This is a genomic window from Brevundimonas abyssalis TAR-001 (genome assembly GCF_000466985.1).
Classification (GTDB): Bacteria; Pseudomonadota; Alphaproteobacteria; order Caulobacterales; family Caulobacteraceae; genus Brevundimonas; species Brevundimonas abyssalis.
Map to the genome: position 1 here is coordinate 1 of NZ_BATC01000013.1, position 54,430 is coordinate 54,430.

General features: G+C 69.2%; 50 protein-coding genes and 9 pseudogenes. 35 read left to right on the forward strand and 24 right to left on the reverse strand.

Going from position 1 to position 54,430, the window contains the following annotated elements; genetic code table 11:
* The 6 genes and pseudogenes from groEL to MBEBAB_RS05415 all read left to right on the forward strand — a co-directional run.
* Positions 1–1,110: pseudogene (gene groEL, locus MBEBAB_RS05390) on the forward strand (chaperonin GroEL); the annotation flags it as partial.
* Between the two features lie 113 nt (positions 1,111–1,223).
* Positions 1,224–1,499 (forward strand): hypothetical protein, encoded by a 276-nt coding sequence (locus MBEBAB_RS05395; RefSeq protein ID WP_148291447.1) that lies wholly within the window; start codon positions 1,224–1,226, stop codon positions 1,497–1,499.
* 96 nt (positions 1,500–1,595) lie between these two features.
* Entirely contained in the window at positions 1,596–2,258 is a 663-nt protein-coding gene (rpe, locus tag MBEBAB_RS05400) for a ribulose-phosphate 3-epimerase (RefSeq protein WP_242397097.1), read from the forward strand.
* Positions 2,255–4,030 carry a heparinase II/III family protein gene (locus tag MBEBAB_RS05405; RefSeq protein WP_021696929.1) on the forward strand — a complete coding sequence of 592 codons (1,776 nt, stop codon included), beginning with the start codon at positions 2,255–2,257 and terminating at the stop codon, positions 4,028–4,030. The genes rpe and MBEBAB_RS05405 overlap by 4 nt, the downstream gene beginning before the upstream one ends.
* Positions 4,031–4,120: 90 nt before the next feature.
* Positions 4,121–5,740, forward strand: coding sequence for a bifunctional phosphoribosylaminoimidazolecarboxamide formyltransferase/IMP cyclohydrolase (gene purH / locus MBEBAB_RS05410; protein WP_021696930.1), 1,620 nt, complete (start codon positions 4,121–4,123; stop codon positions 5,738–5,740).
* A gap of 398 nt (positions 5,741–6,138) precedes the next feature.
* Positions 6,139–6,654 carry a dienelactone hydrolase family protein gene (locus MBEBAB_RS05415; RefSeq protein ID WP_242397098.1) on the forward strand — a complete coding sequence of 172 codons (516 nt, stop codon included), beginning with the start codon at positions 6,139–6,141 and terminating at the stop codon, positions 6,652–6,654.
* A 224-nt stretch (positions 6,655–6,878) separates the two neighbouring features.
* On the opposite strand, the pseudogene map reads toward MBEBAB_RS05415, so the two are convergent.
* Both map and MBEBAB_RS05425 read right to left on the reverse strand, forming a co-directional pair.
* Positions 6,879–7,648: pseudogene (map, locus tag MBEBAB_RS18595) on the reverse strand (type I methionyl aminopeptidase).
* Complete coding sequence (locus tag MBEBAB_RS05425; RefSeq protein ID WP_021696933.1) at positions 7,645–7,854, reverse strand: ParD-like family protein; 210 nt, start codon at positions 7,852–7,854, stop codon at positions 7,645–7,647. The pseudogene map and the gene MBEBAB_RS05425 overlap by 4 nt, the downstream one beginning before the upstream one ends.
* Before the next feature lie 143 nt (positions 7,855–7,997).
* Here MBEBAB_RS05425 and rlmN point away from each other — a divergent pair, with 143 nt between their 5' ends.
* From rlmN to MBEBAB_RS05440, 3 genes are all read left to right on the forward strand, one after another.
* Entirely contained in the window at positions 7,998–9,161 is a 1,164-nt protein-coding gene (rlmN, locus tag MBEBAB_RS05430; protein ID WP_021696934.1) for a dual-specificity RNA methyltransferase RlmN, read from the forward strand.
* Positions 9,162–9,278: 117 nt separating this feature from the next.
* On the forward strand, positions 9,279–9,722 hold the full coding sequence (locus tag MBEBAB_RS05435; protein ID WP_021696935.1) for a DUF350 domain-containing protein: 444 nt from the start codon (positions 9,279–9,281) through the stop codon (positions 9,720–9,722).
* Positions 9,723–9,741: 19 nt separating this feature from the next.
* Complete coding sequence (locus MBEBAB_RS05440; protein WP_021696936.1) at positions 9,742–10,566, forward strand: S1 family peptidase; 825 nt, start codon at positions 9,742–9,744, stop codon at positions 10,564–10,566.
* Between the two features lie 7 nt (positions 10,567–10,573).
* Here the strand turns inward: MBEBAB_RS05440 and MBEBAB_RS18600 are convergent.
* The 3 genes and pseudogenes from MBEBAB_RS18600 to MBEBAB_RS05455 all read right to left on the reverse strand — a co-directional run bounded on the left by MBEBAB_RS18600 (position 10,574) and on the right by MBEBAB_RS05455 (position 13,967).
* Positions 10,574–11,780 (reverse strand): annotated as a pseudogene (locus MBEBAB_RS18600) (CaiB/BaiF CoA transferase family protein).
* 39 nt (positions 11,781–11,819) lie between these two features.
* Positions 11,820–12,035, reverse strand: coding sequence for a hypothetical protein (locus MBEBAB_RS05450; RefSeq protein WP_021696938.1), 216 nt, complete (start codon positions 12,033–12,035; stop codon positions 11,820–11,822).
* A gap of 91 nt (positions 12,036–12,126) precedes the next feature.
* A pseudogene (locus MBEBAB_RS05455) lies at positions 12,127–13,967 on the reverse strand (ABC transporter transmembrane domain-containing protein).
* A gap of 147 nt (positions 13,968–14,114) precedes the next feature.
* Here MBEBAB_RS05455 and rpmE point away from each other — a divergent pair.
* Positions 14,115–14,339 carry a 50S ribosomal protein L31 gene (gene rpmE, locus MBEBAB_RS05460; RefSeq protein ID WP_021696940.1) on the forward strand — a complete coding sequence of 75 codons (225 nt, stop codon included), beginning with the start codon at positions 14,115–14,117 and terminating at the stop codon, positions 14,337–14,339.
* Between the two features lie 169 nt (positions 14,340–14,508).
* The gene (locus MBEBAB_RS05465) at positions 14,509–16,089 is read left to right on the forward strand and encodes a L,D-transpeptidase family protein (protein WP_242397094.1); all 1,581 of its coding nucleotides are present in this window, start codon (positions 14,509–14,511) and stop codon (positions 16,087–16,089) included.
* Between the two features lie 9 nt (positions 16,090–16,098).
* On the opposite strand, the gene rcdA is transcribed toward MBEBAB_RS05465, so the two are convergent.
* Both rcdA and MBEBAB_RS05475 read right to left on the reverse strand, forming a co-directional pair.
* The gene (gene rcdA / locus MBEBAB_RS05470; protein WP_045318920.1) at positions 16,099–16,590 is read right to left on the reverse strand and encodes a protease adaptor protein RcdA; all 492 of its coding nucleotides are present in this window, start codon (positions 16,588–16,590) and stop codon (positions 16,099–16,101) included.
* Positions 16,591–16,719: 129 nt separating this feature from the next.
* Entirely contained in the window at positions 16,720–16,926 is a 207-nt protein-coding gene (locus tag MBEBAB_RS05475; RefSeq protein WP_021696944.1) for a DUF1192 domain-containing protein, read from the reverse strand.
* Positions 16,927–17,005: 79 nt separating this feature from the next.
* Between MBEBAB_RS05475 and MBEBAB_RS05480 the strand changes: the two genes are divergently transcribed.
* Positions 17,006–17,977 (forward strand): NAD(P)H-quinone oxidoreductase, encoded by a 972-nt coding sequence (locus MBEBAB_RS05480; protein ID WP_021696945.1) that lies wholly within the window; start codon positions 17,006–17,008, stop codon positions 17,975–17,977.
* Between the two features lie 4 nt (positions 17,978–17,981).
* Here the strand turns inward: MBEBAB_RS05480 and MBEBAB_RS05485 are convergent, their stop codons facing one another.
* From MBEBAB_RS05485 to MBEBAB_RS05495, 3 genes are all read right to left on the reverse strand, one after another.
* Entirely contained in the window at positions 17,982–18,425 is a 444-nt protein-coding gene (locus MBEBAB_RS05485; RefSeq protein WP_242397095.1) for a DUF6655 family protein, read from the reverse strand.
* A 204-nt stretch (positions 18,426–18,629) separates the two neighbouring features.
* Positions 18,630–19,070, reverse strand: coding sequence for a VOC family protein (locus MBEBAB_RS05490; protein ID WP_021696947.1), 441 nt, complete (start codon positions 19,068–19,070; stop codon positions 18,630–18,632).
* 2 nt (positions 19,071–19,072) lie between these two features.
* Complete coding sequence (locus MBEBAB_RS05495; protein ID WP_021696948.1) at positions 19,073–19,312, reverse strand: zinc-finger domain-containing protein; 240 nt, start codon at positions 19,310–19,312, stop codon at positions 19,073–19,075.
* Positions 19,313–19,431: 119 nt separating this feature from the next.
* On the opposite strand from MBEBAB_RS05495, the gene MBEBAB_RS05500 reads away from it, so the two are divergent.
* The 3 genes from MBEBAB_RS05500 (at position 19,432) to MBEBAB_RS05510 (ending at position 22,430) form a co-directional block, all read left to right on the forward strand.
* Positions 19,432–20,409: an ABC transporter ATP-binding protein gene (locus MBEBAB_RS05500; RefSeq protein WP_021696949.1), complete on the forward strand. Its 978-nt coding sequence runs from the start codon at positions 19,432–19,434 to the stop codon at positions 20,407–20,409.
* A gap of 183 nt (positions 20,410–20,592) precedes the next feature.
* Positions 20,593–20,868 carry a hypothetical protein gene (locus MBEBAB_RS16090; RefSeq protein ID WP_200865108.1) on the forward strand — a complete coding sequence of 92 codons (276 nt, stop codon included), beginning with the start codon at positions 20,593–20,595 and terminating at the stop codon, positions 20,866–20,868.
* Positions 20,868–22,430 (forward strand): peptide MFS transporter, encoded by a 1,563-nt coding sequence (locus MBEBAB_RS05510; protein ID WP_052516749.1) that lies wholly within the window; start codon positions 20,868–20,870, stop codon positions 22,428–22,430. Before MBEBAB_RS16090 ends, MBEBAB_RS05510 begins: the two co-directional genes overlap by 1 nt.
* A 102-nt stretch (positions 22,431–22,532) precedes the next feature.
* Here the strand turns inward: MBEBAB_RS05510 and MBEBAB_RS05515 are convergent, their stop codons facing one another.
* Positions 22,533–24,584: a TonB-dependent receptor plug domain-containing protein gene (locus MBEBAB_RS05515; RefSeq protein WP_021696951.1), complete on the reverse strand. Its 2,052-nt coding sequence runs from the start codon at positions 24,582–24,584 to the stop codon at positions 22,533–22,535.
* A gap of 159 nt (positions 24,585–24,743) precedes the next feature.
* Between MBEBAB_RS05515 and MBEBAB_RS05520 the strand changes: the two genes are divergently transcribed.
* Positions 24,744–25,658, forward strand: a complete 915-nt coding sequence (locus MBEBAB_RS05520; RefSeq protein WP_242397096.1) for a TraB/GumN family protein — start codon at positions 24,744–24,746, stop codon at positions 25,656–25,658.
* Here MBEBAB_RS05520 and tldD read toward each other — a convergent pair whose 3' ends face one another.
* From tldD to MBEBAB_RS05540, 4 genes are all read right to left on the reverse strand, one after another.
* Positions 25,659–27,089, reverse strand: a complete 1,431-nt coding sequence (gene tldD / locus MBEBAB_RS05525; protein WP_021696953.1) for a metalloprotease TldD — start codon at positions 27,087–27,089, stop codon at positions 25,659–25,661.
* A 61-nt stretch (positions 27,090–27,150) separates the two neighbouring features.
* A complete protein-coding gene (locus tag MBEBAB_RS05530) occupies positions 27,151–27,882 on the reverse strand; it encodes a GIN domain-containing protein (RefSeq protein ID WP_021696954.1) in 732 nt (243 codons plus the stop codon).
* Positions 27,879–28,469, reverse strand: a complete 591-nt coding sequence (locus tag MBEBAB_RS05535; protein ID WP_021696955.1) for a DUF1700 domain-containing protein — start codon at positions 28,467–28,469, stop codon at positions 27,879–27,881. Before MBEBAB_RS05535 ends, MBEBAB_RS05530 begins: the two co-directional genes overlap by 4 nt.
* Positions 28,466–28,822, reverse strand: coding sequence for a PadR family transcriptional regulator (locus tag MBEBAB_RS05540; RefSeq protein ID WP_021696956.1), 357 nt, complete (start codon positions 28,820–28,822; stop codon positions 28,466–28,468). Before MBEBAB_RS05540 ends, MBEBAB_RS05535 begins: the two co-directional genes overlap by 4 nt.
* 254 nt (positions 28,823–29,076) lie before the next feature.
* Here MBEBAB_RS05540 and coxB point away from each other — a divergent pair, with 254 nt between their 5' ends.
* From coxB to MBEBAB_RS05595, 13 genes and pseudogenes are all read left to right on the forward strand, one after another.
* Positions 29,077–30,000, forward strand: a complete 924-nt coding sequence (gene coxB / locus MBEBAB_RS05545) for a cytochrome c oxidase subunit II (protein WP_021696958.1) — start codon at positions 29,077–29,079, stop codon at positions 29,998–30,000.
* 21 nt (positions 30,001–30,021) lie between these two features.
* A complete protein-coding gene (ctaD, locus tag MBEBAB_RS05550; RefSeq protein WP_021696959.1) occupies positions 30,022–31,674 on the forward strand; it encodes a cytochrome c oxidase subunit I in 1,653 nt (550 codons plus the stop codon).
* Between the two features lie 70 nt (positions 31,675–31,744).
* Positions 31,745–32,733 (forward strand): annotated as a pseudogene (locus MBEBAB_RS05555) (heme o synthase).
* Positions 32,724–32,855: a cytochrome c oxidase system small membrane protein gene (locus MBEBAB_RS17335; protein WP_021696961.1), complete on the forward strand. Its 132-nt coding sequence runs from the start codon at positions 32,724–32,726 to the stop codon at positions 32,853–32,855. Before MBEBAB_RS05555 ends, MBEBAB_RS17335 begins: the two are co-directional and overlap by 10 nt.
* An 11-nt stretch (positions 32,856–32,866) precedes the next feature.
* Positions 32,867–33,418 carry a cytochrome c oxidase assembly protein gene (locus MBEBAB_RS05560; protein WP_045318923.1) on the forward strand — a complete coding sequence of 184 codons (552 nt, stop codon included), beginning with the start codon at positions 32,867–32,869 and terminating at the stop codon, positions 33,416–33,418.
* Between the two features lie 54 nt (positions 33,419–33,472).
* Positions 33,473–34,345 carry a cytochrome c oxidase subunit 3 gene (locus MBEBAB_RS05565; RefSeq protein WP_021696963.1) on the forward strand — a complete coding sequence of 291 codons (873 nt, stop codon included), beginning with the start codon at positions 33,473–33,475 and terminating at the stop codon, positions 34,343–34,345.
* Between the two features lie 158 nt (positions 34,346–34,503).
* Positions 34,504–34,736: pseudogene (locus MBEBAB_RS18285) on the forward strand (DUF983 domain-containing protein).
* Entirely contained in the window at positions 34,723–35,385 is a 663-nt protein-coding gene (locus MBEBAB_RS05575) for an SURF1 family protein (protein WP_081703433.1), read from the forward strand. The pseudogene MBEBAB_RS18285 and the gene MBEBAB_RS05575 overlap by 14 nt, the downstream one beginning before the upstream one ends.
* Before the next feature lie 79 nt (positions 35,386–35,464).
* Complete coding sequence (locus MBEBAB_RS05580; RefSeq protein WP_306301993.1) at positions 35,465–36,478, forward strand: M16 family metallopeptidase; 1,014 nt, start codon at positions 35,465–35,467, stop codon at positions 36,476–36,478.
* The gene (locus tag MBEBAB_RS18290; protein WP_306301994.1) at positions 36,400–36,726 is read left to right on the forward strand and encodes a peptidase M16 family protein; all 327 of its coding nucleotides are present in this window, start codon (positions 36,400–36,402) and stop codon (positions 36,724–36,726) included. Before MBEBAB_RS05580 ends, MBEBAB_RS18290 begins: the two co-directional genes overlap by 79 nt.
* Positions 36,727–36,757: 31 nt before the next feature.
* The gene (locus tag MBEBAB_RS05585; RefSeq protein WP_021696968.1) at positions 36,758–37,357 is read left to right on the forward strand and encodes a GNAT family N-acetyltransferase; all 600 of its coding nucleotides are present in this window, start codon (positions 36,758–36,760) and stop codon (positions 37,355–37,357) included.
* Between the two features lie 17 nt (positions 37,358–37,374).
* The gene (locus MBEBAB_RS05590; protein WP_021696969.1) at positions 37,375–39,042 is read left to right on the forward strand and encodes a putative bifunctional diguanylate cyclase/phosphodiesterase; all 1,668 of its coding nucleotides are present in this window, start codon (positions 37,375–37,377) and stop codon (positions 39,040–39,042) included.
* 131 nt (positions 39,043–39,173) lie between these two features.
* Positions 39,174–41,292: pseudogene (locus MBEBAB_RS05595) on the forward strand (transglycosylase domain-containing protein).
* Between the two features lie 3 nt (positions 41,293–41,295).
* On the opposite strand, the gene MBEBAB_RS15040 reads toward MBEBAB_RS05595, so the two are convergent.
* From MBEBAB_RS15040 to timA, 4 genes are all read right to left on the reverse strand, one after another.
* Positions 41,296–42,024: a M48 family metallopeptidase gene (locus tag MBEBAB_RS15040; RefSeq protein ID WP_052516750.1), complete on the reverse strand. Its 729-nt coding sequence runs from the start codon at positions 42,022–42,024 to the stop codon at positions 41,296–41,298.
* Positions 41,978–43,270 (reverse strand): polyhydroxyalkanoate depolymerase, encoded by a 1,293-nt coding sequence (locus MBEBAB_RS05605; RefSeq protein ID WP_021696972.1) that lies wholly within the window; start codon positions 43,268–43,270, stop codon positions 41,978–41,980. Before MBEBAB_RS05605 ends, MBEBAB_RS15040 begins: the two co-directional genes overlap by 47 nt.
* An 84-nt stretch (positions 43,271–43,354) precedes the next feature.
* On the reverse strand, positions 43,355–44,464 hold the full coding sequence (locus MBEBAB_RS05610) for an MltA domain-containing protein (RefSeq protein WP_021696973.1): 1,110 nt from the start codon (positions 44,462–44,464) through the stop codon (positions 43,355–43,357).
* Between the two features lie 73 nt (positions 44,465–44,537).
* Positions 44,538–45,140, reverse strand: coding sequence for a TIM44-related membrane protein TimA (gene timA / locus MBEBAB_RS05615; RefSeq protein ID WP_045318925.1), 603 nt, complete (start codon positions 45,138–45,140; stop codon positions 44,538–44,540).
* Between the two features lie 307 nt (positions 45,141–45,447).
* Between timA and secB the strand changes: the two genes are divergently transcribed.
* Entirely contained in the window at positions 45,448–45,873 is a 426-nt protein-coding gene (gene secB, locus MBEBAB_RS05620; RefSeq protein ID WP_373852862.1) for a protein-export chaperone SecB, read from the forward strand.
* 6 nt (positions 45,874–45,879) lie between these two features.
* Here secB and dnaQ read toward each other — a convergent pair whose 3' ends face one another.
* From dnaQ to MBEBAB_RS05645, 5 genes and pseudogenes are all read right to left on the reverse strand, one after another.
* On the reverse strand, positions 45,880–46,599 hold the full coding sequence (gene dnaQ, locus MBEBAB_RS05625; protein WP_021696976.1) for a DNA polymerase III subunit epsilon: 720 nt from the start codon (positions 46,597–46,599) through the stop codon (positions 45,880–45,882).
* A 6-nt stretch (positions 46,600–46,605) separates the two neighbouring features.
* Complete coding sequence (coaE, locus tag MBEBAB_RS05630) at positions 46,606–47,244, reverse strand: dephospho-CoA kinase (protein ID WP_045318918.1); 639 nt, start codon at positions 47,242–47,244, stop codon at positions 46,606–46,608.
* Entirely contained in the window at positions 47,241–48,071 is an 831-nt protein-coding gene (locus tag MBEBAB_RS05635) for a shikimate dehydrogenase family protein (RefSeq protein ID WP_021696978.1), read from the reverse strand. The genes coaE and MBEBAB_RS05635 overlap by 4 nt, the downstream gene beginning before the upstream one ends.
* Positions 48,068–48,663 (reverse strand): annotated as a pseudogene (locus tag MBEBAB_RS15615) (Maf family protein). Before MBEBAB_RS15615 ends, MBEBAB_RS05635 begins: the two are co-directional and overlap by 4 nt.
* Entirely contained in the window at positions 48,660–49,529 is an 870-nt protein-coding gene (locus MBEBAB_RS05645; protein WP_021696980.1) for a pyruvate, water dikinase regulatory protein, read from the reverse strand. The pseudogene MBEBAB_RS15615 and the gene MBEBAB_RS05645 overlap by 4 nt, the downstream one beginning before the upstream one ends.
* Positions 49,530–49,975: 446 nt before the next feature.
* Between MBEBAB_RS05645 and hemE the strand changes: the two are divergent.
* The 5 genes and pseudogenes from hemE to MBEBAB_RS05670 all read left to right on the forward strand — a co-directional run bounded on the left by hemE (position 49,976) and on the right by MBEBAB_RS05670 (position 54,407).
* Positions 49,976–51,015, forward strand: a pseudogene (gene hemE / locus MBEBAB_RS05650) (uroporphyrinogen decarboxylase).
* Complete coding sequence (gene hemH, locus MBEBAB_RS05655) at positions 51,012–52,055, forward strand: ferrochelatase (protein ID WP_021696982.1); 1,044 nt, start codon at positions 51,012–51,014, stop codon at positions 52,053–52,055. The pseudogene hemE and the gene hemH overlap by 4 nt, the downstream one beginning before the upstream one ends.
* Entirely contained in the window at positions 52,052–52,504 is a 453-nt protein-coding gene (locus MBEBAB_RS05660; RefSeq protein WP_021696983.1) for a CopD family protein, read from the forward strand. Before hemH ends, MBEBAB_RS05660 begins: the two co-directional genes overlap by 4 nt.
* Before the next feature lie 202 nt (positions 52,505–52,706).
* A complete protein-coding gene (gene rho, locus MBEBAB_RS05665) occupies positions 52,707–54,107 on the forward strand; it encodes a transcription termination factor Rho (RefSeq protein WP_021696984.1) in 1,401 nt (466 codons plus the stop codon).
* A 72-nt stretch (positions 54,108–54,179) separates the two neighbouring features.
* Positions 54,180–54,407, forward strand: coding sequence for a DUF6489 family protein (locus MBEBAB_RS05670; protein ID WP_021696985.1), 228 nt, complete (start codon positions 54,180–54,182; stop codon positions 54,405–54,407).
* The last annotated feature ends 23 nt before the right edge of the window (positions 54,408–54,430 follow it).

Consider the following 54,430-nt stretch of genomic DNA (forward strand, 5'->3'; position numbering starts at 1 on the left):
CAAGACCGCCGAGACCGAGCTGGACGTCGTGGAAGGCATGCAGTTCGACCGCGGCTACCTGTCGCCCTACTTCATCACCAACGCCGACAAGATGGAGGCCGATCTCGAGGAGCCCCTGATCCTGCTCCACGAGAAGAAGCTGTCCTCGCTGCAGGCCATGCTGCCGATCCTGGAAGCCGTGGTTCAGTCGGGTCGACCGCTGGTCATCATCGCCGAGGACATCGAGGGCGAGGCCCTGGCCACCCTGGTGGTCAACAAGCTGCGCGGCGGCCTGCGGGTCGCGGCGGTCAAGGCGCCGGGCTTCGGTGACCGCCGCAAGGCCATGCTGGAGGACATCGCCGTCCTGACCGGCGGCCAGGTGATCTCGGAAGACCTGGGCATCAAGCTGGAAAACGTCACCCTGGACATGCTGGGCAAGGCCAAGAAGGTCACCATCACCAAGGACGACACCACCATCGTTGACGGCGTCGGCGAGAAGGACGCGATCGAGGGCCGCATCGCCCAGATCAAGCGCCAGATCGAGGACACCACCTCGGACTACGACAAGGAGAAGCTGCAGGAGCGTCTGGCCAAGCTGGCCGGCGGCGTCGCGGTGATCCGCGTCGGCGGCTCGACCGAGGTCGAGGTCAAGGAGAAGAAGGATCGCGTCGACGACGCCCTGAACGCCACGCGTGCGGCGGTTGAAGAAGGCATCGTCCCCGGCGGCGGCATCGCGCTGCTGAAGGCGACCAAGGCGCTCGAAGGCCTGAAGGGCGACAACGCCGATCAGACCGCGGGCATCGCCATCATCCGCCGCGCCATCCAGGCCCCGATCCGGCAGATCGCCGAGAACGCGGGCGCGAAGGCTCCATCGTGGTCGGCAAGGTGCTGGAGAACAAGGACGCCTCGTTCGGCTTCAACGCCCAGACCGAGGAGTACGGCGACCTGGTGAAGATGGGCGTGATCGACCCCGCCAAGGTGGTCCGCACCGCCCTGCAGGACGCCGCCTCCGTGGCCGGCATCCTGATCACCACCGAAGCCGCCGTGGCTGACGCTCCCAAGAAGTCCTCGGGCGGCGGCGCCCCGGACATGGGCGGCGGCATGGGCGGCATGGGCGGCATGGACTTTTAAGTCCGTCATCCCGGCCAACGAGCGGGTCGCCTAGCGGCCCGCGACGCCGAGCCGGGACCATTCAGCTCAGACTGAACAGAAGGGCGGGTCCAGCGATGGGCCCGCCCTTTTCCATGACCGATATTGACGCAACGATATGCAATCCTTGGAATACTGATGACATGGAGATGCAGATGTTTGAGATTGGAAAAACTTACAGTTTCACCGTCCACGATGATGGGCAGGTATCGCATTTCGCGGGCGAAATCGTCGATTGGCAGGCACCGCTCCTGAAGCTGACGACTTCGGGGGAGGCGGAAGTGATTCTCAACACATCCTCCTCGGCATTCATTCGGGCCAAGCCGTACGAGCCCTCGGTGTATGAGACGCGTGGGCTGATAACGCTGTAGCTAAATTAGTTGGCTCCTGATTCAGGTCATCTGAACTCCGCCTGATCGTCCCTCCCCGCTTGCCCCTCATGCGCGCCCGCCGTAAGTCGGGGCATGGTGAAAACTCCCCTGATCTGTCCGTCGATCCTGGCCAGCGATTTCGCGAAGCTGGGACAGGAAGTGGCGGCCATCGAGGCCGCGGGCGCCGACTGGGTGCATGTGGATGTGATGGACGGCCATTTCGTGCCGAACCTGACCATCGGCCCGGCGGTGGTGAAGGCCCTGCGGCCCCATTCGACCCTGCCGTTCGACGTGCACCTGATGGTGGCGCCGGTGGACCCGTGGCTGGAGGCCTACCGCGAGGCCGGCGCCGACATTCTGAGCGTCCATCCCGAGAGCGGACCGCACCTGCACCGCACCCTGGGCACGATCCGGGGCCTGGGAGCCAGGGCGGGCATCGTGTTCAACCCGGCCACGCCCCTGAGCATCCTTGAGGAGGTGGTGGATCTGGTGGACCTGGTGCTGATCATGTCGGTCAATCCGGGCTTTGGCGGCCAGAAATTCATCGACAGCGCCCTGACCAAGATCGAACGCGCCCGCGCCATCCTCGATCGCGCCGGCAGTCCCGCGCACCTTCAGGTGGACGGCGGGGTGGTGGCGGCCAATGCGGGCGCCTGCGTCTCCGCCGGCGCGGATGCGCTGGTGGCGGGGTCCTCGGTGTTCAAGGGGGGGGCGGACGCCTACGCCGACAACATAAAGGCTTTGAAGGCCGCCGCGTGAAACTGCCCAGCGCCCCCTTCGCCGATCCCTCGCGCCCCGCCGCGCCCGCGCCGGTGAAGCGCGCGCCCAGCCCCGGCGGCTGGAGCCTGGCCCCGGCCATCGCGGGACGCCTGCTGACCCGCCAGTCCTTCATCGAGCTGTACGGCCTGCCCGGCTATCACCAGACCCTGAAGTGGCCCCGCGCCGAGGGCTTCGCCGCCACGCCGCGCGACTTCCGGCCCAGCGACGCCGAGATCGGCCGCGCGCTGCTGGGCGGACGCATGATGCTGTCCGGCGTGTCCATGGACCTGAGAAGCCCCGAGGACCCCTGGAACCGGCCCAGCCCCAGCCGGTCGTTCGCCGTCGCCCTGCACGAGTTCGCCTGGCTGCCGTCGCTGATGCTGGCCGGAGAGAAGGGCGCGCGCGAGGCGCTGCGCCTGACCCTGGGCTGGCACGCGGTGTTCTCCCACTGGTCGCCGTTCTCATGGCAGCCCGACATTCTGGCCCGGCGGGTGTTCAACCTGGCCTGCGCGGCCCGGCGCATGGCGGCGGTGGCCAATGAGGCGGACCGCGCCCTGCTGGCCGACATCCTGGCCCGGCAGGCGCGGCAGCTTCTGCGCCCCCCCGGCGGACTGGCCGAGAACGCTGCCCAGCGCACGGCGGCGGCCGTGGCCGGGTGTGCACTGGGGGGCAAGGCGGGCGCGTCGCTGCGTCGCCGCGCCCTGAACAAGCTGGCGTCCGCCCTCAAGCACACGGTGCGCGAGGACGGCGCCCACGCCAGCCGCTCGCCCCAGGCGGGCCTGGAGCTGCTGCTGGACCTGCTGACCCTGGACGACGTGCTGCTGCAGCTGGCCGAGACGCCGCCGCCGGAGCTGGCGCTGGCCATCGGGCGGCTGACCATGGGGCTGCGCACCCTGACCCTGCCCGACGGGCGGCTGGCCGCATTCCAGGGCGGCGGGGCGCTGGACCCGGCCCTGGTCGCCGCCGCCCGCGCCCACGACGAGGACGATCCCGGCCCGGTGGAGGGCATGGGCCCCGGCGGCTACGCCCGGGTGCATACCCCGCTGCTGACCCTGATCGCCGATGCGGCGCCGCCCGCCACGGGCCCGTGGAGCGGCACGGCCTGCGCCCAGACCGGGGCCATGGAGATCATCTGCGGGCGGGACCGCATCGTCACCAACTGCGGCTGGACCCCGCGCGCCCATGAGCGGCAGGCCATGCGCCTGACCCCGGCCGGCTCGACCCTGTGTCTGGGCGACGGGGCCATGGCCCAGCCCCTGACCGGGTGGAAGGCGGACCTTCTGGGCACGCGCCTTGTGGGGCCCACGATCCATGTGGACGCCCAGCACCGCGCCGCCGAGGGCGCAGTATGGCTGGAGATCGAGCACGACGGTTGGGCCCCGCGCTTTGGCCTGAAGCATCAGCGCCGGCTGTATCTGGACCAGCGGCTGGACGAACTTCGGGCCGAGGAGCGGCTGTATCCGTGCGACGGGCACAAGGACGCGGCCCGCCCGCTGGCGGCGCCCTATGCGGTGCGCTTCCATCTGGAGCCGGGGGTTCAGGCGTCTCTGGCGCGGGACAAGCGCAGCATTCTGCTGCGCGGCGCTTCGGGCCGGGGCTGGTGGTTCCGGAGCGACGCGCCGGACGTGGACATCGAGCCCTCGGTCCATGTGGCGGACGGCCTGACCCGGCGCTCGCTGCAGCTGGTGCTGCGCGGCTCGGCCCGCACCGACGCCGAGACCAGGATCCGCTGGAAGATGAGCCCGGCCGGCGCCAGCGGCGAGACGGGGTAAGGCGCGCCGAAGGTGGCGGAACCGGGCGGCGCGTGTTAACGGCGCGCCGTTCCCGCCTCCCCCGCCCCAAGCCTGCCAGAACGGATTCCCATGCCCGCCGCGCCCGACTTTCCGCCTGCCCCCGACGCCGTCAAACCCGTCCGGGCGCTGATCTCCCTGTCCGACAAGTCGGGGCTCGAGGATGTGGCCCGCGCCCTGGCCGAGCTGGGGGTGGAGCTGGTGTCCACGGGCGGCACCCGGGCGGCTATCGAGAAAGCCGGCCTGCCGGTGAAGGACGTGGCCGATCTGACCGGCTTCCCGGAGATGATGGACGGGCGGGTCAAGACGCTGCATCCCGTGGTGCACGGCGGCCTGCTGGGCGTGCGCGATGCGCCGGAGCACGCGAAGGCCATGGCCGAGCACGGCATCGGCCCCATCGATCTGGTGTGGATCGACCTTTACCCCTTCGAAGCCACCATCGCGGGCGGGGGCGACTTCGCCTCGGCCGTGGAGAACATCGACATCGGCGGCCCGGCCATGATCCGGTCCTCGGCCAAGAACCACGGCTATGTGGCGGTCTGCGTGGACCGGGAGTCCATCGACGAGGCCGTGGCGGCCCTGAAGGCGGACGGGAGCACCAGCCTTGCCCTGCGCAAGCGACTGGCGGCGCGGGCCTTTGCGCGCACGGCCGCCTATGACGCGGCGGTGTCCGGCTGGTTCGCCGGTCAGGTGGAGGACGCCGCCCCGGCCCGCAAGACCATCGCCGGCAGCCTGGCCCAGACCCTGCGCTACGGCGAGAACCCGCACCAGGCGGGCGCCTTCTACCGCACCTCGGAGACCCGCCCCGGCGTGGCCAACGCCCGCCAGCTGCAGGGCAAGGAGCTCGGTTACAACAACATCGCCGACGCGGACGCGGCCTATGAGCTGGTGGCCGAGTTCGAGGAGCCCGCCTGCGTCATCGTCAAGCACGCCAACCCGTGCGGAGTGGCGGTGGGCAAGGACCTGTCGGAAGCCTACGCCCGGGCGCTGGAGTGCGACGCGGTGTCGGCCTTCGGCGGGGTGGTGGCGGTCAACCGGCCGCTGACGGCAGCCGACGCGACCCTGATCACCGGGATCTTCACCGAGGTGGTGATCGCGCCGGGCGCCGACGAAGCGGCGAAGGCGGTGTTCGCGGCGAAGAAGAACCTGCGCCTGCTGATCACCGACGGCCTGCCCGATCCCCTGCAGCCGGGGCAGGTGTTCCGCTCGGTGGCCGGGGGCCTGCTGGTGCAGTCGCGCGACCTGGCCCGCATCACGCCCGCGGACCTGAAGATCGTGACGAAGCGCCAGCCCACCGACGAGGAGGTGCGCGACATGCTGTTCGCCTTCACCGTGGCCAAGCACGTGAAGTCCAACGCCATCGTCTACGCCAGGGCCGGCCAGACGGCGGGCATCGGCGCGGGCCAGATGAACCGGCGCGACTCCGCCCGCATCGCCGCCATCCGGGCCAAGGAAGCGGGCGAGGCCCATGCCAAGCAATTTGGGGGACTGGCCCACTCGCTGGCGCAGGGCTCGGCCTGTGCGTCGGAGGCCTTCTTCCCCTTCGCCGACGGTCTGCTGGAGGCCGTGGCGGCGGGCGCCACCGCGGTGATCCAGCCCGGGGGCTCGATCCGCGACGACGAGGTCATCGCCGCCGCCGACGACAAGGGCGTGGCCATGGCCTTCACCGGGGTGCGGGTGTTCCGGCACTAGATTTCAGACTCCGGACTCAAAAAAACAGGGTCTGAATTGTCTGAATCGTCTGAAATCGTCCTCCCGCTCCATGTCCACCGGCGCCCAGTGTAAGGGCGCCGGGAGCAGTGGGATCAAAAAGATGCGGACGCAGCCGCATTTGGGAACCTCCGGACCCCGGGGACAAGGCCGGGGATGACGGACTAGGGTGGGCGGCGGCCTGCCGCTGTTGCTGAAGGAGCCCCCATGGACACCACCGCCGAGCGCTGGGCGATGCTGGAGCCGCACACGCAACATGTGGGGCCCGACGACGACCGGGCGCGGCCGGCGGTGCTGTTGTTCCACGCTGCGGGGGGCTGAGGGCTCACCTGCCCCTGTACGCCGAGGCGGCGAAGGCGGCGGGGATACGCGCCTTCATCATCGACAGTTTCGGCGCGCGCGGATGGAGCCGGGCCTTCGCCCTGGCCACCGTCTGCACCGGGGTGCGCCTGCGCGGCTGGGCGCGGGCTGGGGATGTGATGGCGGCCATCCAGGGCCTGTCGCAACGGCCCGACGTGGATGGGTCCCGGCTGGGCCTGGCGGGCTGGAGCCACGGGGGCTGGGCCATCATGGAGGCCTTGAGCGCGCCGCGGGAGATGGCCGGCGAGATGCTGCTGCGCGATCCGGCGGCGGCCGACCTGTCTGGGGTGAAGGCGGTGTTTCTGGCCTATCCCTATGTGGGGGTGGCGGCGACGGGGCGGTTCCGGCCCTGGCGCCACTGTCCGAAAACCCTGGCCGTCATCGCCGCGCGCGATCACCTGACCACGGTGCGCAACGCCGAGCGAGTGCTGGACGTGGCCTGCGGCCATGTGGAGATCGAACGCTGGACCGTGGACGGCACCCACGCCTTCGACGAACCCACCGGCGCCGGCCCCATGCGCCACGACCAAGCCTGACCGACGAGGCGCTGAAACGGTTTGCGGGGTTTCTGGGGGAGGCGCTGGGCGCCGAGGTTTGAGGTTCATGGCCCCCAAATCGTCATTCCCGGCCTTGTGCCGGGAATCCATACTCACTTGGCGTTCAGGGCTCGCCCGGACCCGTCCGAGGGTATGGATCGCCGGGACAAGCCCGGCGATGACGAATGGATGGGTTGGGCTGGAGTTCGCCCCGCCTTCACCACCTAGGCTGCTGATCGGCGCTCCTCCGGCCGAAGCGTCAGCACGTGCACGCCGGTTCCGGTGACGGCAACGGTGTGTTCGAACTGGGCGGAGAGCTTGCCGTCGGCGGTGACGACGGTCCAGCCGTCGTCCTCGGTGCAGACCGCCGCACGACCCTGATTGAGCATGGGCTCGATGGTGAAGGTCATGCCCTCCTTCAGGATCAGGCCGGTTCCGGGTTTTCCGAAATGCAGCACCTGGGGCGCCTCGTGCATCTCGCGACCGATGCCGTGGCCGCAGTACTCCCGCACCACCGAATAGCCCGCCCGCCTGGCATGCCGCTCGATGGCGTGGCCGATGTCGCCGAGGCGGGCGCGGGGCGGACGGCGGAGACGCCCTTCCACAGGGCTTCGTATGTGGTGCGCACCAGCCGCCGGGCCGGGGCGGACACGGTTCCGATCAGGTATGTCTTGCTGGAATCGGCGATGAAGCCGTTCTTCTCCAGGGTGATGTCCAGATTGACGATGTCGCCGTCGCCGAGGACCTCATCGGCGGACGGCACGCCGTGGCAGACCACCGCATTGCGCGAGCTGTTCAGCACAAAGCCGTAGCCGTACTGACCCTTGCTGGCGGGCCGGGCGTTCAACTGATCCACGATGAAGGCCTCGACCCGGTCGTTGATCTCCAGCGTGCTCATGCCCGCCAGCGGCAGGCCGTCCAGATGGGTGAACACAGAGGCGAGCAGGCGGCCGGATTCGGCCATGAGCGCGACCTCGGCCGGGCTCTTGGTCATGCAGCGGCGGTCAGGCCGGGGGCCTCGACGCCCGCCGCCTTCAGCTCGCGCGCCACCAGTTCCTGAAAGGTGAGGCCGGGGTTCAGCTCGCACAGCATGCCCAGCCTGATCCAGAACGCGGCCTGGCCGTTGATTGATCGGCACGACGCCCGGCTGGCCCGGCGCAGCTGCTCGTGCAGCTCATCCTCGATGTTGACGATGCCCATGGGGAGCGCTCCGGAATATATGATTTATATGCGTATCATATATACGGGCTCAGGCTTGAGCAACGCCCCATCCGCCCCCACCTTAAATCCGCTCCGTTTCGTGCTATAGGGGCGGCCTCCCTCCAACGCATGGACCCTTGCCCGTGGGCGTGACCCTCGATCTTTCGCGTGTTTCAGGCGCGGCCGTCGCCGCCCCCGTCAATCTGTCCGGATTGACGCGCGCGGGCCTGCGTCAGGCCCTGATCGACGCCGACATCTGCCCGCCGGAGAAGGCGAAGATGCGCGCGAGCCAGATCTGGGGCTGGATCCACCACTACGGCGTCACCGACTTCGCGGCGATGAGCAATATCGCGAAGGACACCCAGGCCAAGCTGGCCGAGGCCTTCACCCTGGCCCGCCCCGAGATCGTAGAGCGTCAGGTGTCGAAGGACGGCACCCGCAAATGGCTGATCCGCACCGCGCCGGGCATCGAGATCGAGGCTGTCTACATTCCCGACGTGGGCCGGGCCGGGGCCCTGTGCGTCTCGTCGCAGGTCGGCTGCACCCTCAACTGCACCTTCTGCCACACCGGCACCCAGAAGCTGGTGCGCAACCTGACCGCCGCCGAGATCGTGGCCCAGGTGCAGGTGGCGCGGGACGATCTGGACGAATGGCCGTCCCCCAAGGAAGACCGCCGCCTGTCCAACATCGTGTTCATGGGCATGGGCGAGCCGCTCTACAATCTCGACCATGTCGCCGACGCCATCGACATCATCTCGGACAATGAGGGCATCGCCCTGTCGCGGCGCCGGATCACGGTCTCCACCTCCGGCGTCGTGCCGCAGCTGGACGCGCTGGGCACGCGGACCCAGGCCATGCTGGCCATCAGCCTGCACGCCACCAACGACGCCCTGCGCGATGTGCTGGTGCCGCTGAACAAGAAGTACGATCTCGAACAGCTGATGGCGGGCATCCGGGCCTATCCGGGCCTCTCCAACGCGCGGCGGGTGACGTTCGAATACGTCATGCTGAAGGGCGTCAACGACAGCCCCGAGGAGGCCTGGGCCCTGGTCAAGCTGATCCAGGGCATTCCGGCCAAGGTCAATCTGATCCCGTTCAATCCGTGGCCGGGGACCGATTACGAGTGCTCGGACTGGAAGACCATCGAGCGCTTCGCCGCCATCCTGAACAAGGCCGGTTACGCCAGCCCGATCCGCACCCCGCGCGGGCGCGACATCCTGGCCGCCTGCGGCCAGCTGAAGTCCGAAAGCGAGAAGCTGCGGGCCAGCGCGCGGCGCGCGGCCCCGGAGTCCGAAGCCGCGGCCTGAAACCGCGCACCTGACAACCCATCGGCGAATTCCTCGCCGTGTGACCCGTGTGCGCTTGCGGATTGGCCCGGGAGTCGGGCAAGGCTTTCCACACCCTTCGTCCCTATATGAAGCGCCATGGATCCGCAGTCGCTCGTTCCCAGTCTGTCCAGCCCGGAGGTCCAGGCCTTCGCCGCAGGGTTTCCCATCGCCCTGATGCATGCGGCGGTGACGCTCGGCCTGCTGTTCGCCGGGGTCACGGTCTATGCGCTGCTGACGCCGTGGAAGGAGATCGCCCTGATCCGCGAGGGCAATGCGGCCGCGGCCGTGGCCCTGGGCGGGGTGCTGGTGGGCCTGGCCATTCCCCTGTCGGTTTCGCTGTCGGTGTCCACCTCGGTGCGCGACATCGTCATCTGGGGCGTGGCCACCGTCGTCATGCAGCTGCTGGCGTTCCGCGTGGTGGACATGGTCCTGACCGGCCTGCCCCAGCGCATCCAGGACGGCGAGGTCCCCGCGGCGGCGCTGCTGGTCGCCGCCAAGGTCGCCACGGCCCTGATCCTGGCCGCGGCCCTGACCGGCTGAGGGAGGCCAGACCCGCCAAGTGCGCTTTCCCAGGGTTCCAGACTGGCTGATCTACGGGGTTGTCGTGCTGGCCCTGCTGATGGTCGCCACCACCCGGCGCGAGCGGGTCTACAATCCGCCCGCACCGCCTCCTCCGGACGAGGCCGAGGGCGCGTTGCTGGGCCCCGTCACCCCGTTCGATCCGATGGTGATGGTGGAGACCCCGCCCCATTTCCAGCCCTCCATGGGCACCGCCTTCGCCATTTCGTCGGAAGGCCGCTGGCTGACCGCGCGCCATGTGGTGGAGGGCTGCCCCCGGCCCGCCCTGATCATCGGCGGCGGGCGCGCGGTGGCGGCAGACGTGCGTCTGGCGCCGCGCGCGGACGTGGCCCTGCTGATCACCGACGGCGGCCCCACGGCCATGCCCCTGGCGCTGGAGGCGCCCCTGCGTCAGGGCCAGCGGGCGTTCCATCCCGGCTATCCGCAAGGAGGCCCGGGCGAGGTGACCTCGCGCCTTCTGGGCCGCGAGACCCTGCGCATCTCCGGGCGCGGCGCCCGGGACGAACCGGTGCTGGCCTGGGCCGAGGTGGGCCGCACCGACGGCCTGGCGGGCACCCTGTCGGGGTTGTCCGGCGCGCCGGCCATGGACCGGCAGGGCCGGGTGATCGGGGTGACCATCGCCGAGGCGCCGCGCCGGGGCCGCATCTACACCACCGCCCCCGACACCCTGGGCCCGGTGCTGCGCGGCACGGTGCGGGCGGGGGAACAGGCCATGGGCGAGCCGGTCACCATCGACAACTATTACCGCGTCGCCGACCGCCTGCGCCGCGATCTGCGCGTGGCCCAGGTGGTGTGCCTGGAGTGACGGCGGCTCAGGCCCGGTCGGGCTTGCCGTAGCGCGCCAGCACCGCATCCGTGTGTTCGCCCAGGGCGGGCGGCGGGCGGTCGCTGACCAGCGGCGCGCCGTCCATGCGGATAGGGCTGGCCACCGTGCGGACGGGGGCGTTCAGGTCGGGGCGGGTCTGTTCGACGGTCAGGCCCCGCGCCACGGCCTGGGGCTCGGCGAAGACCTGATCCACCGTATTGACGGGACCGCAGGGCACGCCCGCCTGCTCCAGCCGCTGCATCAGGGCGGCCATGGTCAGGGGCGCGGTCAGGGCCGACAGGATGGGGCCCAGCTGGTCGCGGTTGGCCACACGTCCGGCATTGGCGGCGAAGCGGTCGTCGGTCCCCAGATCCGGCTCGCCTAAGGCCTGGCACAGGGCGCGGAACTGGCCGTCATTGCCCACGGCGATCACCACCCTGCCGTCGCTGCAGGGGAACGGCTGATAGGGCGACAGATTGGGGTGGGCGTTGCCCATGCGGGTGGGGCCGTCCCCGACACGAAATAATTGGTGGCCTGATTGGCCAGCATGGCCGCCTGCACGTCGAACAGGGCGATGTCGATGTGGCGGCCCTGGCCCGACGCGCGCGCTGCATGCAGGGCGGCGAGGATGGCGTTGGAGGCATACAGGCCGGTGAACAGGTCAGCCACCGCCACCCCAACCTTCATGGGCTCGGCGCCCGGCGCGCCGTCCGGCTGGCCGGTGACGGACATCAGCCCGCCCATGGCCTGGATCATGTAGTCATAGCCCGCCTGGCGGCGCGGGGCCCGGTCTGGCCGAAGCCGGTGATGGAGCAATAGACCAGCTTCGGATTGACCGCTTTCAGGCTGTCGAAATCGAGGCCGTACTTCTTCAGGCCGCCGGTCTTGAAATTCTCGACCAGAACATCGGCGTCGACGGCCATGCGGCGGATGAGGTCCGCGCCCTCGGGGCTGGCGATGTCCAGGGCCACCGACTGCTTGCCCCGGTTGGCGCACAGGAAATAGGCGGCGTCGCCGGGCGCGCCGTCGGTGCGGGTGGTGAAGGGCGGGCCCCAGTGGCGGGTGTCGTCGCCCGCCCCCGGCCGCTCGATCTTGATCACCTCAGCGCCGAGATCGGCCAGCAGCTGCGTGGCCCAGGGTCCGGCCAGGACACGGGACAGGTCGAGGACTCGAACGCCGGCGAGGGGCGCGGAGGGGGCCATGGGATCGGTCATGACCCCGGTCTAGTCCGCGCCCGCTGCGGCGTGAAGGGCTCAGTCCCTGGGCAGGCTGCCGCCGGCGCCGCGAATTTCGCAGACATAGTCGGTGTTGGGCCGTCCGCTCTGGGTGCCGGCGGGGGTGAGGATGCCGCCCCGCTCCTGGCAGGACTGGCTGAGGCGGTCCAGTTCGTCGTTATAGCGGTCCCCGCCGGCGCCGGTGGCGCAGGCCGTCAGGGTGATGGCGGCGAGGGCAAGCAACGCGATGCGCATGTCAGTCTCCCGAGATTGTTCATACGGCTCAAACACGTCGCGGAAGCGGCGGTTCATCCGGAGCCCATGATACCATGTTCCGCGCGCCGGCTCACCGGGTCCGGAACTGCAGATCCGCCAGCCGGGCGTACAGGCCCCGTTGGGCCATCAGCTCGGCATGGGTCCCCTCCTCCACCACCTTGCCCCCGTCCATGACCACGATGCGGTCCGCGCGCAGGACCGTGGCCAAGCGGTGGGCGATGACCAGGGTGGTGCGGCCCTCCATGGCCTGATCGAGGGCGGCCTGGACCAGACGTTCGTTCTCGGCGTCCAGGGCGCTGGTGGCCTCGTCCAGCAGCAGGATAGGGGCGTTCCGGACCAGCGCGCGGGCGATGGCCAGACGCTGGCGCTGGCCGCCGGACAGGGAACGGCCGCGCTCGCCCAGCGGCGTGTCGAAGCCCTCCGGCAAGGCGTCCAGGAAGGTCAGGGCCTGGGCCCGCTCGGCGGCGTCGCGGGCCTCCTCAAGGCGCACGTCCTCGCGGCCGAAGCGGATGTTCTCGATCGCCGATTCCGAGAACAGCGGGGCTTCCTGGGAGACCCAGGCGAAGCGCTCGCGCACGGCGCCGGGATCGGCCTCGCGCACATCAACCCCGTCGACCCGCACGGTCCCGGTCTGGGGATCGTAGAACCGCAGCAGCAGGCGGAACACCGTGGACTTGCCGGCGCCCGAGGGGCCCACCAGGGCCACGGTCTCGCCGGGGCGCACCGTCAGGTCGAAGCCTTCCAGGGCCGGCAGATCCGGCCGTCCCGGATAGGCGAAGGACACGCCGCTCATGGAGACCTCGCCGCGCGGCGGGTCGGGCAGGGGCGAGGGGTGGGGCGGCGTGGCGATGGAGGGCTCGGCCTTCATCAGCTCGTCGATGCGGTCCATGGCCCCGGCGGCCTTCTGAACGTCGCCCCAGCTCTCGCCCAGGGCGCCGACGGCCCCGGCGGCGAACACCGACAGCAGGACGAACTGCAACAGCGCGCCGGGCGTCATAACCCCCGCCACCACGTCGCGCGCGCCGAGCCAGAGGACCAGGCTGACGCCGCCAAACATGACCACGATGACCAGGGCCGTCATCCAGGCGCGGGCGTTCATGCGCCGCAGGGAGGCGGCGAAGGCGGATTCCACGGCGCGATCGAAGCGGGCGCGGGCTGACGCCTCGCGGCCGAACGCCTGGACCGTCTCGATGGCGTCGACGCTCTCGCCCGCGAAGCCCACGGCGCCGGCGAACCGGTCCTGGGACTCCACGGTCAGGGCCCGGACCTTGCGGCCGAACAGGAACAGCGGGCCGAGCAGCAACGGCGTGATCAGCATGACCATGCCGGTCAGCTTGGGACTGACGATGAGCAGCAGGATGGTCGCCCCGATCAGGGTCAGCACGTTCCTGAGCGCATAGGAGACCGAGGTGGTCAGAAGCGAGTCCACCATCTGGATGTCGGTGGTCAGGCGCGACAGCACCTCGCCGGTGCGCATGTGGGTGAAGAAGGCGGGATCCAGCCTCAGGATGCGGCCGAACAGGGCCTGGCGCAGGTCGCGATCATGCGCTCGCCGGTCTTGGTGACGTAGAAATAGCGCAGGGCCGTGGCCAGCCCCAGACCCACCGCATTGGCGCCCAGCACCAGGAACCAGACGTCCAGGTCCGCGCCGCCCTGGGCGAAGCCGTTGTCGATGGCCCCCCGCGCGGTGATGGTCAGGCCGAGCGAGGCCATGGTGGACACCGCCAGCCAGAATCCGGCGATCAGGGCGCTGCCCTTGTGGCGCACCAGGAACGGCAGAAGCCGCCCCAGGGGACGAACGTCGCGCCGCCGTCCGCGTCGTTCGGCGGCCTCGGTCATGGATTCGGCCAGGACCGCGCCTGGGCTGGGACGGTCGAGGTCGGCGCGGGATGGCGGCGGCGTGGCGGTCATGGCCGCGCCTCTTGCCTCATAAGGCCCATGGGTGTAAACGCCGCCCCTCTCCCGCCGGGGCTTCCGGCGGGTTTCCATTTTTTGCGCGCGGACGGTCGGTATCGTCCCGACCCAGTCACGGGGCGCTAATCAGGACACGCCGGACCGATGAAAAAGGACACCCATCCCGACTATCACTTCATCACCGTGGTGATGACCGACGGGACCACCTACCAGACGCGCTCGACCTACGGCAAGGAAGGCGCGACCCTGAACCTGGACATCGATCCGTCCACCCACCCGGCCTGGACCGGCGGCAACCAGACCCTGCTGGACCGCGGCGGCCGCGTGTCGCGCTTCACCAACAAGTACGGCGGCTTCCTCAAGAAGTAAGGCGCGGCCTTCGGGCCACAGCCGCGACCAACAAGAGCGCCGGTCAGCCGACCGGCGCTTTTTGTTTGGCCGGAACGCCGGTAAGCTTGGGGTGTTGGAATAAATGGGGGCGTCCCGGCGGACGGCGCCGGACTGGACTGGGCTCTTGATGGTTATGAATCGACGGCAATTGACCCTGGCGGCGGCCGCCTCGGCCCTGGCTTCGGCCGTTCAGGCCCAGACGCCCTATACGAGCCAGCCGGGCGTGACGGTTGAGCCTCAGCCGCCGCGCGACCCCGCGGCGCGCGCCTTCTATGACAGCTTCAACAGCCAGCTGACCCGCGCCCCCGCCGCGCTTCAGCCGGAACTGCGCCGGCTTTACGAGATGGCCGGCTGGCGGCCGATCTGGACGGCGCCCCGCCTGCGCACCCTGGGTCAGGTGGCCGAGCGGTCCGAGCGTCACGGCCTGTCCGGCGCGGACCATTTCGACTTCGCCGGTCTGGCCTCCGATCCGGCCAGCGCCGATATCCGCACCTCGATCGCAGCGCTCGGATACGCCCGGGTTCTGGCCGAAGGCGCGGTGCGCCCCGAGACGGTCGAGAACCTCTGGGAGATGCAGAAGAACCGGGTCGATCTGGCCGCAGGCCTGCACGACGCCGTGTCGCGGGACCGGCTTCTGGACTGGTTCGAGGCCCTGGCCCCCACCGACATCGGCTACACCAATCTGTCGGCGGGCTATGTGCGCTATCGCCGCCTGATCCGCGAAACCGGCGGCTGGCCGGCGTTCGCACAAGGAGGCACCATCGAACCGGGCGCCTCGGACCGGCGCATCCCGGCCCTGCGCGCCCGGCTTGTGGCCGAGGGCGACCTGACCGAGGGGCAGGGACGCACCCTGGCCCTGAACGGCGACGTCTACGGCCCCGAACTGGAGGAGGCGGTGCGCGGCTTCCAGCTGCGGCATGGCCTGGGCGTGGACGGGCGCATCGGCCCGGCGACCCAGCGCTCCCTGTCGGCCTCGGCCGAGGACCGGGCCCGCCAGATCGCCCTGAACCTGGAGCGCCGCCGCTGGCTCAAGCGCGAACTGTCGCCCGAGCGCATCGAGGTGAACACCGCGGCCGCCATCATGGTCTACTGGAAGGACGACCGTCCGGTGCACTCCAACCGGGTCGTGGTCGGCACCGCCAACAACCAGACGCCCAGCCTGGAGAAGCCCTTCGCCTCGGTGGTGGCCAATCCGCCCTGGTATGTGCCGGCCTCCATCGCCAGGAACGAAATCCTGCCCCGCGGCCCGGCCTATCTGGCGTCCCAGAACATGTACATCGCCCCGGCGGGCAATGTGGTCCAGCGCGCCGGGCCCAACGCGGCCCTGGGCTATGTGAAGTTCGAGCTGCGCGACAGCCACGCCATCTTCCTGCACGACACCCCGTCCAAGGCCGCCTTCAACAGCGCCTTCCGCCATCGCAGCCACGGCTGCGTGCGGGTCCAGAATGCGGTGGATTTCGCGCGGCTTCTGCTGGCGCCGGATCCCTCGCGCCTGTCGCAGTTCGACACGGCACTGGACAGCCGCCGCACCCAGCGGGTGGAGACGGGCCGCGAGATCAGCGTGCGCCTGCTGTACTGGACCGCCTTCGTGGACGGGCAGGGCCGGGTGGCGTTCCGCGAGGACGTCTACAACCGCGACGCCCGTCTGGCCGAGGCCCTGGGCATCCACCTCAGCCTGCCGCAGCCGGTCTCCGCCGCCCAGCCGGATGAAGAGGACGTGGGTCCGTAAGACCGGGGTTCAGCCGCCGAAGGCTGCGGCCAGCCGGTCGATCTGGCTCTGGACGGGATTGGGGCCGGCGGTGACGGCGTCTTCGCCGTACATGCGCCGGTCCAGATACAGCACCCGGTCGTACAGCTTCTCGGACCGGACCAGATACTCCACCAGGGCGATGGGCAGCTCCGCGTGGGTGGGGGTGCTCTCGATCCTGCGCTCGGCCAGCCGGTGCCGGCGCTCGCCCGCCGCCTGGGGCGTCATGTCGCCCTCGCGCACCGCCCGCTGGACCAGCAGCCAGGACGCGACCTGCATCAGACGCGTGGTCAGCTTCATGCTCTCGGCCGCATAGGCCAGAGCCGCCGCGCGGGACAGGAGCTTGGATTCACGCCGCCCGTCCCCATCCAGATAGGCGGCGGTGTCCTCCACCAGCTCCATGCCTTCCTGGAAGGTGCGGTCGAACAGCTCCGAGCGCGAAAAATCGCCCCCGGATCCGCCCTGTACGGCGACGCCCGTCATGGAGTCCTCGGCGGTCAACTCAGACATGCACAATTCCCGGACGGCGCCCGATTACGGCGCCCATGCTGGCGCCCTCATGGCCTGCTTTGCAACCCATGTGCCAATAAAGCCCACACAGGCGGTCCGATTTCAGGATTTGAAGCTGAACAGGGCGTCGGCGGCGCTCTTTTGCGACTGCTTGCCTTCGCGCGCCCGCTCACAGCGTGCGATCTCGACTTTCAGCCCCTCGATGCGCTCATCGAGCTCCTCGACGGAATAGAGGTCCAGGTCCTCGCGGCCCAGGGCGGCCACAGCCGCGCCACGGGCCGGCCGGGGGTCCAGATCATCGAAAACCATCGCCGTCTCCCTCGCCTTGCGCTCATCCCCTGACCCCCTATGAAAGCGCCGGGGCGCTCGGGATTGCAAGGGAGCATGCATGCGCGTGATCGAGATCAGGGGCGGCGCGGGCGAGGCCGAAGCGCTGGTCGTCGGCGAGCGGCCGACGCCCGAACCGGGGCCGGGACAGGTCCGGATCCGTGTGCGGGCGGCCGGGGTGAACCGTCCCGACATCCTGCAGCGCAAGGGTCTGTATCCGCCGCCCGAGGGCGCGTCCGACATCCTCGGGCTGGAAGTCGCCGGCGAGATCGAGGCCGTGGGGGCGGATGTGACCCGCTGGCGGCCCGGCGACCGGGTCTGCGCCCTTCTGGGCGGCGGCGGCTATGCGGACCATGCGGTGGTCGATGCGCGCCATGTGCTGCCCGTTCCGGCGGGTCTGGATTTCATCCAGGCCGCGGCCCTGCCCGAAACCGCCTTCACCGTCTTCACCAATGTGTTCGAGGACGGACGCCTGACGGCGGGCGAGACCCTGCTGGTGCACGGCGCCACCTCGGGCATCGGGGTCATGGCGATCCAGGCGGCCCGGGCGGCGGGCGCGCGGGTCATCGCCACCTCGCGCGGCGCCGACAAGGCGAGGGCGTCCCGGGATCTGGGCGCCGATGTCTCCATCGACGCCTCGGACGGCCGGTTCCTCGAGGCGGTCCAGGAGGCGGGCGGGGCGGACGTGGTGCTGGACATGGTGGGCGCCGCCTATGCGGAGCAGAACCTGAAGGCGCTGAAGCCGGGCGGCCGCTGGGTGGTCATCGCCTTCCAGTCGGGGAATCTGGCCCAGGTGGACCTGTCCCGCCTGATGCGGAGCCGTCTGACCCTGACCGGGTCCACGCTCAGGGCGCGCGCCGCGGACGAGAAGGCCCGCCTGGCCGAGGCGGTCGAGGCCACGCTCTGGCCGTGGGTCGCGGACGGGCGGATCAAGCCGATCGTGGACAGGGTCTTTCCGCTGGAGGAGGCGGCGGCGGCGCACCGGCGCCTGGAGTCCGGCTCGCACACCGGCAAGGTGGTTCTGACGACCTGACGGCCTAGAATTCCCACCAGCTTTCGCCGGGGTCCTGCTCGCCCGGCTCGGCGTACTGCTGGCCCCAGGTCATCATCATCAGCAGGCGGTGGCTGCGGATCGTGTACTGGCCGATCATGGGGGCCACGGCGGCGATGGGGGCCCCGTCCTCGGCTCGGTAGACGAAGCCGGAGAACTCCGCCACGCCGGTGCGGTCCCGGCGGCTGTAGAGCGACAGCTCCGGGAAGGACACCACCCGGTAGTCGGACAGGGGCACGCTCATGGCCGGAACGCCCAGAAGCCGCCGCATCTGCTCCAGCGACAGTGCGCCGGCGCGGATCTCGAAGATCACATCGGCCTGGTCGCGGTTGCGGGCCAGGGCGTAGCCGGCCTCCGACAGGGCGGCGCGAATGGCGCTGACGGCGTAGGGGGCCGCCTCGGCGCGGAAATAGGTTTCGTCCACGAACACCACGGCGCGTCGGGGATCGGCAGTGTCAGATTGTCCACCGCCCGGTCCGTCGCCCGCGCCACCAGAAGCTGCTCGGTCGCCGTGCGCGAGGGATTGGTCTCGGTGGTGGAGGCGCAGGCGGCCGTCAGCGCCGCCCCGAGGACGGCGGCGAGGATCGGCGCTGTGCGGTTGGGGAGGACCGTTCGCGTCATTGCGGGCAGGGTATCACCAGCTGCCCGTATTGGACATGGAGGCCCACGGTTCGGCTGGGGCGAGGGGTTCGCCCTCCTGCAGCAGCTCGATGGAGATGCCGTCCGGGGAGCGGACGAAGGCCATGTTGCCGTCGCGCGGGGGGCGATTGATGACGACGCCGCCGTCCATGAGCCGCCGGCAGGCCGCATAGACGTCGTCGACCTTGTAGGCCAGGTGGCCGAAATTGCGGCCGCCGGCGTACTCCTCGGGATCCCAGTTGAACGTCAGCTCCAGTTCGGGCGCGCGTTCGGCGGCCGAGCGCGTCTTGTCCCTGGGTGCGGACAGGAACACCAGGGTGAAGCGGCCCTTCTCATTGTCCATGCGTCGCACCTCCTCGAGGCCCAGCAGGTCGCAGTAGAAGCGCAGCGAGGCGTCGAGATCCTTCACCCGGACCATGGTGTGCAGATAGCGCATGCTCAGTGCGCCTCGTCGTGGCGCGGCGCCGGATCCAGATATTCGTTCTCAGGCGCCGGATGGGCGCTGAGCACGAAGCGGCGGTCGCAATAGCCGCATTCCACGAAGTTTTCGTCGCCCATGTCCATATAGACCAGCGGGTGGCCGAGCGCCCCGCCCCCGCCGTCACAGGCCACGCGCCTGGTGCTGACCACGATCTGTTCGGGCGGCGGAACGGCGATGTCGGGGTGGCGCGGGGGCATAATCGGGCTCATGACCTTGGCGTGGGGAGGAAGGCGGCATACCTACGGCCCACGCCTTAAGCCGTCAATTTTACGCGAACGCTAACGATTTCCCTCTCGCGACCGAGCCGACACCGCCCATGACCCGATCCGACGCCCCCCTGCCCGACAACGCCATCGAGGTCCGGGGGCTTGAGAAGACCTACGCCGGCAACCGCAAATCGCCGCCCAAGACGGCGCTGCACGGCGTGGACCTGGTGGTGCCGCGCGGCGCCATGTTCGGCCTGCTGGGCCCGAACGGGGCGGGCAAATCGACCCTGATCAACATCCTGGCCGGGGTGGTGAAGAAATCCGGCGGGACCGTCGCCATCTGGGGCCGCGACATCGACGAGCGCCCCCGCGACGCCCGCGCGGCCCTGGGCGTGGTGCCGCAGGAGATCGTGGCGGACGTGTTCTTCACGCCCCGGGAGGCGCTGGAGGTGCAGGCTGGATTCTACGGCGTGCCGGCGAATGAGCGGCGCTCGGACGAGCTGCTGGCGGCGCTGGGCCTGTCGGACAAGGCCAATGCCTATGTACGCGCGCTGTCGGGCGGCATGAAGCGGCGGCTGATGGTGGCCAAGGCCCTGGTGCACAATCCGCCGATCCTGATCCTGGACGAACCCACCGCCGGGGTGGACGTGGAGCTGCGCCGCCAGCTCTGGGAATATGTCCGCAGAATCAACGCCGAGGGCGTGACCATCCTGCTGACCACCCACTATCTGGAGGAGGCCCAGGAGCTTTGCGACACCATCGCCATCGTCAATCGGGGCCGGGTGGTGGCGTGCGAGCCGACGGCGCAGCTGCTGACCCGGCTGGACACCCGCAATGTGGTGGTGACGCCGGTGGATCCTTCGGCCACGGCGCCGACGCTCAAGGGCTTTGAGGTGAAGGGGCGGCCCAACGGCGCCTTCGCCGTCACCTACCGCACCGGCGAATCCAGCGTCGAGCAGGTGCTGGCGGCGGTGAGGAAGGCGGGCGTGGCCATCCGCGACATCGCCACCGAGGATCCGGATCTGGAGGACGTCTTCCTGTCCCTGACCTACGGCGACGCCGACCAGCCCGACCCCACCCGGGACTAGGTTCGAGCGCCTGAATCACGGCCTCGTTGAATCGCTTCGGGATTCGGTCCCGGCCGATCAGGCTCTGACCGATCACTGATCACCCTGTCCCGATTCCGCACAGCCTCTTGTGACGCAATCGCGACCGTGCTCGTTATGCGCCTTCGCGCGCCATGTCGGCGCGAGGCTTAGGGAGCTACGCCGTTGAGCACGACGGATGGGGGAGGCGCGCTTTCGGCGCCCCGTAAAGAATTCCTGGGACACCCGCGGGGGCTGGTGATCCTTTTCCTGACCGAGATGTGGGAGCGCTTCTCCTTCTACGGAATGCGCGCAATGCTGACCATCTACCTGGTCCAGCATTTCCTTTTCGGACCGGCCGAAGCCGCGGGCATCTACGCCGCCTACGGCGCTCTGGTCTATTTGATGCCGGTCGTCGGCGGCATGATCGCCGATAAATATCTGGGCCAGCGCAAGGCGTGATGATCGGCGCCGTGCTTCTGGTGCTCGGCCACTTCACCATGGCCTTCGAGGGCCAGGGAGGTCGTGACCGGATCATCATCGGCGACCAATCCTATCAGGTGGAAGTTGAGGGCCGTGACACCGACCGACGCCAGTTCGTCGTCGTCGGCGACGAGCGCGTCGAAATCAGCATCACGGCCGAAGGCATTTCCACCGTGGGGGCGGAACCCGCGGCGGCCGCGGCCGCCGATGTCGCCGTCCCGACGGTGGGAGAGAGCCTCGGCACGCCGCCGGCCGCCGCCGCCGACTCTCCGGTTCCGGCTACGCCCCAGGCGGCCGCCGCCGGTTTCCCGGCCTTCGTCGCTTCGGGCGACTACAGTCTGGAGACGACCCGCGACACCGGGTTCGGCGAGCCGACGCTCTTTCTGGCCCTTTCGCTGATCATCGTCGGCGTCGGGTTCCTGAAGGCGAACATCTCGACGGTCGTGGGCTCGCTCTATGAAAAGAACGATCCCCGTCGTGACGCGGGCTTCACGCTTTTCTACGTCGGCATCAACCTTGGCGCCGTTCTGGCCACGGGCCTGTGCTCGTACCTCGGGTTCACCTATGGCTGGGCATACGGTTTCGGCCTCGCCGGCTTCGGCATGTTGCTGGGTCTGGCCACCTTCATCCTCGGCAAGCCCTGGCTCGAGGGCCGGGGCGGCCCGCCGAACCCGGAGAAACTGGCCGGCACGCGCGTCCTGGGCGTTCCCCTTGAAGCGGTGTTCTGGATCGGGGGCCTGATCGCCGTGTTCCCGACCTGGCTCCTGCTGCAGCGCCATGAACTGATCTCGGCCGTCCTGCCCTGGGCCGCAGGCCTGATCTTCGTGGCCGTGGTCGGTTACACCGTCGTGAAGTTGAACGGCGCTGAACGCAGCCGCATGCTGGTCGCCCAGGTGCTGATCTTCTTCTCGGTGCTGTTCTGGGCGCTGTTTGAACAGGCGGGCTCGTCCCTCACCCTGTTTGCGGACCAGTCGACGGAGATGCCGGGCTGGTTCAACGTCGGTTACACGCAGATGTTCAACCCGGCGATCATTGTCATCTTCGGACCGATTTTCGCGGGGCTGTGGGTGTGGCTGGCCCGGCGCAACATGGAGCCGTCGACCCCGGTCAAGTTCTCCATGGGCCTGATGCTGGTCGGCGCGGGCTTCCTGTTGCTGGCATGGGCTGCGGCCAACGCCTTCAACATGGACTTCCGGGTCCCGCTGATGTTCCTGTTCTTCACCTATTTCCTGCACACCATGGGCGAGCTCTGCCTGTCCCCGGTGGGCCTGTCGATGATCACCAAGCTGTCGGTCGACCGGGTTGTGGGCCTGATGATGGGCGTCTGGTTCCTGTCGTCCTCGGTTGCGCACATCGTGGCCGGCATGATCGCCCAGGCGACTGCGACCGACACTGTCGCCGGGGTGGTGACCAACCGCGCCCTCGCTCTCGAGACCTATGGCTCCATCTTCGGGACCATCGGCTGGACCGGCGTCGGAGTGGGGGTGCTGCTGCTGCTTGCTTCGCCCCTTCTCAAGAAGGGCATGGCCGGAGTCCGGTAGGGCTCGGCCAGGTTCAGAAAGACGAAGGCCCCGGGATCGCTCCCGGGGCCTTTTCTCTTGCGGGCGGCAGGGACGGACGCGCCCGCCAGAGGTTCGCTCGGCTCAGAAGGTCTTCCTCAGCCGGATCGACATGAAGGTGCGCGGGTCGATGTCGCGGGTCTCGACGAAGTCGATCGGCCGGGGCGGGGCGCGGTCGGCGTAGACCGTGCGCTCCACCAGGAAGTCGTTCCAGATGTTCACCTGGGCCCGGATCGACAGGGTGGCGGTCGGCTTGTACTCGGCCGCCAGTTCGAAATAGTCCTCGCCGCGCCAGGCGAAGGTCTGGTCCGGATCAAAGGTGGACTGGCCCAGGCGCGGGATCCACGCCACGCTCCAGTTCAGCCGCCATGAGGGGATGTCCTGCTCGAAGGACACCACCGCCTGGCGGGCGCGCACCCCCGAGATGGGACGGGTTTCGCCGGTGGTGGGATCGGTGACCTCGGTCGAGTTCCAGTCATTGCGGAAGCTGAACTGGCCGCCGGCGACGCCCAGCCGGTCGGTGGGGATGGTCAGGTTGACCGACAGCTGGTCCAGGGTGGCGTCGCCGATGTTGCCCACCGCCGACAGACCGCCATCCAGCGGGATGCGGTCGATGACGTTGGCGATCTCGTCGTGGCGATAGCCGATGCTGACCACGCCGTCGCCCCAGAAGCGGCGCTCATAGGTGATCTCGCTGATCCAGCGGTCCTCCGGCTCCAGGTCGACGTTGCCGCCCAGCACGTTCTGGTCGCTGAGCTCGGCGCTGGCGGCGAAATCGCCGAAATCCAGCTGGCCCACCTCCCGCTCGAAACGCAGGCGCAGCTGATTGTCGGCCATGGGGGTCCAGGTCAGCTGCAGGCGCGGCTTGGCGAAGTAGAAGGATTCCTCGTGCTGCGCATCGCCGGACTGGCTGATGGTGGAGGCCTCCAGCCGCAGGCCGCCTTCCAGCGACAGGTCGGGCGTCATGCGCCAGGTGGTCTTGCCGAACAGCTCGCCGCGCGTCTCCTCCACCGTCACCGAGGCCGAGGGCAGGGGCACGGGCGCGCCGCCGACGGAGAACGCCTGGGTGGTGTCGAGGCGATTGTAGGCGACCTCGCCGCCGCCCTCGAAGGTCAGGGTCTCGCTGCGCTCCCAGCGAAGCAGACTGCGCAGGATGGTCTCCGAGGCGTCGCCCACGGACTCGAACCTCTGTTCGGGCGCGGGGCCGGAGCCCGTGTCGGCGTTGTAGGTCGAGACGCTGTCGAAGTCGGAAAACTCGTGGATGAAGCGGCTTTCGACGCTCAGGCCCTCGCCGAGGGGGCGGGTGTAGACCACCCCGAACTCGCCCGATGAGCCGTCATTGTCATAGCGGCTTTCACGGCGCGACCCGGGCGCGGTGAGCAGGGTGATGGAATGCCAGTCATTGACCCCGTAGCGGGCGGTCAGATCGATCTTTCCGCCCAGCATCGGCGTCGCGTAGTTGCCGCGGATGGAGGTGCCGCCGCCATAGCCGTCATTGTAGAAATCCTCGGCCCTCAGCACGGTCCCGTCAGGCGCGCGGCTCACGGACGGGCCGATCCCGTTGGAATCGCTCATGCCGATGCCGTCTGAAAGGGTCACGCCCCAGGTCCTTTCGCCTTCGCGCGCCGTGAACTGGTAGCTGCCGCCGAAGACGTTCTGGCCGCCGTCGAACAGGGTGGCGTTGGCGCTCAGGATGTGTTCGCGGCTGCTTTCGCGTGAGGTGATGACGTTCACCACCACCGGATAGCCCTGCATGTCGATGCCCGGCGCGCCGCCCCGGATCAGCTCGATGCGCACCACCTGCGTGGCCAGGGTGCGCGACAGGACGGACGAGCCCAGGTCGTTCTTGGAGGCGGGCCGCGAGCCGTTGATGAGCACATTGCCCACCGCGCCCTCGAAGCCGCGGCTGCCGTCGCCGTCATCCAGGCTGAAGCCCGGAACGCGGTTGACCATGTCCAGGGCGGTGTTGGGGTTCTGGTCGGCGAAGAAGTCGGGCGTGAAGGTCAGCACCTGTCGACCGTTCCCCGCCTGGGGCGCCGGGGCCGCCTCGGCCTCCTGGGCAAGGGCGGGCGACACGGCCGTCAGGGCCAGGGCGAAGGCGAAGGCGGAAGTGGCCGCCAGAAGCGTGGAACGCATGATATCCTCCCGAAACTCTCGGGAGGAGGTGTGCCTGACCCACACCTGAATGGACCAGTTACATCGTTGAAATGTAGATTAAATTACGGACACATGATTACAGCGACGTAATCAGCCGGCTAAGGGTTCGACAAGATGATCCGAGCGTTTCTTGTGTTGATGCTGGCGATTTCGATCGTCCCGTCAAAGGCTGCGGCCCAGGCCGGCGAAGCGTCGGTGGTCGAGGAGATCGTGATCACCGCCCGGCGCGCCGATGCACCCATCTGGGAGATCACGGTCGGCGACGGCTCCCTGATCCTGGTCGGCGCGATCAGCGGCGTGCCGCGCGACCTGCCCTGGCGGCCCGAGGCCCTGGAGGCCGCCACACGGCGTTCGGACCGCATCCTGTTCCCACAGATCGGACAGGCGTCTCCGGCCGACGTGATGCGGCTGATCTGGCGGTCGCGGACCATTACGCGCCTGCCGGACGGAACCACCACGGCGGACTATCTCCCGCCCGAGGTCCAGGAGCGTCTGGAGGTGGTGATGGAGGGCGACAGCGACCGGTGGCGGAGAGAAAGCCTGGTGATGCTCGGCCTGAACCTGATCACCGACAAGACCGGGCATCAGCGCCGCCGCACGCGCGGCGCGGTCGAGGTCATCGAGGACGCAGCGCGCCAGGCGGACGTGCCGGTGCGGCGGGTGGGGGTCCTGCGCGGCGACGCCCTGGTGGAGAATCTGATCACCCAGCCGCCCGAGACCTATCTGGCCTGCATCGAGGCGGCCGTCTCGGCGGCGGAGGCCGGGCCGGAGGGCGCGGCGCGCCGGATCGAGGCCTGGCGGGGACGGCGGGTTCCCGACGTGCTGGCCGAGCCCCTGGATGAGGCGCTCAACCTGTGCTGGCCCTCCGGCGACCCGGACGTCGCCCCGTTGCTGCGGGCCCAGTGGGCCGAGGCCATCGAGGCCGCGCTGGACGAGCCGGGGGTCACCCTGGCGGTCGCCCAATTGCGTCTGCTGGCCGAACCGGGCGGCGTTCTGGACATGCTGGAGGCCCGGGGCTTCGACATCGTCGGGCCGCGGTGGCGGGCGGAGTGATCAGACCGCCGTGCCGCCGACCGTCAGGCCGCTGATCTTCAGGCTGGGCTGGCCGATGCCCACGGGCACGCCCTGACCGGCCTTGCCGCAGGTGCCGACGCCCGGATCGAAGGCGAAGTCGTTTCCGATCATGGTGATGTTCTGCATCACCGTGGCGCCGTCGCCGATCAGGGTGGCGCCGCGCACGGGGGCGGTGACCTTGCCGTCCTCGATCAGATAGGCCTCGGTGCACTGGAACACGAACTTGCCGTTGGTGATGTCCACCTGGCCGCCGCCGAAGTTCACGGCGTAGAGACCGCGTTTCGTTGAGGCGATCATCTCCGCCAGGGTGTGGGAGCCCCCCTCCATGAAGGTGTTGGTCATGCGCGGCATGGGGGTGTGGGCGTAGGACTGGCGCCGCCCGTTGCCGGTGGCCGCCATGCCCAGCTGGCGCGCCGACAGCCGGTCCTGCATCAGCCCGACCATGATGCCGTCCTCGATCAGGACCGTGCGCCCCGTGGGCGTGCCTTCATCGTCGATGCTGAGGGAGCCGCGCCGTCCGGCGATGGCGCCGTCGTCCACCACGGTCACCCCGGGCGCCGCCACGCGCCGGCCCATCATGCCGTTGAAGACCGAGGATCCCTTGCGGTGGAAATCGCCCTCGAAGCCGTGGCCCACCGCCTCGTGCAGCAGGACGCCGGGCCAGCCGGGGCCGAGCACCACGTCCATCTCGCCGGCCGGGCAATCCACCGCGTCCAGATTGACCAGGGCCTGGCGCAGGGCCTCGTCGGTCTGGGCGCGCCAGCGGTCGGGCGTGATCCAGGTCTCGAAACCGGTGCGGCCGCCCGCGCCCGCGCCCGCCGACTCGCGCCTGCCGTCCCGCTCGACGGTGACGGAGACGTTCAGGCGCACCAGGGGCCGCACGTCGCGCAGCAGACGGCCGTCGGCCCGCAGGATCTCGATGTCGCGGCGCTCGCCGGACAGGGAGGCCGAGACCTGCACCACACGCGGGTCGGCGGCGCGGGCGTAGGCGTCGATCTCCTGCAGCAGGGCGATCTTTTCGGCGAAGGCGGGCGAGGCGAGGGGATCATCCTCGCCATAGAGCTTCTGATTGGTGGCGCGGGGCGCCTCGGCCGTCACGCCCGCATGGCCGCGCTTGGCCAGGGCGGCGCTGTCGGCCGCGCGCCGCAGGGCCGCGTCGGAGATTTCATTGGCGTGGCTGTAGCCGGCGGTCTCGCCCGCCACGACGCGCAGGCCGAACCCCTCGCCCGCATCGTAGGACGCGCCCTTGAGCCGCCCGTCGTCGAACACCAGGCTTTCGCTTTCAGTCCGCTCCAGGAACAGCTCGCCGTCGTCGGCCCCGCTCAGGGCCTCGCCCAGGATGGTCCGCGCGCGCTCGGCGCCAACGCCGGACTGGTCGAGCAGGGACGGAATGGCGGGGGCGACGGTCATGGGCGGTCCTTCGAGAGCATCTTGCGCCCTAGATAGGGCTTCGGACCGCCCCTTGGAACCGTCAGTCCGCCTGGCGGACCCGGCCAGACCCCATGACCTGGCTGTTCAGCCGGGCGGGGCGGGTGGTCAGCTCCACGTCGCCCGAGCCGCGGATGGTCACATCGGCCTGGCCGGACGGCGCGGCCTCCACGTCCCCGGAGCCGTTGATCTCGATGACCGCGTCGGTGGACGGCAGGCCCTCGAGGTCCACGTCGCCCGATCCGTCGATGGTGACGGTCAGGGCGTCGGTGCGGCCATAGCCTTCGATGTCGCCGCTGCCCGACACGGCCAGGGCGAGCGTCGGCTGGTCATAGTCGCGGATCTCCAGATCCTGGGACCCGTTCAGGGTGAAGCGGGTCACCGCCGGGGCGACGATGGTGATGCGCGGCCGGGAATGGCGGCCTGTGCGGGTTCCTTCCTCCATGTCGAAGCGGCCGTCGGCGAAGGTGACGCGGTCCACGACCTCGGCGGGGCCGGCCACCGTGATCGAGGGTTCGTCCCCCTGGGCGTAGATCACCCGGGCCGACAGGTCGAAGGTCAGGGCCTCGCCGCCCTCCCAGGCGATCTCGCGGGTGACGATGTTCTCGTCGGTCGATTCCCATTCGAAATCGCTCTGGACGATGGTCCAGCCGTCGCCGGTGATATTCCAGCCGTCGCGGCTGATCTCCCGCCCGCCGATCGCGGCGGCGCCGGCCAGGCAGACGATGGTCAGCACCAGGCTGGCCGCGGCGATGATGAACAGTGAGCGGATCATGACAGCCCCCTTTCGCTGTAGTCGGGTTCAGGCTGGATGGCGGGCTTGATCAGGCGGTAGTGAAGACGCCCGAACCAGACCAGGCCGTTGACCAGCCAGATGGTGATGATGGTCAGAAGGGCTGCGCCGGTCACCGAGGCGCCCATCAGGCCGAGGCCCAGCAGGACCGGGAACAGGGGCCCGCCCGGCGGGTCGAAGAACGGTCCGGCCACCAGTATCCCGCCGCCCGAAATGAAGACGGCGATGACCGCGACATAAAGACCCGCGATGGCGCTGACCACGCCGGTCAGCAACGGCAGAAGGATCAGGATGTCGATGGCGCCCAGGCCCACCAGGGCCATGACCGCGCCGGCGGCGGAGGACGGATTGCGCGCCTCCTCCCACCGCTTGAGACCGGCCTCGAGCCTCAGTTCGCGGGCCAGCCGTCCCGGATCGCCCAGGGCGGCGGCCACTTCGGCCTCGCTGCGGCCCTCCGCGGCGCCGTCGGCGAAGTGGGTGTCGTAGTCGGCCAGGATCTCCTCCTGCGCCGCCGGCGGCAACCCGGCCAGCCCGCGGCGCAGGCGGCCCATGAATTCGACGCGCGTCATGCCGTCTCTCCCGTTTCGGCTTGAGGTGGGGCCTCACGCTCCAGAATGCCGTTCACGGCCCGCACGAAGGCGTCCCATTCGGTCTTCTGCGAGGCCAGGCTGGCGCGCCCGGCGTCGGTGAGGCGATAGTATTTGCGCGAGGGGCCGGAGGCGGATTCGACCATGTAGGTCTCCACCAGCCCGTCGGACTGCATCCGGCGCATCAGGGGATAGACCGTGCCCTCGCCCATATCGACCGCCTCGGCCATGTGGCTGGCGATCTCGTAGGCGTAGGAGTCTCCCCGCTCCAGGAGGGCGAGCACGCACAGCGCCAGCACCCCCTTCTTCAACTGTATTTCGATGGCTTCAGGCACCGTGGGCCCTCCGTGTGACAGAGATTGTCTATCGCAAGGTATCTGTCATCACAAGGTAGCTGTCGTAACATGACAGCGATTTAATCGTCCGGCGCCGAGGCCCTGCGACCCTGTGTTGCGCTCCACATGCTTGGCAAGCGCGAGGGGAGCCGATATGGACCGGCCTGAACACCGCGACGCCCTCGGGCCCGCGACTTCTGTTTGCGAACGGCTCGCAACAGGTTGCTGCAGAACGGATTATGAGGATTTCTGGAATGGGGATGGGCAAGCGGGCCAGGGCGATGATCGCCTCTACGGTTCTCGCCTCCACGGCGCTGTTCGCCGCCGCGCCGGGCTGGGCGCAGGAGCTGGTGGGACAGCCGACGCCGGGAGGTCTCGGGCTTCAACAGTCGGCGTCGCCGCTGAAGGTCGAAGCCACGATGTTCCACGACGCCATCCTGATGCCGATCATCACGGCCATCTGCCTGCTGGTGCTGGGCCTGCTGCTGTGGATCGTGTTCCGCTACAACAAGCGCCGCAATCCGGTGCCGGCCAAGTGGAGCCACAACACCACCATCGAGATCATCTGGACCGTGGTGCCGGTGCTGATCCTGATGGTGATCGCCCTGTTCTCGTTCCGCCTGCTGTTCAACTACCATGACATGCCCGAGCCGGACGTGACCGTTAAGGTGACGGGCAACCAGTGGAACTGGACCTATGAATACCCCGACCACGGCGTCGGCGAGTACGTCTCGAACATGATGCCGGAAGACGAAGCCCGGGGTCAGGGCCTGCCGTATCTGCTCGCCGCTGACGAGCCCATGGTCGTGCCGGTGGGCCAGACCGTTCAACTGCTGGTGACGGCCTCGGACGTGATCCACTCGGTCGCCCTGCCCGCCTTCGGCCTGAAGACCGACGCCATCCCCGGCCGGGTCAACGAGACCTGGTTCCGCGCAGACCGCACCGGCGTCTTCTACGGCCAGTGCTCGGAGCTGTGCGGCGTCGATCACGCCTTCATGCCCCTGCAGATCAATGTGGTGACCCAGGCCGAGTTCGAGGCGTGGATCGCAGAGCGCGGCGGGGCCATGCCGGGCGCCGAGTCCGCTGAAGACGCCGCGACCGAGGCCTCGACCGCCGAAGCCGAAGTCACTGAAACCGAAGACGCTCCGGCCGCCGACGCGGCCGAAGCGGTCCAGTAAGAGAACGCGAGCCCGACACTCATGGCCACCGCAACCGCTCATCACGACGATCATGACCACAAGCCGGGCTTCTTCGCCCGCTGGTTCCTGTCCACCAATCACAAGGACATCGGCACGCTCTACATCCTGTTCGCCATCATGGCGGGCGTGGTGGGCGGCGCCCTGTCCGGCCTGATCCGCTGGGAGCTGGCCGAGCCGGGCATCCAGGTGTTCACCGAAGGCACCCTGGTGCACCAGCTGGGCATCATCGAAGCCTCCAAGCACGGCTACAACGTCACCGTCACCGCCCACGCCCTGATCATGATCTTCTTCATGGTCATGCCGGCCATGATCGGCGGCTTCGGCAACTGGTTCGTGCCTATCATGATCGGTGCGCCGGACATGGCGTTCCCGCGCATGAACAACGTCTCGTTCTGGCTGCTGGTGGCGGCCTGGGTGCTGCTGTGCATCTCCATGTTCGTGGACGGCGGACCGGGCAAGGGCTTCGGCGGCGGCTGGACCATCTATCCGCCCCTGTCGACCATGGGCCACACGGGTCCATCCATGGATCTGGCCATCTTCTCGCTGCACGTGGCCGGCGCCTCCTCGATCCTCGGCGCCATCAACTTCATCACCACCATCTTCAACATGCGCGCGCCGGGCATGACCCTGCACCGCATGCCGCTGTTCGCCTGGTCGGTGCTGGTGACCGCCTTCCTGCTGCTGCTGTCGCTGCCGGTCCTGGCCGCGGCCATCACCATGCTGCTGACCGACCGCAACTTCGGCACCGCCTTCTTCGATCCGGCGGGCGGCGGCGACCCGGTGATGTTCCAGCACCTGTTCTGGTTCTTCGGTCACCCCGAGGTGTACATCCTGATCCTGCCGGGCTTCGGCATCATCAGCCACATCGTCTCGACCTTCTCGAAGAAGCCCATCTTCGGCTATCTGGCCATGGCCTACGCCATGGTGGCCATCGGCTTCATCGGCTTCGTGGTGTGGGCCCACCACATGTACACCGTGGGCATGCCGATCAATCTGCGCGCCTATTTCGTGGCCGCGACCATGATCATCGCGGTGCCCACGGGCATCAAGATCTTCAGCTGGATCGCCACCATGTGGGGCGGCTCCATCGACTTCAAGACGCCCATGCTGTGGGCCATCGGCTTCATCTTCCTGTTCACCGTCGGCGGCGTGACCGGCGTGGTCCTGTCCAACGCGGGCATCGATTACAGCCTGCACGACACCTACTATGTGGTGGCGCACTTCCACTATGTGCTGTCGCTGGGCGCCGTGTTCGCCATCTTCGCGGGCTTCTACTACTGGTTCGAGAAGATGTGGGGCGTGAAGTACAACGAGTTCCTGGGCGCGACCCACTTCTGGATCATGTTCGTCGGCGTGAACGTGATCTTCTTCCCCCAGCACTTCCTGGGCCTGCAGGGCATGCCGCGTCGCTACATCGACTATCCGGACGCCTACACCCTGTGGAACCAGGTCTCCACGGTGGGCTATCTCATCACCCTGGTGGGCGTGGTCGTGTTCTTCATCGTCCTGATCGAGGCCGCCGTGCGTCGCCGCAAGGCCGAGGCCAACCCCTGGGGCGAAGGCGCCACGACGCTGGAGTGGACCCTGTCCTCGCCCCCGCCGCACCACCAGTTCAACGAGCTGCCGGTGGTGAAGGAAGACGACCATCACTGATCCGGTCCACACCGGACCTCAAACAGACTAGGATGGGGGGCCGCCGATCACGCGGCCCCCTTTTCGCATCATGACCGACCATTCAGAGATCAAGGCCGCGCCGTCCCCGACCGTCGCCCAGCCGGAAGACTACTTCCAGCTGCTGAAGCCGCGCGTCATGTCGCTGGTGGTGTTCACGGCCATCACCGGCCTGGTGGCGGCGCCGGGCGACATCAACCCCTTCCTGGCCGCCATCGCCGTGCTGTGCATCGCCGTGGGCGCCGGCGCGGCGGGGGCCCTGAACATGGCGCTGGAGGGCGAGACCGACGCCTGATGCGGCGCACGCGCGGCCGCCCCGTGGCGGCGGGCCGGGTCAGCGCCAATGACGCCATGACCTATGGCGTGGTGCTGTCGCTGTTCTCGGTCATGCTGCTGGGCATGGCGGTGAACTGGTTCGCCGCCGGCCTGCTGGCCCTGACCATCGTCTATTACGCGGGCTTCTACACCCTGCTGCTGAAGCGGCGGACGCCCCAGAACATCGTCATCGGCGGCGCGGCGGGCGCCCTTCCCCCGGTGATCGGCTGGGCGGCGGTGACCGGCGACGCCCCGTGGCAGGCGTGGCTGCTGTTCCTGATCATTTTCCTGTGGACCCCGCCGCACAGCTGGGCCCTGGCGCTGTATTCGGCCGGGGACTACGCCCGGGCGGGCATTCCCATGATGCCGGTGGCCAGGGGCGCGAAGTCCACCCGCCTGCAGATCCTGATCTACAGCCTGATCTTCGTGCCCGTGGCCATCGCGCCGGCGCTGCTGGGCATGGCGGGAACGGCCTATCTGGTCGTCTCGACCCTCGGCGGCCTGTTCTTCATCGCCCTGGCGGTGCGTCTGTGGCGCTCGCGCGCGGGCGATCAGCCCGACAAGGCCGAGGCGGTGGGGCGAGAGGCCGCATTGTATGATGTGCGCGCCGAGGCCAAACCAGCACGGAACCTGTTCGCCTACTCGATCCTGTATCTGATGGCCCTGTTCGCCGTCCTGCTGGTCGAGAACGCGCCCGTCATCGGAGCCTGCCCCTCATGCGCCTGACGCCCGAAGAACTGAAGGCCAGAAAACGCCGCAACATCGCCATCGCCCTCGGGCTGGTGGCCTTCATGGTGCTGGTGTTCGTCACCACCCTGCTTCGGCTTCAGGCCAACGTGGGGGGCTGACCGGCATGGCCATGAACCGGAACACGAAAGTCGCCCTGATCTGCGTCGGCGCCCTGTCGCTGATGACCGGCGCCGCCTTCGCCGCCGTGCCGCTGTATCAGCTGTTCTGCCAGGTCACCGGTTTCAACGGCACGGTGATGCGCGCCGACGCCGCGCCGGACACGGTTCTGGACGAGACCGTCCGGGTCCGCTTCGACACCAATGTGCGGGGCCTGCCCTGGGACTTCGAGGCCGAGGAGACCCGCCAGACGGTGCGCATCGGCGATACGGGCATCGCCTATTTCCGCGTCACCAACACCTCGGACCGGCCGATCAGCGGCACCGCCGCCTACAATGTGGTTCCCGAGCGCGCCGGCCCCTATTTCCAGAAGCTGCAGTGCTTCTGCTTCGAGGCCCAGACGGTCCAGCCCGGCGAGACCGTCGAGTTCCCGATCCAGTATTTCATCGCCCCCGAAATGGCCACCGATCCCGAGGGCCGGGGCGTGCACGACATCACCCTGTCCTACACCTTCTATCCCACCGACCGCTTCGAACAGCGCGCAGCTATTGGCGGACAGGGGTAGCGAGGCTATAGCCCCTTCAACGACCACGCGCTGACGCATTCAAGAGACGCATCCATGGCCGACCACGCCGTCCACCACGACTATCACATCCTTCCGCCCAGCCCGTGGCCGCTGGTGGCCTCGGTCGCCGCCACAATCATGATGATCGGCGCGGTCATGTGGATGAAGGGCCTGTTCGGCCTGCCCGCGGGCACCAGCTGGGTGTTCTTCGCGGGTCTGGCCGGGGTGCTGTTCTCCATGGTCGGCTGGTGGGCCGATGTGATCAAGGAGAGCCATGCGGGCGATCACACCCCCGTGGTGTCGCTGGGCCTGCGCTACGGCATGGTCCTGTTCATCGCCTCGGAGATCATGTTCTTCGCCGGATTCTTCTGGATGTTCTTCGAAATGGCCATCTTCAACGAGGCCAGGACGCTGATCCCGGAATTCGGCAACTGGACCGACACGGCCGCGGCCTGGTCCACCTGGCCCCCGCGCGGCATCGAGGTTCTGGACGCCTGGCAGCTGCCGCTGCTGAACACCGTGATCCTGCTGCTGTCGGGCACCACCGTGACCTGGGCGCACCACGCCCTGCAGGTGGGCGACCGCAAGGCCGCCAAGATCGGCCTGGGCCTCACCATCGCCTTGGGCGCCCTGTTCACCGCCGTGCAAGCCTATGAATATTATCACATTCTGCACGAGAACCTGTTCTTCAACGAAGAGGCCCTGAACTCGACGCTGTACGGCTCGATCTTCTTCATGGCCACGGGTTTCCACGGCTTCCACGTGCTGGTGGGCACCATCTTCCTGGCCGTCTGCCTGATCCGCCTGATGGTGGGCCAGATGTCGGCCCAGAAGCATTTCGGCTTCGAGGCGGCGGCCTGGTACTGGCACTTCGTGGACGTGGTGTGGCTGTTCCTGTTCGCCTTCGTCTACGTCGTCTTCGGCTGATCTTGGTCGATCATCCCCAGCCTTCTGAGCCCGCCCGGATCAACCCGATCCGGGCGGGTTTGCTTTGCCGGTGCCCCAACTGCGGCAAGGGCCCCCTGTTCGAGGGCTTTCTGAAGATCCGGCCGGTCTGCGAGACGTGCGGCTATGATCTGGCCTCGGTGGCCACCGGCGACGGGGCGGCCAGCTTCATCATGCAGATCGCCGGCGCCTGGTCGGGTTTTCCGCCCTCTATGTTGAAATCGTCTTCAGCCCGCCCATGTGGCTGCATCTGATCGTGTGGCTGCCGCTGGTGGCCGCTCTGTCGCTGGGCCTGATGCGGCCGGGCAAGGGACTGATGACGGCCCTGCACATGAAAAACATGGCGCGCGAGGTGCGCAATGACGAGCTCTGAACGCCGCTTTCCCTGGATTCTGACCGTGCTGTCGGCGGCCCTGCTGGCGGTGCTGATCGGCCTGGGCGTCTGGCAGGTCCAGCGGATGGCCTGGAAGCACGGCCTGATCGATCAGGCCGAGGCCGCCGTCGCCATGGCGCCGGTCCCGGCGTCCGAGGTGCTGACCCAGCCGGGCGGCGAGTTCCGGCGGGTGATCCTGGATTGCCCGGGCCTCAACGCCGCGCCCTATGTCGAGCTTCAGTCCATCCATGACGGCGACGCGGGCGTCCGCCTGATCTCGCCCTGTCGGCCCGCCGGCGTCGAGGCGGCCTTCCTGATCGATCGCGGCTTCGTGGCCGACGAGATCTCCGCCCGGCCACCCGTCGATCCGGCGGCCGCCGGGTCGGTCCGCGTCACCGCCGTGGTGCGCGCGGCGCCGGAGCCCAACTGGATGAGCCCGCCGCCCCAGAACGGCCGCTTCTACGCCCGCGACCATGAAGCCATGGCCCAGGCGCTGGAGGTCGCAGGCCCGGTGGATTCCCGGGTCCTGTTCGCGGAGACCTCGACCAATCCCGAATGGGGCGTCCTCACCCCGGCGGTTCCGCCCGCCGCCTTCTCCAACAACCACCTGGGCTACGCCATCACCTGGTTCGGCCTCGCCGCGGCCTGATGGTCTTCTATGGCCTGATGCTGAAACGGCGGCTGCGCCCGCCTCCGACACAGGGCTCCGCAACGAGCCAGGATCACGATTGACCCGCGTCCACACCCTTTCCAACGGCGTCCGCGTCGTGGCCGACCCCCTGCCGGGCCTCAAGACCTTCGCCCTGACCGTGGCCGTGCGCGGCGGCGCGCGCTGGGAGGACGAGCACCGCTCGGGCTGGTCGCACCTGCTTGAGCATCTGGTGTTCAAGGGCGCCGGCGAGATGAGCGCCCGCGACATCGTCCAGCGCATCGAGGCCGAGGGCGGCTCCATCAACGCCGCCACCGGCCAGGAGCGCACCAGCTTCGAGGTGCGGGCCATGGAGCGCTCGCTGCCCCTGGCCATGCAGGTGGTCTCGGATCTGGTGTTCCGCCCGACCCTGAGCGAGGCGGAGATCACCCGCGAGAAGGATGTGGTGGCCCAGGAGATCGCCGAGGCCTTCGACACCCCCGACGACCATGTGTTCGAAATGGCCGGCGAGCAGGCCTTTTCCGGTCAGCCGCTGGGACGGCCCATTCTCGGGTCGGTCGACAGCATCGGCCGCGCGGACCGGGCGGGCATGGAGGCCTGGCGCGCGACCCTTTATGCGCCCGAGCGCATGGTGGTGGCGGTGTCCGGCGCTGTGGACGAGGCGCGGCTGATCGATCTGGCCGAGGCCTGGTTCGGCCTGGCGACGTCTGCGCCCGGCCAGGAGCCCGAGCCGGCCGCCTTCGTCGGCGGAAACGCGGCCCTGACCCGCCGCATCGAACAGGCCAATCTGGTGTTCGAGATCCCCGGCCTGTCCGCCCACGACGTCGACACCCCCGCGCTGCGGCTGTTCGCCGAGATCCTCGGCGGCGGCATGGCCTCGCGCCTGTTCCAGAGCGCGCGCGAGGAGCGGGGCCTGGCCTATGCCGTGGACGCCTGGTTCGAGGGCTATGAGGACACGGGCGTGCTGGGCATCTATGCGGGCGCGCCCCGGGCCGGTCCGAGGAGCTGGCCCGCGTGGCCGCCGCCGAACTGCGGACCCTGGCCCGGGACGGCCCGACCGAAGAGGAGCTGGCGCGGGCCAAGGCGATCCTGAGCGCCAGCCTGTGGATGGCGGACGAGAGCCTCGTGTCCCGGGCGGGACGCAATGCGGCCCAGACCCTGTTGTTCGGCGCGCCGATCCCGTCCGAAACCCTGACCGCCCGCGTCGAGGCGGTGACGGCGGAAGACATGCGCCGTCTGGGTGCGCGTCTGCTGACCCCCGCCCGAAGCGCCACCGCCGTGCTGGGGCCGAAGGCCGCAGGGGCGGCGGGGCGCGTCTTCGCCGACGCGCTTCACGCCTGACGGCGCGCGGCGGACGCGGTATAAGCCCCCCATGGCCCTTCTGGACTGGATGTCGGAACCGGTCGGCCCCGTGCTGCGGGGCCAGGGGGTGATCCTGCGCTCGCCCCATGCCTCGGACTACGCCGCCTGGTCGGCCCTGCGGGGCCTGTCCCGCGGCCATCTCCAGCCCTGGGAGCCCGCCTGGCCCGAGGACGACCTGACCCGGGCCGCCTTTCGCCGCCGGCTGTCGATCTATGAGCGCGAGCGCGAGCTGGGCAACGCCTGGCCGTTCTTCATCTTCGATCATCAGGACCGGCTGGCGGGGGGGATCACCCTGTCCAACATCCGACGCGGCGTGGCCGAGACCGGGACCGTGGGCTACTGGATCGGCCTGCCCCACGCGGGCCAGGGGCTGGCCACGGCCTCGGTGCGGGCCCTGACGACCCACGCCTTCGGCGCCCTGAGGCTTCATCGGCTGGAGGCGGCCTGCGTGCCGCACAACCACGCCTCGCGCCGGGTGCTGGAGAAATCGGGCTTTCGACAAGAGGGTCAGGCGCGGGCTTATTTGAAAATTAACGGGAGTTGGGCAGACCATCTGCTGTTCGGCCTTCTTGCTGAGGAAGCCGATGCAGGCGGACGCCCGACGTCCTGACCGGAGGGCGAGAAGCCTTGAACAGCCGATCCAGAGCCCTGGCGTGGGACCCCACCACCGCGATCGAGGCGCTCGCCGCCGCCGATGCGGCGCTGTGGGTGTGGACGCCGGCGCTTGATCAGCTTCAGTTCACCGGTTCGACCCGCTCCCTGGGTCTGGGGCCGCTGGCGCCGGAATGCACCGCTGCGGCCTTCACCGCCCTGGCCATGCCCCAGGACCGCGCCCTGGCCGAACGCATCCTCAAACCCCAGGACGAAGGCGGCGAGATCGCCGTCCGTCTGCGCATGCGCGGCGGCGACCTGGGCATCTGGCGCGGCGTCTGGCTCGAGGACGGGCTGCGCGCCGCCGGGGTCGTGGCGCTTGAAAGCAAATTCACCGGCTCGTCGGCCGACGCCCTGACCGGGCTGCTGGACCGCCGGGCCTTCCTGTCGCGGGTCAGGGACGCCCTGACGGCGCCGGGCGACTATGATCTGGTGGTGGCCGACGTGGACCGTCTGCGCCGCCTGAACGAGGCCCTGGGCCACGAACGGGCCGACATGGTCCTGTCGGCGCTGGGCTCGCGCCTTGCCGCCGCCTTCTCCGGCGATGCGGCCCCCGCGCGCATCGGCGAGGACGAGTTCGCCATCTTCGTCCGCGCCGAGGAGGGCGACGCCTGCGGCCGCGTGCGTCAGGCGCTGGAGCAGCCCCTGCGGGTCGCCGGCTTCGACATCTATCCCACCGTCTCCATCGGCGCCGTGCGCGCCGAGGGCGGTCCGGACGCCGCCGACGCGGCCGAGCTGCTGCGTCGCGCCGAACTGGCCGTGGAATCCGCCAAGGGCGCGGGGCGCGGGGGCATGGCCGCCTATGGCCGCACCCTGGAATCCGACAGCCTGTCGCGTCTGGCGCTGGAGAGCGATCTCAGGAACGCCTTCGTGCGCGGCGAGATCGAGCCCTTCTATCAGCCCATCGTGAACCTGGAGACCGGCGCCGTGGCCGGGTTCGAGGCGCTGGCGCGCTGGCGCCACCCCCGCCGCGGCCTGGTGCCGCCCGACGAATTCCTGGGCCTGGCCGACGAGATGGGCCTGATGAACGACCTGGGCCTGATGATGATGCGGCAGGCGGCGTCACAGCTGGCGGAATGGCTCAAGCGCCACCCGTCGGCGGGCAAGCTGTTCTGCAGCGTGAACCTATCCACCAACGAGCTGGAGCGGGACGGCCTGGTGGAGGACGTGCGCCGCATCCGCGCCGAGACGGGCCTGCCCGTGGGCGCCCTGAAGCTGGAAGTCACCGAGAGCGACATCATGCGCGACCCCGAGCGGGCCGCCGAGGTGCTGAAGTCCCTGCGCGAAGCGGGCGCCAGCCTGGCGCTGGACGATTTCGGCACCGGGTTCTCGTCCCTGTCCTATCTGGCGCGCCTGCCCTTCGACACCCTGAAGATCGACCGCTATTTCGTTCTCACCATGGGTCAGGACGAGGGCTCGGCCAAGATCGTCAAGTCGGTGGTCAATCTGGGCCGCGATCTGTCGCTGGAGGTTGTGGCCGAAGGCGTCGAGAACGCCGACCTGGCGCGCCTGCTGCTGGCGGCCAACTGCCACTACGGCCAGGGCTTCGGCTATGCCCCCGCCCTGCCGGCCCAGGAGGCCGAGGTCTATCTCAACGAATCCCTCGCCGACGGATCCGCCCCCATCAAGGCCCGTTCGGCCTGACCTTGCGGGGCGTTAAGCCTGTCGCCATGCTTTGGGCTGAAACATCGCGCAGGTTCGCGTCTTTGACGTGGGGCGTTTCGCCGGTCCGTTTCGCGGGCTATGAGCGACATCGAACGGGCTAGAGGATTTCCATGGCGGGTCCATCATCGGGACGCGGCGCGTCCGGCGCCGGCGCGGGCGGCGGACGCACCCTGCTGCAGCGGCTGATCTACTGGACGGCGGTGCTGGCCGTGTGGGGCCTGATCTTCCTCACGGTGTTCTTCCTGGTGTTCGCCCGGGGCCTGCCCGACACCTCGGCGCTCTACGATGTGGAGCGCCAGCCCTCCATCACCTATCTGGACCGGTCCGGCGCCCTGATTGCGGTGCGCGGCAGCCAGCACGCCCCGCCGGTGGAGCTGGACACCCTGCCCGATTATGTGCCCGCCGCCTTCATCGCCATCGAGGACCGGCGCTTCTATCACCACCCCGGCTTCGACCCCATCGGCATGATGCGCGCGGCCCTGGCCAACATGCGCGCCGGGCGGGTTGTCCAGGGCGGTTCGACCCTGACCCAGCAGCTGGCCAAGAACCTGTTCCTGACCCCGGACCAGAACGTCCGCCGCAAGGTGCAGGAGCTGATGCTGGCGGTGTGGCTGGAGATGAAATTCTCCAAGGACGAGATCCTCGCCCTGTATCTGAACCGGGTCTATTTCGGCGCCGGCGCCTACGGTATCGAGGCGGCGTCCCAGCGCTATTTCGACAAGTCGGCCGATGAGCTGACCGTGGGCGAGGCGGCCCTGCTGGCGGGCCTGCTCAAGGCGCCGTCCCGCTACAGCCCGCTGGGCGAGAGCGAGCGGGCGGCCGGACGCGCCACCGTGGTGCTGGACGAGATGGAGGAGTCCGGCGTCATCACCGCCGAGCAGCGCAACGCCGCCGTGCTCGAGCCCGTGCGCGTGTCGCGCACCCTGGCCACCCAGCACGCCCAGTATTTCGTCGACTGGCTGGACAAGGACATCCGCCGTCTGGTGGGCGAGCCCACCGAGGACATGATCGTCGAGACGACCCTGGATCTGACCCTGCAGACCGCCGCCGAGCGGTCCACGCGCCAGATCCTGGACCGGGACGCCTCGCGGGGCGTCGAACAGGCCGCCCTGGTGGCCGTGGACGGCGAGGGCCGCGTGCGGGCCATGATCGGCGGGGCGTCCTACGCCGACAGCCAGTTCAACCGCGCGGTGGACGCGCGTCGTCAGGCGGGTTCGGCCTGGAAGCCGTTCGTCTATCTGGCGGCGCTGGAGGCGGGCTACACCCCCGACACCCCGGTGATCGACCAGCCCATCACCATCGGCAACTGGTCGCCGCGCAACTATTCCGGCAACCACATCGGCCAGACGACCCTGGCCAATGCGGTGGCCCAGTCCACCAACACCATCGCCGCAGGCATCGCCGACCAGATCGGCCGCGACAGCGTGGCCCGCGCCGCGCGGCGGCTGGGCATCACCTCGCGCGTCGGCCTGGAGCCCGCCATGGCCCTGGGCGCCGTCGAGGTCAGCCCGCTTGAGATGGCCCAGGCCTATGCGGCCTTTTCCAATGGCGGCCGCCGCGCCGAGGCCCACGGCATCACCCGCATCCGCACGCCCGAGGGCCGCGTGATCTATCAGCGCCAGGCCGAGGACCGCCGCGCCGATCAGGTGATCCAGAACCCGTCGCTCTACTACCTGAACCAGATGCTGCGCGGGGTCATCACCTCGGGCACGGCGCGCTCGGTGGCCATTTCGGGCCGCGATCTGGCGGGGAAGACCGGCACCACCTCGGACTACAAGGACGCCTGGTTCGCGGGCTACACCGGCGGCTTCGTCACCGTGGTCTGGGTCGGCAAGGACGACAACACCGCCATGCGCGGCGTCACCGGCGGCTCGTCACCCGCCGCCATCTGGCGCGGCTTCATGCAGGCGGCCCTGCCGCGGCTGAACGTTCAGGACATCCCCAACGGCCCGCCCCTGCCCGAGGGCTGGATGCCCCCGGCCCCTCCGGGGGCGACCCGGCGGGCGATCTGCTGGGCGGTCTGGGCGACCTGTTCGGCGACGGCGATCTGCCGCCGCTGGGAGACGACCCTCTGGGCGCCGGCCCCGCGCCCACGCGCCCGTCCGAACCGCGCCCAGCGCCCCAGCAGCCGGCCGTTCGCCCGCCCGAGCCCATCCGCACCGAGCCCCCGGCCCAGAATCCCGAGCCGGACCGCGAAGCGACCGACGTCCGGACCCGCTGTTCTTCTAGAGCCTAGACCCGCCCCGCGGCGTGTAACGCCGGGCCGTGGTCGCGCAGCCATTTGCGGAACGGCCGATGGTCACCCACCAGTCCGTGCACCACGGACCAGTAGGCCGGGCTGTGGTCCGCGTGGACCAGATGCGCCACCTCGTGGGCGGCCAGATAGTCCAGCACCTCGGGCGGGGCCATGACCACGCGCCAGGAATAGCGGATCGAGCGATTGTGCGGGCTGCATGAGCCCCAGCGCGAGGCCGGATCGCCGATGCTGACGCGGACGGGCTTGAGGTCCAGACGCTCCAGATGGACCTGGGTGCGCGCGGTCAGGGCCGCCTTGGCCTCGGCGCGCAGCAGGCGCTCGACCCGGCGATGGAAGGCGTCATCCTCGCCGCCGGAGATGATCGCGGGGCCGTCCGGGTGTTCCGGGACCAGCCGCGCGGCGGCGGCGTTGCCCGACGCAATCAGACGGACCGGGCGGCCGCCGAACAGGATTTCGGCGCCCGGGGCGAAGGGGGCGCTGTCGGTGCGTTTCGCCAGATGCTCGGCGATCCAGGTGCGGCGGCTGAGCGCGAAGTCGATGGCCTGGGGCATGGCCCGCTCGCTGGGGGCGGTGACCACCGCCTCGCCGGCGCGGGCGTCGATGCGGACGCTGACCCGCCGCGCCCGCCGGTTGACCGACAGACGTAGGCGAAGGCCGTCAATCTCCAGCTTTTCGCCGTGCCTTGGGCGCGGTTTTGCGAACAACGCGGTCCTCGTTGGCGGCGATGAAGTCGCGGGCCCGGGTGTAGATCTCGTCCCGGAACCGGCGGCCGTTGAAGACCCCGTAGTGCCCCACCTGCGGCTGGACGTAAAGCAGGCGCTGGTCGTCGGGGATGTTGGGGCACAGGCCGTGGGCGGCCTGGGTCTGGCCGACGCCGGAGATGTCGTCGTTCTCGCCCTCCACCGTCATCAGGCCGATGTCGGTGATGGCCTCGGGCCGCACCAGCCGGTCGCCGTGCTTGAGCAGGCCGCGCGGCAGCAGATGGCTCTGGAACACGATGTCGATGGTCTGGAGATAGAACTCCTCGGTCAGGTCCAGCACCGACAGATACTCGTCGTAGAATTCCTGGTGTTTCTGGATGCTGTCCCCGTCGCCCTCGACCAGATGCTCGAAATAGCGGCGATGGGCGTCCATGTGCCGTTCCTCGTTCATGGACATGAAGGAGTACAGCTGCACGAAGCCCGGATAGACCCGCCGCCCGGCGCCCGGATAGGGCAGGGGCGTGGTGTGGATCATGTTGGAGCGGAACCAGGCGAAGGGCTTTTCCTCGGCCAGCTGGTTGGTGACCGTGGGCGACAGGCGCGCGTCGATGGGCGAGCCCATGTGGATCATGGAGGCGGGGCGGGCCGGGTCCTCGTCCTCGGCCATCAGGGCGGCGGCGGCCAGAACTGGCGGGCCGGGCTGGCACACGGCGACCACGTGGGCGCGCGGGCCGATCTGGCCCAGCATGGCGCGCACGTGGTCCATGTAGTCGAAGAAGTCGAAACGGCCTTCCAGCACCGGGGTCTGGCGGGCGTTGGTCCAGTCGGTGACGTGGACGTCGAAGTCCTGCAGGAAGGTCTCCACGGTGCCGCGCAGCAGGGTGGCGTAGTGGCCGGACAGGGGCGCCACGATCATCACGGCGGGCGCCTTGACGGGCTTTCCGGCGCGCTTGAGATCGGTCTCGTTGCGGGTGAAGCGGATCAGGCGGCACCAGGGCGAGGACCAGACCACCTCCTGCACCGTGCGGACCGGATGGCCGTCCACATTGATCACGTCCAGGTTCCAGTCCGGCTTGCCGTAGCGCCGCGTCAGGCTCTCGAACATCTCGGCCGAGGCGTAGGCGGTGCGGCCCATGGCCGTCTGGGACGCCGGATTGAAGGGCGAGGACCAGAACTCCCGCATCATCTGGGCCCCCAGACGCATGGGGGCGGCGGACTGATAGGCGAGTTCGTGAAGCGTATAGAGCATGGACTCGAACAGGTGGCGGCCGGATCAGGCCAGACAGGTCAGCGGAGCATTAAACGCGCTGCACTGCAAAAAGATTATCAGTGATCAGGAATCGTTCCCGCGCGCCTCATACGGCGCCCCGGCCGCCTGGCGCGGAACCAGCCGCCACATGCGCAGGGGATGCCGCACGGTCCCCGCCTCCTCGCCCGCCTCGTCGCCGCGACCCATGTAGAAATCCGCGCGAACCCGGCCCCGGATGGCGCTGCCGGTGTCCAGGGCGGACATCAGGCCGAAATAGCTGTCGCGGGCGCCGATCAGCCCGGCGCCGTTGGCCGCGATCCAGACCGGCTCGCCATAGCGCCAGTGGGCCGGGTCCACGGCGATGGCGCGGCGCTCGGGCAGGGGAATTCCCGCCGCCCCGGCCGGACCCTTGCCGTCGTCGGGCTCCAGCCGGAAGAAGATGTAGCGCGGGTTCAGGCGCATGACCCGGTCCGCCTCCGGCCCCCGGTTGTCCGCCAGCCAGCGGCGGATGGCCTCGCCGGAGGTGCCGTCGCGGGGCAGCAGGCCCTCGTCAGCCATGGGCCGGGCGATGCCCAGGAATCTCAGCCCATTGTCGGCCGCATAGGCCGCCCGCGCCGTGCTGCCGTCCAGGAAGGTCAGATAGCCCGAGCCCTGGATCTGCAGGAAGAACAGGTCCTCCGGCTTCAGCCAGGCCATCACCAGGGCAGGATCATGAGACGTCTCGATGGCGGCCCGGTCGGGATAGTCCCTGACCGTGCCGTCCGGCAGGCGTTGGCGGTACAAGGCCCGTCCGTCGGGCCCTTGCGTCCGCGTCAGGTCCGGCGGGGGCGCCAGCAACGGGGCCGAGAATTCCGCGTCCCGCACGGCGCGGGCCTCGTACTCGGGGGCGAAATAGGCGGTCAGCAGGCCCGTTTCGTCACCGCCCTCGGGGCGGAAGCGGGTCTCGAAGAACAGGCGGGCGTTCTCGCCGGTCACGCCGGGTGAGGCCGCCAGCAGCCTGGCCGCCTCACACACGCCCCAGGCGCGGCTGTCGGCGTCGCAGCCCTCGGCATAGCCGCGCAGGGCCGCCAGATGGTCCTCCTCGGCCCAGCCGGGCAGGGCGGCGAAGGCGGGATCGGACGGCCCCGGCGTCCAAGGCGCCGGCTCGCCGGGGACCGGCGGGGCAGGCTGGGGTTGGGGCGTCGGCTCCGTCACGGGCGCGGCGACGGGGCGGTGGCGCAGGCGGCGGCCGTCAGGGCCAGGACCGCGGCCAGGAGGACGCCCCGCATCAGGCGCTGGCCGCCTCGACCCGGGTCAGCACCCAGTTGGGGTCGCTGGCCCCGATAGAGCGCTCGAAAGTCCACAGCTCGGCGGTGCGGCGCTCGTCCACGGTCTCCTCGCCCGAACCGCTGGTGGCGGTGCTGCGCAACTCGGCCAGGAACAGCACCTTGGCCCGGGCCCGGTCGCCCTCGGCCGTGGCCAGCTCCAGATCGGCGCGGGGCGGGTGCACGAATTCGACCGTTTCGCGCTCCCCCCGGCCCTCGCGGGCGGTGATGCCGGCTTCGAACGAGGTCAGCACGGTGGGGGCCAGCAAGGGCTTGAGCGCCTCGCGGTCGCCGGAGGCGTAGGCCCGCACGATGGTCTCATAGGCCCCGCGCGCCCCGTCCAGGAACCTGACGGCGTCGAACGAGGGGTCGCGCGCCTTCAGCCCTGCGGCGGCGGCGGCGGTGGCGGCGTCCACGGGAGTCTCCGGACGCGCATCCGGTTCGGGTGCGGCCGGGGCGCCGGGGATGCGGGGCGGCTTCTTGACCCCGTCCTCGGGCTGGCGGCCCACCTTCTTGCCCAGCACATTGTAGAGCTGGAACAGGACGAAGGCGGCGATGGCCGCCATCAGAAGGAGTTCGTAGGGAAAGGAGGACACGGCGTTTTCCTGAAAGGCGTCGTTCGGGCTTAAGGGCTCATATAGGGACGCGCAAGGCGAGCGCGAGCCTCTCCTGCGCGGCGACGGGCGTTGCGGGCGGCGTCCGCCGATGCTAGCAGCCCCGCGAACGTCCTTTCGGGCGAAACCTTGGCGTTTGCCCCAAACCGGAACCTTTCCTGCTCATGACCGACACCAACCCCGACAACGGCGCGTCCAATCCCGTCCCCCAGGCGCCCAGCCGCCCGCCGGCCCGCACTTCCGCGTCCTGACCCAGTACGTGCGCGATTTCTCGTTCGAGAACCCCAAGGCGCCGGAAAGCCTGCGCTTCGAGGGCAAGCCCCAGATCGACATGGGCGTGGAGATGAACGCCCAGGGCCGCGCCGACGGCCTGTTCGAGATCGATCTGAAGCTGTCGGTCAAGGCCGCCTCGGGCGACCAGCCCATGTTCCAGATCGAGCTGCTCTACGGCGGCCTGTTCCAGATCGGCGGCGTCGAGGAGAAAGACATCGAGAAGATGCTCCTGATCGAGTGCCCGCGCTATCTGTTCCCCTTCGCGCGCCAGATCATCGCCACAGCCACCAGCGACGGCGGCTTCTATCCGCCCTTCCTGCTGGAGCCGCTGGACTTCGCCGCCATCTACGCCGCCCGCAAGGCCCAGCAGAACGGCGCCCCGGCCATCCCGCCGGCCCAGGGCCAGGCCTGAACTGAGTCAGGAGGCGGCTGAAGCCGCCGCCTCCAGCCCATAGCCGCGCCACAGGGACAGGTCCTTGAACTGGCTCTGCAGGAAGGCGGCGTGGGCCGCCGCCTCCTCGGGCGAGACGCGGTCGGGCAGGGGGCGGGGCCGTTCGCCGTGGCTGACCGGCTTGAACCCCGGCGCCATGGGGCCGCGCGCGGCGCTGAGATCCAGCACCCGCTCCTTGCCGCCCTTCAGCTCGAGATAGACCGAGGCCAGCAGGCGGGCGTCGATCAGGGCCCCGTGCAGGGTGCGCTCGGCAAGGGAGATCTTGAAGCGCTTGCACAGGGCGTCCAGCGAATTGGCCATGCCCGGGAACCGCGTCTGGGCCAGGCCCAGGGTGTCGATCCAGCGCACTTCCTCCACCAGCAGCCGGCCGCACAGGCCCAGCTCGTGGTTGATGAAGGCCCGGTCAAAGGCGGCGTTGTGGGCGATCACCGGCGCGTCGCCGATGAATTCCAGCAGTTCGTCCGCCATCTCGGCGAATTTGGGCGCGCCGCGCACCTTGTCGTCGGTGATGCCGTGCACGCGGATGGCGTCGGGCGGGATCAGCCGCTCGGGATTGACCAGCCGGTGATAGGTGCGCCCGGTGGGCAGCAGGTCGTCGATCTCGATGCAGCCCACCTCGATCAACCGGTCGCCCGTCTTCGGATCAAAGCCGGTGGTTTCGGTGTCGAGGACGATTTCGCGGGCCATGGCCCACTATTGCGGGGTTTCGGCGCCCTTTGGAATCCCCCGGCGGCCCGCCCAGCCGGGTTTCAGCACCGTATCCACAACCGCGCGCACCTGATCCCGGGCATGATCCAGCCCCTTGTGGCTTTCGATGATGAAATCGGCCCGGGCGCGCTTGTCCGCATCGGGCGTCTGGCGTGCCAGAATCTCGGCGAAGCGCTCCGGGGTCATGCCCGGCCGCGACAGGACCCGTTCGCGCTGCACCTCGGCCGGCGCCGTGACCACCACCACCGCGTCCACCTCCGCGTCGCCCCCGGTCTCCATCAACAGGGGAATGTCCAGCACCAGTAACCGCGCCCCGGCGGCGCGGGCCTCGGCCATCAGGTCCGCCCGGTGTTCGCGCACCAGCGGATGGACGATGGCCTCCAGACGGGCGTAGCCGTCCGCGTCTTCGCGCAGGGCCGCGGCCAGTTTCGTCCGGTCGATCCCTTCCGGCCCCGTGACCCCCGGAAAGGCCGCCTCCACCGCCGCGACCGCCGCCCCGCCCCAGGCGTAGAGATCATGCACCGCCGCGTCCGCGTCCCACACGAGCGCGCCTTCCTCGGCGAACAGGGCCGCAGTGGTGGACTTGCCCATGCCGATGGAGCCGGTCAGGCCCAACACAATCACGGCTCAAGCCCCTGAAGGTGCGCCAGCACCACCGCGCGTGGGTCCAGAGTCGGCGGCGGGCGATCAAAAATAAACGCGAACGAGGGCCCGGCCTGTCCGGTCAGCATGCCCAGCCCGTCCACACCGATCAGGCCCCCCGCGCGCGCCGCCATCAGAAACGGCGTCTCCAGCGGCTTGTAGGTCATGTCCAGAGCCGCCTCGGCGTTCGGCGTGCGCCCGAAATCGAACGTCATGGGCCCCGCCACCGCATTGATCACCAGCCGCGCCCCGGCGATCTCGCCCGGATCGTCTCCCGCGACCCGCACCCGGTCGTCGAAGGTCTCCGCCAGCGCCTGCGCCCGGTCCCGGGTCCGGTTCAGGATCACCACCTCCGGCGCGCCCCCGGCCAGCAGGGCGGCCACCGACGCCCGCGCCGCGCCGCCCGCACCCAGAAACAGCACCGGCCCCGCCGTCAGGTCGACGTCGGGCGCCTGTTCAGCCAGCGCCTTCAGCAGCCCCTCCCCATCGGTGCTTTGCGCCCGCACCCGGCCGTCCCGGAAGGCCAGAACATTGGCCGAGCCGCAGGCCCGCGCGGTGTCACTGGCCTCGTCAGCCCGGGCCAGCGCCTGGCCCTTGAAGGGGGCGGTGACGTTCAGCCCGTGGATCATGCCCGCCCGGCCCGCCTCGATCAGCAGGTCGAAGGCCGCCTCGTCGGGCGGGGCGAAGGCGGCGTAGACCGCATCCATGCCCGCCGCTTCGATCCACGCGTTGTGGATGACCGGGCTGAGCGAATGGGCCACGGGCCGCCCCACGATCCCGGCCAGCAAGGCCGCGCCGGTGATGGTCATGACGCCAGAATCCCCCGCGTCCGCAGTTCCGCCAGCACCGGCCACAGGGGCATGCCCAGCACGGTGAAATAGTCCCCCTCGATGCGCTCGAACAGCTGGCGCCCAGACCCTCCAGCCGGTAACAGCCCACGCTGGACAGGATTCCCTCGCCCTCCGCCGCCAGATAGGCGTCCAGAAAGGCGTCGGAGAACGCCCGCACCTGCATGCGCGCCGAAGCCGCCGCGCTCCACACGGTCTCCCCGCCCACCGCCAGGGCGGCGGCGGAATGCAGCACATGGCCCTTGCCGCGGAAGGCGCGCAGCCGCGCCCGGGCCTCGTCCAGGCTGTCGGCCTTGTCGATCAGGGCCCCGTCCAGATCCAGCGTCTGGTCCGATCCCAGCACCAGCCCGGCATGCTCCCGCGAGGCCGCCTCCGCCTTGGCCCGGGCCAGCGCCAGCGCCACGCCCGCCGGGTCCGCGCCCTCGGCCAGCAGGCCGACCTTCAACGCCCCTTCGTCCACATCCGCCGATGTGGCCTGGTGGGGCACCCCCGCGCCGGTCAGCATGGCGCGCCGCGCCGCGCTCTTTGACGCCAGGATCAGGGTTCCGGTCATGACTGCGCCCCGCCCGCGTCCGGCTCGCCGGTCTTCGCCCGGCGCTCATTCAGCAGATTGATGACCTGGGCCGCCGTCTCCTCGATGGAACGACGGGTCACGTCGATAGTGGGCCAGCCGCGCCGTTCGAACATGCGGCGGGCCTTCACGGTCTCGTCGCGCACCGCCTCATGATCCACATAGGTGGAGCCGCGCACCTCCCCCAGACCCTCCAGCCGGTTGCGGCGGATCTGCACCAGACGGTCCGGAGACACGGTCAGGCCCACGACCAGCGGGTGTTTCAGCCCGTCCAGACGCTCGGGCGCCTCCTGGCCCGGCACCAGAGGCACATTGGCCGCCCGCACGCCCCGATGGGCCAGATAGATGCAGGTGGGCGTCTTGGAGGTGCGGCTGACCCCCACCAGCACCACGTCGGCGTTCTCCAGATCGTTCTGGCTCTGCCCGTCATCGTGGGAAATGGCGTAGTCCAGCGCCCCGATGCGGTTGAAATAGTCGGTGTCCAGGGCGTGCTGGGCGCCCACCCGGGTCGAGATGGCGGCGCCCAGATAGCGCGACAGGGCCCCCACCAGCGGGTCCAGCGCCCCGATCTGGGGCATGCCCATGCGCCGGCAGCCGTCCTCCAGCGCGGTGCGCAGCTCCCGGTCCACAATGGTGTGCAGCACCACCCCCGGCGAGGCGTCGATGGACTCCAGCACCTTGTCCAGCTGCTTGTGGGAGCGCACCAGGGCGTAGATGTGCTCGATGGGGATGACACCGTCGAAACGGGCCACCACGGCCTTGGCCATGGCGTTCAGGGTCTCGCCGGTGGAGTCCGACACCAGGTGCACATGGAAATAGGTGGCCAGACGGCCCGGCTTGGCGATCATCGGGGGGCGAACCTGTGGGCGGCGCCCCGAATGGCTGGGGACGGTTTCATGACTTTTCCATAGCGTCTCGAGCGGCCGGGCGCATCCTTCGGGATTACGGGGACGATCCCGAGAGTTGGGGTCATTCCGTCCCGCGTGTGTGATCCGACGGCGCCCAGCATGGGGATGGACAGGTGAAGACCCCACTTATCCCCGCCGCCCCGGAGTCCGCGACGGCCGTTCCGCAAAGGGTTGGTAAGGTTTTGTTAACACTATCCCGCCTGATCATCCCCACGGGCCCGCCCGGTGGATGATCGGCGACCGGCGGGGGAGGAACCCGGCGCCGTCTGGCGGGGACCTCAAAACTGTCCCCGTCGTCCCCCGTCCAAGACTCTACTCCCATCCCTCAAGACTCTAATTCATGAGTAAGGATTGAGTGGGACGGTCTGGCCCCGTAAACGCTCGGCATGGCCAGTCCCGACCCCGTTTTCCTTCGCGCCCTTCGGGGAGAGACCCTCGAGCGCCCCCCGGTATGGTTCATGCGTCAGGCCGGGCGCTACCTGCCGGAGTACCGGGCCTTGCGGGCCCGGTCGCCCGATTTCATCGCCTTCTGCCTGAATCCCGAGATGGCCGCCGAAGTGACCCTGCAGCCCATGCGGCGGTTCGGCTTCGATGCGGCCATCGTCTTCGCGGACATCCTGTTGATCCCCCGCGCCTGGGCCAGGAGGTCTGGTTCGAGGCTGGCGAGGGACCCCGCCTGGGCGCCCTGCCGGATGTGGCGTCCATGCGCGATCTGGCCGAAGGAGCGGGCGCGGCCCTGTCCGAGGTGGGCGAGACCCTGTCCCGGGTCCGCGACGCCCTGGAGCCCGAGCGCGCCCTCATCGGCTTTGCGGGGGCTCCCTGGACCGTGGCCACCTACATGCTGGACGGCGAGGCCCGCACCATCGGCAAGGGCGAGCGGGCCCAGGCGCGCACCTATGCCTATGCGGAGCCGGAGAAGGTGGACGCCCTTCTGGACGTGCTGGTGGAATCCAGCGCCTGGTATCTGAAGATGCAGGCGGACGCCGGCGCCCAGGCCCTGAAGATCTTCGAGAGCTGGGCCGAGGGCCTGCCCGACGACCTGTTCGATCGTCTGGTCCTGAAGCCGCATCAGAAGCTTGTTGCCCGCCTGCGCGAGCTGGGCGTCACCGTACCCCTGATCGGCTTTCCGCGGGGTTCGGCGGCGCTTGCGGAGGGCTATGCGCGGGATGTGGACGTCCAAGCCGTGGCGCTGGACACCGCCTGTCCGCTGGCCGTCGGCCGCCGGGTCCAGACCATCAAGCCCATCCAGGGCGCGCTGGACCCCCTCCTGCTTCGGGCGGGGGGTGCGGCGCTGGATCGCAGGGTGGATCAGCTGATGGAAGCCTGGGGGCAGGGCCCCTGGGTCTTCAATCTGGGTCACGGCATCCTACCTGATGTGCCCATCGCCCATGTGGAGCAGGTGCTCCGACGGATCGGAGCCCAATGACCGACGCCTCCACACCTCGCCGCATCGCCGTGGTCCTGATGAATCTGGGCGGGCCCGATGGTCAGGAGTCCGTCAGGCCGTTCCTGTTCAACCTGTTCAACGACCCGGCCATCATCGGCCTGCCCGGCATCGTTCGCACGCCGCTGGCGAAATTCATCTCCTCCAAGCGCGAGGAGGAAGCCAAGGCCAACTATGCGATGATGGGCGGCGGCTCGCCCCTGCTGCCCGAGACCGAAAAACAGGCCGCGGCCCTGACCGAACGTCTGCGGCGGGACTGGCCCGGCGACGATGTGCGGGTGTTCATCGCCATGCGGTACTGGAACCCCCTGACGCCTGAGACGGCAAAGGCGGTCGAGGCGTTCGGCCCCGATCAGGTGGTGCTGCTGCCGCTATATCCGCAGTTCTCCACCACCACCACCCAGTCGTCCCTGAAGGCCTGGCGCGAGCATTATCGCGGGTCGGGCCGGATCAGCGCCGTGTGTTGCTATCCCGAGGCCACCGGCTGGATCGAGGCCCAGGCGGCCCTGATCACCGCGCAGCTGGAGAAGGCCGGGGACAAGCCTGTCCGGGTGCTGTTCTCCGCCCACGGCATCCCCGAAAACCTGGTCCACAGGAAGGGCGATCCCTATCAGGAGCAGGTGGAGCGCACCGTCTTCGCCGTGGTCGAGCGCCTCGGCCTGCAGGACTGGACCATCTGTTATCAGAGCCGGGTCGGGCCGCTGAAATGGCTGGGCCCGTCCACGCCGGACGCCATCGAACAAGCCGGTCGTGACGGCGTCGGGGCCGTGCTGGTGCCCATCGCCTTCGTCTCCGAACACGTGGAGACCCTCGTGGAGCTGGACGTGGAGTACGGCCATCTGGCCGAAGAGAAGGGTGTGAGTCCCTATCTGCGCGCCCCGGCCGTGGGCGTGACGGATGCGTTCATCGAGGCCCTGTCGGAAGCGGTGGGCTCGGCCGTGGACCGCACCGGCATCGCGCCCTACGGCCCCGGCTGTCAGGGCGACTGGAAGGCCTGTCCCTGCCGCGGGATCGCCGCATGAACGCCTATGATCTGGCGCGCGCCCTGCACATCCTGGCGGTGATCGCCTGGATGGCGGGCCTGCTCTATCTGCCGCGCCTCTACATCTACCACGTCAAGGCGGCGCCGGGCGGCGAGATGGACCTGACGTTCCAGACCATGGAACGCAAGTTGCTGAAATTGATCATGAATCCGTCCATGATCGCGGCCTGGGTCTTCGGTCTGTGGCTGTTCTGGCTGCGCAGCGGCTCCGGTGCGGACTGGTCCTTCGCCCACCAGCCCTGGATGATCGCCAAGATCGCCGGCATCCTGTTCCTGACCGGCTGGCATCACTATCTGGGCGTGGCCCGCAAGCGGTTCGCCGCCGGGACCAACCAGAGGTCCGAGCGCTACTGGCGCATGACCAACGAACTGCCCTTCATCGCCGCCATCGTCATGGTCCTGTCCGTGACTCTGGAATGGGCCTTCTGAGCCGTTCCGCTTGACGTCGCCGCCGGCCTGTGGTGTCGCTGGCGACGAGGCGCAGAAATGCGCTGCCCTTCTCTCAAGACGACCCGACCGTTCCGCTTGACGCCCGGGTGCCCGTCTTTCCCCTCCGGCCTTGCGGCCAGACATCGCCTTTTCCTCCCCCGTCCGCCCGGCCCTCGCCGCGCGGCCTCTTCGCGATACGCTCATGACCGACACCGAAAACCAGACCCCCGCCGACGACGCCACGGTCGAGGATCAGACCGCCGACACCCCGTCCGACGCCGATGGGGATTCCGACAGTGAGTCCGAAAACGGCGATGACGAGCGCGGCGCCGGTCTCGGCGAGCGCATCTCGCTTGAGGAGCTGAAGGAGAAGTCGGCCGCCGACCTGGTCGCCTTCGCCGAGGGTCTGGAGATCGAGAACGCCTCGAACCTGCGCAAGCAGGATCTGCTGTTCGCCATCCTCAAGGTTCTGGCCGACGAGGAGGTGGAGATCTCCGCCGACGGCGTGCTTGAGGTTCTACCCGACGGCTTCGGCTTCCTGCGCAGCCCCGACGCCAACTATCTGCCCGGTCCCGACGATATCTATGTCAGCCCGTCCCAGATCCGCCGCTTCGGCCTGCGCTCGGGCGACACGGTCCACGGCACGGTGCGCGGCCCCCGGGAGGGCGAGCGCTATTTCGCCCTGCTCAAGGTCGACACCATCAATTTCGAGGACCCGGAGACGGTCCGCACCAAGGTCAATTTCGACAACCTGACGCCGCTCTATCCCGACTCCCGCCTGAACATGGAGATCGAGGATCCGACGCTGAAGGACCGCTCGGGCCGGGTCATCGACATCGTCGCGCCCCTGGGCAAGGGCCAGCGCTGCCTGATCGTCGCCCCGCCGCGGGTCGGCAAGACGGTGATGCTGCAGAACATCGCCAAGTCCATCGAGCAGAACCACCCCGAGGTCTATCTGATCGTCCTGCTGATCGACGAGCGCCCCGAGGAAGTCACCGACATGCAGCGCACGGTGAAGGGCGAGGTGGTGGCCTCCACCTTCGACGAGCCCTCGACCCGTCACGTGGCGGTGGCCGAAATGGTCATCGAAAAGGCCAAGCGCCTGGTCGAGCACAAGCGCGACGTGGTCATCCTGCTGGACTCCGTCACCCGCCTGGGCCGCGCCTACAACGCCACGGTGCCGTCGTCGGGCAAGGTCCTGACCGGCGGCGTGGACGCCAACGCCCTGCAGAAGCCCAAGCGCTTCTTCGGCGCCGCGCGCAATGTGGAGGAGGGCGGCAGCCTGACCATCATCGCCACGGCCCTGATCGACACCGGCAGCCGCATGGACGAGGTGATCTTCGAAGAGTTCAAGGGCACCGGCAACTCCGAGATCGTGCTGGACCGCAAGGTGGCCGACAAGCGCATCTTCCCGGCCATCGACGTGCTGAAGTCCGGCACCCGCAAGGAAGACCTGATCGTGCCCAAGGATCAGCTGGCCAAGACCTATGTGCTGCGCCGTATCCTCAACCCCATGGGCCCCCAGGACGCCATCGAGTTCCTGCTGGACAAGCTGCGCCAGTCCAAGAACAACGGCGACTTCTTCCAGTCCATGAACACATAATCCGGCCCTAACGCCTCGCACGCGGTGCGAGGCTGCTTGAGGGCTGTTTCACGTGAAACACGGGAGCCTGCGATGAAGGTCAAGATCGAGATCGATTGCGAACCGGCCGAGGCCCGGGCCTTCCTCGGCCTGCCCAATGTGGAGCCGCTCAACGAGCACATGGTGGCCGAGATGCAGCGCCGCATGGACGAGAACATCGCCGCCATGCAGCCGGACGAACTGATGAAAACCTGGACCAGCTTCGGCCTCCAGGCCCAGGACCATTTCCGCCGCCTCATGGAAAGCGCGACGAAGCCATGATGTTTCTCCTCCCCCATCGGGGG

Bases quoted from the DNA above. Each gene is read 5' to 3' on its own strand.
- MBEBAB_RS05635 (WP_021696978.1), bottom strand. From the start codon at position 48,071: ATGACCATCACCGGCGCGGCCTTGCTGGCCGGGATCGTGGGGCGGCCC.
- MBEBAB_RS17335 (WP_021696961.1), top strand. From the start codon at position 32,724: ATGCGCCTGACGCCCGAAGAACTGAAGGCCAGAAAACGCCGCAACATC.
- MBEBAB_RS05575 (WP_081703433.1), top strand. From the start codon at position 34,723: ATGACGAGCTCTGAACGCCGCTTTCCCTGGATTCTGACCGTGCTGTCG.
- ctaD (WP_021696959.1), top strand. From the start codon at position 30,022: ATGGCCACCGCAACCGCTCATCACGACGATCATGACCACAAGCCGGGC.
- MBEBAB_RS05560 (WP_045318923.1), top strand. From the start codon at position 32,867: ATGAACCGGAACACGAAAGTCGCCCTGATCTGCGTCGGCGCCCTGTCG.
- MBEBAB_RS05490 (WP_021696947.1), bottom strand. From the start codon at position 19,070: ATGCGCTATCTGCACACCATGGTCCGGGTGAAGGATCTCGACGCCTCG.
- purH (WP_021696930.1), top strand. From the start codon at position 4,121: ATGCCCGCCGCGCCCGACTTTCCGCCTGCCCCCGACGCCGTCAAACCC.
- MBEBAB_RS05450 (WP_021696938.1), bottom strand. From the start codon at position 12,035: ATGCGCATCGCGTTGCTTGCCCTCGCCGCCATCACCCTGACGGCCTGC.
- rho (WP_021696984.1), top strand. From the start codon at position 52,707: ATGACCGACACCGAAAACCAGACCCCCGCCGACGACGCCACGGTCGAG.
- MBEBAB_RS05605 (WP_021696972.1), bottom strand. From the start codon at position 43,270: ATGCTCTATACGCTTCACGAACTCGCCTATCAGTCCGCCGCCCCCATG.
- MBEBAB_RS05565 (WP_021696963.1), top strand. From the start codon at position 33,473: ATGGCCGACCACGCCGTCCACCACGACTATCACATCCTTCCGCCCAGC.
- MBEBAB_RS05480 (WP_021696945.1), top strand. From the start codon at position 17,006: ATGCGCGTGATCGAGATCAGGGGCGGCGCGGGCGAGGCCGAAGCGCTG.
- hemH (WP_021696982.1), top strand. From the start codon at position 51,012: ATGACCGACGCCTCCACACCTCGCCGCATCGCCGTGGTCCTGATGAAT.
- MBEBAB_RS05515 (WP_021696951.1), bottom strand. From the start codon at position 24,584: ATGCGTTCCACGCTTCTGGCGGCCACTTCCGCCTTCGCCTTCGCCCTG.
- coxB (WP_021696958.1), top strand. From the start codon at position 29,077: ATGGGGATGGGCAAGCGGGCCAGGGCGATGATCGCCTCTACGGTTCTC.
- MBEBAB_RS05435 (WP_021696935.1), top strand. From the start codon at position 9,279: ATGGATCCGCAGTCGCTCGTTCCCAGTCTGTCCAGCCCGGAGGTCCAG.
- MBEBAB_RS05495 (WP_021696948.1), bottom strand. From the start codon at position 19,312: ATGCCCCCGCGCCACCCCGACATCGCCGTTCCGCCGCCCGAACAGATC.
- MBEBAB_RS05500 (WP_021696949.1), top strand. From the start codon at position 19,432: ATGACCCGATCCGACGCCCCCCTGCCCGACAACGCCATCGAGGTCCGG.
- rpmE (WP_021696940.1), top strand. From the start codon at position 14,115: ATGAAAAAGGACACCCATCCCGACTATCACTTCATCACCGTGGTGATG.
- MBEBAB_RS05520 (WP_242397096.1), top strand. From the start codon at position 24,744: ATGCTGGCGATTTCGATCGTCCCGTCAAAGGCTGCGGCCCAGGCCGGC.
- MBEBAB_RS05530 (WP_021696954.1), bottom strand. From the start codon at position 27,882: ATGATCCGCTCACTGTTCATCATCGCCGCGGCCAGCCTGGTGCTGACC.
- MBEBAB_RS05510 (WP_052516749.1), top strand. From the start codon at position 20,868: ATGATCGGCGCCGTGCTTCTGGTGCTCGGCCACTTCACCATGGCCTTC.
- dnaQ (WP_021696976.1), bottom strand. From the start codon at position 46,599: ATGGCCCGCGAAATCGTCCTCGACACCGAAACCACCGGCTTTGATCCG.
- MBEBAB_RS05660 (WP_021696983.1), top strand. From the start codon at position 52,052: ATGAACGCCTATGATCTGGCGCGCGCCCTGCACATCCTGGCGGTGATC.
- rcdA (WP_045318920.1), bottom strand. From the start codon at position 16,590: ATGACGGGCGTCGCCGTACAGGGCGGATCCGGGGGCGATTTTTCGCGC.
- MBEBAB_RS05535 (WP_021696955.1), bottom strand. From the start codon at position 28,469: ATGACGCGCGTCGAATTCATGGGCCGCCTGCGCCGCGGGCTGGCCGGG.
- MBEBAB_RS05585 (WP_021696968.1), top strand. From the start codon at position 36,758: ATGGCCCTTCTGGACTGGATGTCGGAACCGGTCGGCCCCGTGCTGCGG.
- MBEBAB_RS05395 (WP_148291447.1), top strand. From the start codon at position 1,224: ATGACCGATATTGACGCAACGATATGCAATCCTTGGAATACTGATGAC.
- MBEBAB_RS05645 (WP_021696980.1), bottom strand. From the start codon at position 49,529: ATGATCGCCAAGCCGGGCCGTCTGGCCACCTATTTCCATGTGCACCTG.
- MBEBAB_RS05670 (WP_021696985.1), top strand. From the start codon at position 54,180: ATGAAGGTCAAGATCGAGATCGATTGCGAACCGGCCGAGGCCCGGGCC.
- MBEBAB_RS05425 (WP_021696933.1), bottom strand. From the start codon at position 7,854: ATGGGCATCGTCAACATCGAGGATGAGCTGCACGAGCAGCTGCGCCGG.
- MBEBAB_RS05475 (WP_021696944.1), bottom strand. From the start codon at position 16,926: ATGGTTTTCGATGATCTGGACCCCCGGCCGGCCCGTGGCGCGGCTGTG.
- tldD (WP_021696953.1), bottom strand. From the start codon at position 27,089: ATGACCGTCGCCCCCGCCATTCCGTCCCTGCTCGACCAGTCCGGCGTT.
- timA (WP_045318925.1), bottom strand. From the start codon at position 45,140: ATGGCGGCCATCGCCGCCTTCGTCCTGTTCCAGCTCTACAATGTGCTG.